The following is a 57,671-nucleotide window of genomic DNA, read 5'->3' as shown; positions in this document are numbered from 1 at the left end:
GGCGGCGCGCGCCAGGCGTACGACGTCGGCGATCGGCTGCAGCACGCCGGTCTCGTTGTTGGCCAGCATGACCGACACCAGGGCCGGTTCGCCTGCGGACGACCCCAGCGCCCGCTCCAGCGCCGCCAGATCGACGACGCCGTTGCCATCCACGCCGACGATCTCCGCCCCCGGCACGGCGCGCAGCACGCTGTCGTGCTCGACCGCCGAAACCAGGACGCGGCGACGGCCGGCGCCGGAAAGCGCCAGGTTGTTGGCTTCGGTGCCGCCCGACGTGAAGACAATCTCGGCCGGCAATGCGCCCACGAGGGCGGCCACCTGGCGGCGCGCCGTCTCGACGGCGGCGCGGGCCTTGCGCCCGGCGGCATGGACGGACGACGGATTGCCGCCGGCGCGCAGCACCTCGACCATCGACTCGAACGCGGCCGGCCGCAGGGGGCTGGTGGCGTTGTGGTCGAGGTACGCGAACGCGGCCATGGTCCGGGCAGTCCCTAGCTGGCGGCGGCCATCGACGATTCGGCCTCCGGAACGCCCGGCGCCTCGACGATGCGCGACGCCAGCTTGCGCTCCAGCACGTCGTGCAGGGTAACCGAGCTCAGGAACATGTGGATCTGGTTGCCCAGCTCCTCCCACAGGTCGTGGGTCAGGCACTTGCTACGGTCGGTGCGGCAGCCGGGCGCCCCCATCTCGGTGCAGCGGGTGGCGCTGATCGGCTCGTCGACCGCCAGGATGATCTCGGAGACCCGGGTCTCCATCGACAGGCGGGCCAGACGGTAGCCGCCGCCGGGACCGCGCACGCTCTTCACGAGACCGGCGCGTCGCAGCCGGGCAAAGAGCTGTTCGAGATAGGACAGGGAAATCTCCTGCCGGGTGGCAATATCCGACAGGGAAACCGGCTTCGCCTGGGCGTGGCGCGCCAGATCGACCATCGCCATAACGGCGTAACGACCCTTGGTGCTGAGCTTCACAGCATCCTCCATCATGGCCGGATCATCCGACCTTGCATTACGGAACGCCTAAAGGTCTTGAAAACCAAGGCGTTACTACGATATTCCGGCCCCTCAAGGCGGGGTTCGGGCAAAAACCAACTACGTAGCTCGGGATTTAGATAATCCGAGTAAGTCGGTCAAGTATCAAGAATCCCCCCCATCGATCGCCCCAAATCGGTTACGACCGGAGGTCAACAGGGTGAAAAACCGGAGTCTCCATGCCTGACGTGATGTTCACCGGCCCCGAGGGTCGTCTCGAAGGCCGCTATCACCAGAGCAAGGAAGAACGTGCGCCCATCGCGCTGATCCTCCATCCGCATCCGCAATATGGCGGAACGATGAACCACAAGGTCGTGTTCTCGCTCTTCCATGTCTTCGTGAATCGCGGCTTCTCGGTGTTGCGCTTCAACACGCGCGGCGTCGGTCGCAGCCAGGGCCGCTTCGACAACGGCATGGGCGAACTCTCCGATGCGGCCGCGGCACTCGACTGGCTGCAGGGCATGAACGCCGACGCCAAGTCGTGCTGGATCGCCGGCTACTCGTTCGGCGCGTGGATCGGCATGCAGTTGCTGATGCGCCGACCGGAGATCGACTGCTTCGTCTCGGTGGCGCCGCCGGCCAACTCCTACGACTTCGCCTTCCTCGCGCCCTGCCCTTCTTCGGGTCTGATCGTGGGCGCGGAGCGCGACGAAGTGGTGCCGCTCGCCGACATCCAGAAGCTGGTCGCGCGACTGTCGCTGCAGAAGGGCATCACCGTGGAGTCGCGCACCGTGAAGGGCGCAAACCACTTTTTCCACGACTCGCTCGACAAGCTCGCCGTCGATGTCGACAGGTACGTTGCCAAATCCCTGCTCAATCCGCCGGGCCGCGCGACGAGCAACAAGGAACCCTAGGGTTCGCTGAGGCGGCCGCCCGTCATGGGACGCGGCGCGCCGGTCGTCGTCGGATAGGTCAGTGGCAAACCACGCAGGGAGCGCACGGCCAGGAAGGCAAAGGCCTGCGCTTCGAGGGCGTCGCCGTCCCAGCCGAGATCGGCCGCCGTCACGACCTTGCCGTGCGTTTCCTCGGCAATCGCACTCAACAACGTCGGATTACGCGCACCGCCGCCGCAGACCACCCATTGAAGAACCGGCGCCGGGAAATGCCGGGCAGCGAGCGCGATGGCGCGTGCCGTGCCACGCGTCAGAGTCGCGGCGCCATCGGCGGCGCTCAGCCCTTCCGCCCAGGCATCGTTGAAATCGCCACGGTCGAGCGACTTGGGCGGCGTGCGCGCAAAGTAGCGATGCTCGCCGAAGCGTTCGAGCCTCGCGCGGTCGACCTTGCCCGAGGCCGCAAGTGCGCCGTCCTTGTCGTAGCGCTGGCCGGCGCGCCGCGCACACCAGTCGTCGATCGGCCCGTTGCCCGGGCCGGTATCGAAAGCCAGCAGCGCCCCGTCCGCCCCCACCCAAGTGACGTTGGCGACGCCGCCGATGTTCACCACCGCAAGCGGCCGCGGCAGATCGCGCACGAGGGCCGCATGATAGGCCGGTACCAGCGGTGCGCCCTGCCCGCCTGCGGCGACATCGGCGATGCGCAGCTCGTTGATCACGCGCACGCCCAACGCACGCGCCAGAGCGGCGCCGTCGCCGATCTGCCAGGTGAAGCGCCGCTCCGGCCGGTGCGTGATCGTCTGGCCATGGAAGCCCACGAGATCCACCGTCGAGAGCGGCACGCCCTGCTCGCTCGACCAGCGTCGCACGGCGTCGGCATGCGCCTCGGTCACGGCCCGTTCGGCGGCACGCGTCGCTTCCGACACCTGCTCGGCGCCAAAGGCTGCGCGGATCGTGCGACGCACCTCGTCTGCATAGGGAACGGTGAGGCTCGGCCCATAGGAGGCGATACGTTCGCCGTCGGTCTCGATCAGGGCCACGTCGACGCCGTCGACCGAGGTCCCGCTCATGAGGCCTAGAGTGCGCAACGGCCGTTCGGTTGCAAGCTGGGTGAGCATAGTCTGGGGTATGGCGAGCCGTTGAGGCACTTACCCTCACATGTTACACCCACGGCCCTTCACGAACAAACGAGCCAGGCGGCGGCGGACGGCGATATGTCGGGTTTCAAGTCGGATTTCATGCGGATCGTGCACGAGCGCGGAATGGTGCATCAGTGCAGCGACCTTCAGCGCCTCGACGAACTTCTCGCGAGCGGCGTCCGCACCGCCTATATCGGCTTCGACTGCACCGCCGATTCGCTGCATGTCGGACATTTGCTGCAGATCATGCTCCTGCGCTGGTGGCAGAAGAGCGGCCACCGTCCGATCGCCCTGATGGGCGGCGGCACGACCAAGGTCGGCGATCCCTCGGGCCGCGACGAGACGCGCCAGCTCCTGACGACGGCGCAGATCGACTCCAACATGGCGGCGATCAAGCGCAGCTTCTCGAACTACCTCACCTTCGGCGACGGTCCGACCGAAGCTGTCATGGCCAACAATGCCGACTGGCTCGACGGGCTGCTCTACATTCCGCTGCTGCGCGATGTCGGCCGGCACTTCTCGGTCAACCGCATGCTGACCATGGATTCGGTCAAGCTGCGGCTCGATCGCGACCAGCCGCTCACCTTCCTCGAATTCAACTACATGATCCTGCAGTCCTACGACTTCGTGGAGCTGCACAAGCGCTACAACTGCATCGCGCAGATGGGCGGCTCCGACCAGTGGGGCAATATCGTCATGGGCGCCGATCTCGGCCGCCGCATGCAGGGCGCCGAACTGTTTGCGCTCACCTCGCCGCTGCTCGCGACCGCGTCTGGCGCCAAGATGGGCAAGACGGCCGCAGGCGCAGTGTGGCTCAACCCCGACCGGCTGTCGCCCTACGATTTCTGGCAATACTGGCGCAACACCGAGGATGCCGACGTCGGCCGCTTCCTCAAGCTGTTCACCGACATGCCCCTGTCCGAGATCGCGCGGCTTGAGGCGCTGCAGGGCCAGGAGATCAACGAGGCGAAGAAGATCCTCGCGACCGAGGTGACGACGCTGGCGCACGGCAAGCAGGCCGCCGACAGCGCCGCCGAAACCGCACGCCGTACCTTCGAGGAAGGCGCCAAGGCCGAGACGCTGCCGACCATCGACATGGCGCGCGGGAAGCTCAAGGCCGGCATCGCCGCCTTCGAACTGCTGCACGACGCCGGCCTGACGGAAAGCCGCAACGAGGCGCGCAAGCTCATCAAGGGCGGCGGCGCCCGGCTGAACGACAAGCCGATCGTCAGCGACACGGCGACCGTGGGCGAAGCCGACCTCGATTCCTCGGGTACGCTGAAGCTCTCGGCCGGCCGCAAACGGCACGTCCTGGTGCGTGCGGTCTGAGTCGGAGAGTCTCGGCCTCTCCCGACAGCGACCGACTACTTCGGGGCCAGCGGCGCGTTGAAGATCTCGCGCAGGGCGCCGGGCGTTACGGCCGACATCATGTTGACGTCGCTCTTCAAGTCGTCGAACCGGCCATGGAGTTGGTACGAGATGGCAAACATGCCGCCATCCTTGCCGCCGGTCAGCAGCGGCCCCAGCAGCGGCACGTTGGACAGGAGATTGTTCAGCGCAAAGGCCGGCACGATCACGCCGTAGAGCTGGGCCGTTTCGTTGCCGACATCGACGATGCCCTGGGTCGTGAGGCCGATGGATTGACCGCTGGTGCGGCCGTTGCGCACCTGGATGCGGTCGCCCGCCTTGGAAACGTTGGCGCTGAGACTGTCGAACTGCTGCAGCGCGTTGCCGGCACTGTTCAGACCGTCGATGGCGGCATTGAGCGTGCCGATGTCGGGTCGCGGCGACACTTTCTGCAGGCGGTAGGGGCCCATCTTCAAAGTGCCGTCGAGGGGAGGATCGGCCCAGAGATCGTTGAATTTCCCTTCTATGTGCAGGTAGCCGTTGACCAGGCCGTCCATCCAGCCGGCCTGCGAGAGTAGCTGCCCGAAGTCCGCAACGTAGAGGAAGAGCGTGCGGCCGGATTGGCCCGGCGTCACGCGGAAGGTCGAGCCCTTGCCCGCCCCCATGCCGAGATCGGCAAAGGTTACGCGATCGCCCATCATCTCGAAGCGGCCATTGAGGTAGCCCAGCGACCCATGCTTCAGAATCACGTCCTGAATCTGAAGCGTCATCTTCGTGCTGTTGCGGGCGTCGGCAGCCGGCCCCTTGGGTTCCCGCTTGGCGATCTCGTTGCGGGCCCGCAGCATTTCCTGCACGCGTGCCAGCTCCAGCGACTGGCCCTTCACCGACATCTCGACGCCGGCAGGGACGCGCTTCCAGTCGAACGATACGTCCGACCTGCCGAGCTTCGCCTGCTGCACCGTAATCTGCTGAAGCAGATTGTCGGGACCGAAACGCGCCTGGCCCTTCGCCTGCAGACCGGCACCGCGGCCTTCGAAGTCCGCCGTCGCGAGCTTGCCGCCGGGCGCGAGCTTCAGAGTCAGGTTGGCCAGCCCCTCGGCGCCGGCCACCTTGGTTAACGCGAGCGGCTCGACGAAGACCTTCGCTCCCTTGAGATCGAAGCGGCCCACGACCTCGCTCGTGCCGTTGGTCGCGACTTGATAGGAGAGCGTGGTGCCGATCGGGCCGGTAATGAAGGGATCGACGGCGGGGAAGCCCGCCTTGCCCACGATGTCGGCGTTCACCGTCCCCTTGACGTCGTAGCGCCGGCGAAACGGCGCCTTGGCCGCGAACAGCTCGCGCCAGTTGAGGTCGATGGTATTGCCGTCGAGCTTGCCCTGCCCTGAGACGCTGAGTTCGGAGTCGCCATATTTCAGGCGTGCCGTGGCGTCGGTGAGATCGAGGTCGCCCAGCACGTCCTTGAGCGAGAACGACGTGAGCGTGGCGTCGGCCTTGATGTCGATATCGGCAACGGCAAGTGCATTGATGAGCGGGAAGCCCAGGGACAGGTCGATCTCGACATCGCCGCCCAGCCGGCGATAGTCGTAAAGAACGTCCTTGGACAGGCCGAGCTTGGGCCGTGCCAGGAAGCGGATGACGTCCTGAGCAGAACCCGTGATCGGCAAGCGCAAGGCGGCCGTCTGCACTGAGCCGTCGAGGCCGGTCAGCTCAATGGAACCATCGACGACCTTCAGGCCAACGGCCCCGCCCCGCACCACGTCGAAACGCAAGCTGCCGTTCTCGTAACGCGCCTTGCCCGAGACGTCCTGCAGCTCGGGCATGTGCGGCATATAGCGCACGGTCATGCCGCCGTACTCCAGCAGGCCGACCAGCCGGTCGACCTTCATTGCCGAAATATCGTCGACCGGCGAACTCAGCGCGAACTCTGCGGCAATATCGAGTGCGCCGTTGCTGAGATTCGCCATCGCCCATTCGCGTCCACCCGTCGCGAATTCGAGCGGCCAGTAGTCGCGCAGCTTGTCGATCGGGATCTGCCGGATTTCGGCCCGGCCCGAGAAGGTGCGGCTGTCCTCGGTGCGCGTGCCGCTGCCCGTGACGAGGATCCTGGCGGCGCCGAAATCCATTTCGACCTTGTCGATCTTGGCGACGTGTTCGGTGGCATCGACCGAGAAGCGAGCTTTCATGCCGCGCACCTCGTGCGCCGCTTGCAGGATACCCGGCAGGGTGACGCTGCCGGCACCGCCGGTAATGTCCACGCCGACCGTCCGGATTTCGCCCTGCCCGCTCGCTTCGATCTGCATGTGGCCCGACAACTTGACGTCGACACCGCGCAACAGAACGAGATCGGGCGACAGATCGGCGAACACCCAGGGCTTGAAGCCATCGATCCTGGCATCGACAAGAATGCGGCTGCGATCTCGCGTATAAACGCCCGAGAACGAGGTATCGACCGGATCGCCATGCCCTGTGAAACGCGCATTGGCCTTGATCGACACGCCGGCGGCATCGCGTCTCAGCTCGGCATTCGCGCCCGGCGCCACCCAGACAAGACCCGACTTCAGGTCTCGCAAAGTGACGGTGGCCTGCTGCACCTTCACCGAGTCGAGCTGGCCCATCAGCGATTTGTAGTTCGGTTCGGCCAGGAGCTGGTCGATCAGGATCGACACCGCCTCGCCCTGCGCGCCGCCGGTCTCGGACGTGAAGATGCGTTTGAAGACCCCGCCGTCGCGGGCGATGTCGGCCTCGATGACCGGCCGCTCGACCACGACCGCCGTCGGCAGGAAGATTCCCTGGAAGACCGAGCGAGGCTCGAAGGTCAGGGCCGCGTCGGGCGCCGAGGCGATGACCTGATTCTGGTCGTTGGTGAAGCGCAGCCCCTGGAAGGCCAGCCGCATCGGCTGGTTGAGGGCCGTCCATTCGAAGGCGAGACGGTCGAACTGGGGGCGGATGTCGTTGCCGGGCGCGTCGATCAGGCGCGTGATCTGGGGCTTCAGGAAGTCGAGATCGACCGGACCGGCCGACAGGCGGATTGCCGCCACGATGACCAGCGCGGCGAGTGTCAGGACGACACCGGCCACGACACGGACACAGACCCGATAGGTTCGCTTGACCAAAACCGACTCTTTCCGGTTCTTGACGATGGTGACTCGCTTGGGCGAGCGTGCCAACGGACAAGAACAATTTAACTGTCGACGTATTGAATGTCTTGGTTTTCGATGACCCGCCTGCCGCGACCGCACGATTCCGAACGGCAGAGCGTGGCGTGGACGCGCTGGAAAGAGCGCACCGCACCGCCCGACGACGCAACCGGCGTCGCCCTGCTCGACGCACTGTTCGGTAACAGTCCGTATCTGACGGAGACGGCGCTACAGAACCCCGATTTTATGACCGATCTGTGGCGCCATGGGCCGGATGCGGCGTTTGCCGGGCTGATGGCCCAACTTGCCGCAACTCACGACGAGGCACGATCGGGGGCCACGCCCGAGGCGATCGCGGCCACCCTGCGGCGGCTGAAGCGGCGCGTGGCGCTGACCGTGGCCGTGGCCGATATCGCCGGGGAGTGGCCGCTCGACCGCGTAACCGGCGCGCTCAGTTCCTTCGCCTCGGGCTGCCTGGACGCCCTCACCGATTCCATTCTCCTGCAGCTTGCCCGCGACGGGCAGCTGGGCATCGGCAACGATCCGCAGGCCGCCGCCTTCACGGTGCTCGGCATGGGGAAACTCGGCGCCGGCGAACTCAACTATTCGAGCGACATCGACCTGATCCTGCTCTACGACCGCGACGCGCCGGCGGTGGCCGAGAACGAGCAGCTCTCCCGCCATTTCGTGCGCGGCGCCCGGCTCCTGGTGCAGCTCATGTCGGAAGCGTCGGCCGACGGCTACATCTTCCGCACCGACCTCCGGCTGCGCCCCGATCCCGGATCGACGCCGCTCGCCATGTCGGTGCAGGCGGCGGAACTCTACTACGAGAGCGTCGGCCAGAACTGGGAACGCGCGGCCATGATCAAGGCGCATCCGGTGGCCGGAAATCGCGCGGTCGGCGCGGCCTTCCTCAAGGACATGACACCCTATATTTGGCGCAAGCACCTCGACTTCGCGGCGATCCACGACATCCATTCGATCAAGCGCCAGATCGACGCCCATCGCGGCGGCGGCACGATCAAGGTGCTGGGTCACAACGTGAAGCTGGGCCGCGGCGGCATCCGCGAGATCGAGTTCTTCGCCCAGACCCAGCAGCTCATCTTCGGCGGCCGCAATCCCTCGCTGCGCCTGCGCGGAACCTGCGAGACGCTGCGCGCCCTCGCCGCCGCCGGCCATGTGACGTCGCGCGCAACGGAGGAACTGATCGAGGCCTACGGCTTCCTGCGCCGCGTCGAGCATCGCCTGCAGATGATCGACGACCGCCAGACCCATTCGCTGCCGTCCGACGAGGCCGGCATCGCGGCCGTCGCGACCTTCCTGGGCTACGACGACCCGATGACGTTTCAGGCCGAACTTCTAAATACACTGCGTCTCGTGGAGAGCCACTACGCCCATCTGTTCGAGGAAGCACCGAGCCTGGCCGGTCCCGGCGGCAATCTGGTCTTCACCGGCACGGACGACGACCCCGGCACGCTCGAGACCCTGAAGGGACTGGGCTTCCGCGACGCCTCCGCCGCGGCGGCGATCGTGCGGCGCTGGCATCACGGCCGCTACCGTTCGACGGCGACCGCCCGCGCCCGCGAACTGCTCACCGAGCTGATGCCGGGCCTGCTGAAATCCCTGGGCGAGACCGCGTCGCCCGACCAGGCGTTGCTGAACTTCGACCTCTTCCTCGGCAACCTGCCGGCGGGCGTGCAGCTCTTCTCGCTGTTCAAGGCCAACCCGGCGTTGCTCGAACTGCTGGCGACCATCATGGGCAGCGCACCCGGCCTCGCCGCCCACCTTTCGCGACGCGCCCTCCTCCTCGATTCCGTGCTCTCGCCGGATTTCTACCGGCCCTTGCCGCCGGCGGCGGAAATGACTGCGGAGCTCGGCGCGATACTGGCGCGCGTCGATCACGAGCAGGACATTCTCGATCTCGCGCGGCGCTGGACCAACGACCGCCGCTTCCAGGTAGGCGTCCAGCAGCTCAAGCGCATCGTGAAACCCGCCGAAGCAGGCTTCGCCTACTCCGACATCGCCGCCGCCTCGATCTCGGCGCTCTGCGACCGGGTCGAGCAACGCTTCGCCGACACCCATGGCGGCTTCCAGGGCCAGCGGCTGGCCGTGCTGGGCCTGGGCAAGCTCGGCAGCCGCGAAATGTCGGCGACCTCCGACCTCGACCTGATTTTCGTCTACGACATTCCCGATGGCATGGAAGTGTCGGACGGTGCCCAGCCGCTGTCGCCCATCCAATACTACACACGGCTCAGCCAGAAGATCGTGACGGCGCTCACCGCCCATACCAACGAAGGCGCGCTCTACGAGGTAGACATGCGGCTGCGCCCGTCGGGTCGCGCCGGGCCGCTCGCCAATTCGCTGGAAGGCTTCGAGACCTATCACGCGCAGTCCGCCTGGACCTGGGAACACATGGCGCTGACGAGGATGCGCGTGATCCATGGCCCGACGGCGCTAGTCGGACGGCTCACCGAGATCGTGAGGGCAACCCTCTGCCGGACGCGCGATCCCGCGACGCTCGTGCGCGACGTGGCCGACATGCGCGACCGCATCGCCCAGCACGCGCCGCCCAAGAGCACCTGGGACTTCAAGCATCTGCGCGGCGGCCTGTTCGACATCGACTTCGTGGCGCAGTACCTGGCGCTGCATCACGCTCCGGAGCGTCCCGACATCCTCGATCCGCATCCCGCCGAGATGCTGCAGCGCATGGCGGCCGCCGGCCTCATCGCTGCTGAGGATGCCGAGCGTTTGTGCGCCACGCGCACCCTGCTGTCGGACGTGCAGAGCCTATTGCGGCTCACCCTGAACGGCGACGAAGCCGCGTTCGACGAAACGAAAGCGCCCGAGGGCCAGCGGCGCCTGATCGCGGCAACCGAAGGCGCGACCGACCTCGGCGACCTGCAGATACGGATCGGCCGCGAAGCCGACTCCGTGCGTGCTATATACGAGCGTATCGTCGAGGCACCAGCCCGCGCCGCCGGCTGGGTACCCCGCAAGGAAGGCAAAGGAAGCGAACGATGAGCGTCGAGGAAGGCAAGAAGGCCCCGGATTTCACCGCCCCCACCGATGGCGGCAAGAAGCTCAAGCTTTCCGAACTGCGCGGCAAGCCGGTGGTGCTCTACTTCTATCCCAAGGACGACACGCCGGGCTGCACCACGGAGGCCTGCGGCTTTCGCGACGCCGCGCCGGACTTCAAGAAGCTGAAGGCCCAGATCGTCGGCGTCTCGAAGGACAGCGTCGCCCGCCACGACAAGTTCAAGGCCAAGTACGACCTCAACTTCCCGCTGGTCTCAGACGAGGACGGCAAGATCTGCGAGAAGTACGGGACGTGGATCGAGAAGAGCCTCTATGGCCGCAAGTACATGGGCATCGACCGCGCGACCTTCCTGATCGACAAGGACGGCGTCGTCCGCAAGGTCTGGCACAAGGTCAAGGTGAAGGGCCACGTCGACGAAGTGCGCGAGGCGCTGGCCGCGCTTTAGTGTGCGCCCCGATCAGACCAGCCAGCCGTTCCCTGACGCACTGGTGAAGTCGAGCTGGACCACCAGGTCGTTGTAGTCGCGGTCGCCGCCGCCGTAGGTGTCTTCCCAGCCCCAGGTGTTGACGCCGTAGTTCCAAAGGTGGCCGACATGGCCGCCGCTGGCATTGGCTTCGTTGGCCTCCGAGAACGCCCAGAACGACTCTCCCGACGTGTCGTTCACGAGGTGCATGGCGATGATGTTGCCTGCATCGACATTCGTCAGCATCGCTTGACCGTAATTGCCATAGCCCGGCCCGGCGATCGACGTTCCGCCCGTGCTCGTCGTGTAGGCCCGTCCCAGGGCAGCCTCGGCATAGCCTGCCTCTCCCGGCCGAAGGCCGCCGATGGTGCCGTTATGGTCGTCGACGCGATAGAAAGTCAGAGAGAGCGAATCCTCGCCGTTCTGGCGGATACGCACCACGGCCTGTTGGTCGCTGGCGTTGCCGACAGTCTCCGCAACGGCCACGGCAGAGGCGACTCGAACGACGGTGTTGCCGTCGTTGGCAACGAAGTCGACGAAGCCGAAATCGTTGGTCAGCGTTCCGCGCGGCGTGGTGGTCGAGGTGCCGTTGATCTCCACGGACAAGCTGCCGTCGGCCGCAGCCGACGACTGCCCTACCCAGCCATGCGTCTGCTTGTCGAACAGGCGAACGAGCTGCGGATCGAAATCGGCCTGCAGCGACTGCTGCGCGAGCTGGCTCGTCCAGGCGAAGGCCGACGAAACGCCGCTGCCGAAGGTCAGGCTGTGCTCGCCGGCCGTCACGTCGATGGCGGCATTCCTGCTCGACATCGATTGGACGAGCAGCGACTCGCTGACGGGTGTCGTCCAGCCACCGGCCCCGGTCTGGTCGAGCACGTCGGGCGTCGAGCCGTAGGTGTACTGCTCGTGAGCGATCGTCGTGAGTGCGCGCGCCAGCAACGTCCCGTTCGGCGTCCCGAGCCCCGTCGTCAGATCGTAGCCCGGCGCCGCCGAATAGCCGAAGCCTGTCAAGGTGACAGGCCAGCCGCCGCTCGAATACTGGCCATCGTTGTCGTAGTAGTACGATGTGACGTTGTTGCCGAAGGTGATGTCGTTGAACGACGCGGGAGCTATCGCGGCCGCGGTGTAAAGCAGGTCGTTCATGTAGCCGAGGCTGGGCAGGCCCTGATCGCCGAAGATTGTGGTGATCTGCGCCGCCAGCGACGCCCAGAGCGGCGTGGCGGCGCTGGTCCCCAGATCTTCCCAGATGTCGCCGGGCTGCATGGTATCGCCGGGCGCGAGATAGAACATGTTGCCGCCGGCATTCGCGGCGACGTCCGGCGCCCCGCGGCCGGTGCCGCCTCCCGGATTGGCCGAGGTCGGCGTGAGGCCGAAGGCCGTCTGATACCAGGGCGTCGGCTGCGTCGTATCCACGCCGCCGTCGCTTCCGGCAGCGGCCTCCAGACCGCCCTCCGGCCCGATGACGTTGTTGTTGCCGATGACGTAGCTGTTCCACACCGATTCAAGCAAGGTCGTCTGCGTCGCGTCGGTTCCGGAAACGCCGCTCGGCAACTGCGTGAGGCCGCCTTCGATCAGCCGCCACAGCATCGACATGTGCCCAGCCATCGCCTGGCCATAGACCGACTGCGACGGAGACGGCTCGTGCGCGACCGTCGGATCGTGTGGCGCTGCGGCAACCGTGGTGATGGAGGTGCCGCCGACGAGAACAGCGTAAGGCGAACTCAGGTTGGCGTTCTGGTTGGCGAGGCCGTTGGAGAAACTGTAGCTCGACCCCCAGTCGTTGTTGGCAATGAAGGTCGAGACGTTGCGCAGAGCCGCGTCCACGAAAAGTTCCCGGACCGCGAATGCGAAGGGCGAGTCCGGTGCCGACTGCGAAATGATACTGAAGGACGAGGAGACCGCTGCCGGATTGTTGGTCTGATCCCAGAACGACGATTGATAGGCGGTATATGAGTTCGCGTAGGCGCCCCCCTCGGGTGCAAAGCCAGATCCGGCATAGAGACCGACCTTGCCGTAGGGATTGATGGCGGCGACGACGCCGAGGTCGAGAGACCGTTCGCCGGGATTTGAAACATCGGGATCGCCCCAGCTGTACCTCTCGCCGTTCTTCGCGACGACGTAGAACTCGCCGTCCTTGTCGATGCCGGCGCTCCGAAGGTACGAGTTCAGCCCTTCCTGAAGGGTGTAGTCGGATCCCGGTGGCAACGCGCCGCCAATGCCCGGTTCGACCAGCCCGACGGTGGCCGTCGGCACATCCTTCCCCGTCAGCGGGAAGTTGTAGAAATTCTCGGCGATTTCGTTGGGATACTGCGTCGACGGATTGTTCGACAGCGAGTTGCCGATGCTGAGCGCGCCCTTCGGCGGCGACACCGACGCCTCTCCGGCAAGGTTCGAGGTCCCCGGCTCCGTTCCCCAGACCGGCGGTGCATCGAACCACAGGCCCGCGACGTCCATGCCCTCCGGCAGCGAGAGGTGACCCTCCCAGTAGAACATGCCGCCTTGTTCGAGAGAGGCCGTCTGATAGCCCGTCGTGCCGAACAGGGTCTGGAAGTTCTCGGGCGTGAGCGAGACCCAGATCGTGCGCGAGTCTTGCGACGTGATGTAGCCGCCAGTACCGCTGGCATCGCCCACGATGGGGATGCCCATGTCGTTCAAGGCATTTGTGACGGCGGTGTAGTTCTCCGTCGCAGCGCCATAGGTCGACCACAGGGCGCTGTCGTTGTCGAGCTGCTCGAACTGTTGCTGGCGTGTGCCCCAGTCGCTGTTGAGAAGCGCCGTCGGGTCGTTGGCCCGCTCCAGGACCAGCGCAACATTGATCGTGGCGGTGGTCGGGATGGGTGTGCCGGTGAGGCCGTAGGCTTCGGCGACGCTGGTCGCCGTCGTCATCCCGTGGCTGGTCATGTCGAGGAACGTCGAATTGGCAATGACGACATTGGCCATGGGTGACTCACCTACTCCGAGGAACGCGTCGCTTTCCTTATCGTAGGGTCGATCTCTCCGTCATCGCCAACATCGTGCAGTCTCACTGAGGCTTGGACCGAAACGTCCGCTCAGGATTTTTCGGCCAGCTCGTGCAGGGCCTTCACCGTCTCGCGCAATCCCCGCTGCAGGACCTTGTCGCGACGGACTACGATGGCGAGCTTGCGATAGAGCCTGGGCGTCAGGCGGCGCACCACGAGGCGCGCGCGATCGCCTGGCTCTCGCAACGCCACGGCCGGCAAGATCGCACAGCCCAGCCCTACGCCGACCAGCCGCTTGATCGCCTCCACGCTGCCCAGCGACATGCTGGGCCGGAGTTCGACGCCACCCTGAAAGAACCATTGATCGGTCACCAGTCGCGTCTGGCCGCCCGGCTCGAACATGATCACCGGCAAACGCGCCATCACTTCGGGCGTGACGCGCGCCGGCAGCTTCACGCCCTCGCGCGAGGTCACTGCGACGAACTCGTCGTCCAGCACCGGCGTCACCTCGAGATTGCGGCCGCCGGCCGGCAGCGTGACCAGAGCAACGTCGAGCGCATTGTCCTGCACGGCCTTCACGATATCGGAGGTGTTGCCCGTGGCGATGGTGATTTCGAGCGACGGCAGGCGCTGGCGCAGGCGGCGCAGCATCTGCGGCAGGCGGAAGATCGCCGCCGTGGCGCCCGTCCCCAGACGCACACGGCCAACCTCGCCGCTCTTGTAGTGCGCGAGCTGCTCCAGCGCGGCCGTCACCGCGCCGTCGATGCGCGCGGCATGGTCGAGCAGTTCGAAGCCGGCCGCTGTCGGCGTGGCGCGGCGCCCCAGTCGTTCGACCAGCGTCACGCCGAGCCGCTTCTCGAGTTGGGCGATCTGCTGGCTGATCGCGGGCTGCGTCAGGTTGAGCTGTTCGGCCGCCGCCGAGAATGTGCCGAGTCGCGCCACTTCGGTGAAGGCCCGGACATGGTCGAGATTGAGACCGCGCATCCAAAAATTCTCTTATGGATCGCATAAAATGACAAGATTTCCCTTATGTCACCGGCAGCAGCAGATTGCGCCCATGTCGCGTAGCTGTTCACTTGGAGATGTCATCGTGGAGATCGCTCGTTTCATCGGCGGTTCACCCTGGTCGCGCACCCGGCAGCGGGCGGCGCTCAGAAATCTCGACGACCGCCTGCTGGCCGATATCGGCCTCACGCGGCAGCAGGTGCTTTCGGGAGGCCCGATGATGAAAACGGCGGTGGTCGTGCGCGATGCACGTGAAGCCGACATGACCTTTGTCCAGGAGATCTATGCCCACCATGTGCGGCATGGGCTGGCGAGCTTCGAGGAGACTGCGCCGACGGTCACCGAGATGATCGGCCGGCGCGAGAGCGTCCTGAAGCTCGACCTGCCCTACCTCGTGGCCGAGATGGATGGCCGCGTCGTGGGCTACAGCTACGCGTCGAGCTACCGTCCCCGTCCCGCCTATCGCCACACGATCGAGGACTCGGTCTATGTCCGCGACGGGCTGGCGGGCCACGGCATCGGCCGCGCCTTGCTCGCAATGCTGATCAAGCGCTGCGAAGCCGGCCCCTGGCGCCAGATGCTGGCCGTCATCGGCGACAGCGGCAATGCGGGCTCCATCAGCCTGCATGCCAGCCAGGGGTTTCGCCAGATCGGCACGCTCGATGGCGTCGGCTTCAAGTTCGGACGCTGGGTCGACTCGGTGCTGATGCAGCGACCGCTCTGCGGCGGCAGTACGAGCCTGCCTACTCCGTGAAGGCCGCGAGGTTGGCCAGGCTCGATTCGATGCCGACCCGGTGATCGCTGTCCTTGATGCCTGCGGGCGCATTCTCGCAAAGCACGGTCACCCTGGTTCCGGCGGCGACGGGCTCGAAGGTCGTGGTCAGGCGCATTGTGCCCCTGAAGTCGGGATCGTCGGACTCGAAGTCGATCTCCTCGACGATGCAACGGTCCGGGTCCAGCTTCGCGAAGCGCCCCTCGAAGCCGTCGGAATGTTCCGAGGTCTTGCCACGCACGGAACGGTCGTCGGCCGAGTAATCGAACGCCATCCGATAGCCGCCGCCTTCGCGGGCATCGAAGGCGAAGATGCGGGCCGTCATGCCTGCCGGCGGCCGCCACGTGGCGACCGACTTCGGATCGAGGAACGCCCGATAGAGCGCTCGCGGGCTTGCCTTGATGATCCGCGAGACGGCGAGCGTCATTTCTTCGGCGACCAGCCGTAGATCTTTTGCAGCGAGCCGCCCATCAGCACGGCACGGTCGCTGTCGGAGAGGCGATCTGTGACACGGAAGGCATCGACGCCTTCCTTGTAGGTGAGCAGCGCCACCGCGCGCGTCCAGTCGGTTCCCCACATGCAGCGGTCGAGGCTGAAGGCATCGAAGATGCGGCCGAGCGGATCCCAGATATCCTTGTAGGGGAACTTCTCGTGGCTGAGCGTGCAGGCGCCGGTGATCTTGACCACGACATTGGGATGCGCGGCGAGTGCCAGAAGCTTCGGTAGTTCCTGCCATGGCTGCGGCGGGGCCGGCGGCGCAAAGGGCTGTTCGAGGCCCAGGTGGTCGATGACCAGCGTCGTGTTCGGGTTGCGCTTGGCAAGCTCCGCGACCTGTTCCAGGCGGCCGCGTGCCATCAGGTTCACCGGCAGATCGTGCTTCGCCGCCGCGGCCAGCACGCGGTTGATGCCGGGATCGGCGGCGTCGGTCGAAATCTCCGGCGTGAACATGATGCGGATGGCCACCGTGCCGTCCATCGCCGCCCAGTCCGCAATCGTGTCGGCGACCTTGGGGTCGTTGGCGTTCACTGGCTTGATGACGCCGAAGCGACCTGGATGGGCCTTCTGCACCGCGACGGCGTAGCTCTCGTCCCAGCGATACATCGTGTAGACGGAGACCAGCAGAGCGCCGTCGACGCCGACCTCGTCCATCGCCTTGATCATGTCTTCGGCAGTGACTTCGGGCGGCCCCGCGAGCACTGCCGCCCAAGGCCGGCCCGGATGATTGCGTTCGTAGCAATGGACCTGGGCGTCGATCGTCGGCATGTGTGTCCTTCCCTCTAACCCACTCGCTGGGCTCTTACCTCTTGTGGAGCGCGACGCTAAGTTGCCCCGCCCCGATGTTCAAGGGCATGACGACATAGCAAGGTTGCACAGACATGAGCGTAGAGACCGTGCGTGCGTTCTTCGCCGCACACGCGCCCGACATCTCCATCGTCGAACTCGATGCCAGCACCGCCACGGTCGAGATGGCCGCGAGGGGCCATGGCGTTGCGCCGGCGCAGATCGCCAAGACGCTGTCGCTCAGGATCAAGGACCGCACGTTCCTGATCGTGACGGCAGGCGATGCGCGGCTGAACAATCGCAAGATCAAGGATGTGCTGGGCGGCAAGCCGCGCATGCTGGGACAGGACGAGGTCGTGGCCTTGACCGGCCATCCGGTGGGCGGCGTCTGCCCGTTCGGGCTCGCGACGCCCCTGCCCGTCTATTGCGACGTCTCGCTCAAGGAATTCGACGAGGTCGTGCCGGCTGCCGGCTCCACGAACTCCGCCCTGCGGATCAGCCCGGACCGCATGGCCGCCTTGGTCAACGCCGAATGGGTCGACGTCTGCGATCGGGGCTGAGACGCGTCAGCCTCGCGCCACCTTCTGTTCCTCCAGCCGGTCGGTGGCCGGCGGCGGCGTGCGCGACAGATCGGCGATCTCGCGATAGAGCTCCGGTGTCATGTCGACCTTCACCGAGGCCAGCGAGTCCTTGAGCTGGTCGAGATTGCGGGCGCCCACGATCGGCGCAGTGATCGCCGGATGCGCGCCCACCCAGGCGATGGCGGCGCTGACAGGATGCAGGCCCTTCTGCTTGCAGAAGGCCACGTATTTCTCCGCGACCTCGAAAGCCCAGGCCTCGCCGTAGCGCGCCTCGTACATCTTGTTGGTCTTGAGCCGGCCCGACGCCTGGCCGAGATACTTGCCCGAGAGCAGCCCCGCTGCGGCCGGGCTGTAGGGAATGACGCCGATGCCGTTGGCCGCCGCCATCGGCAGGATCTCGACCTCGGCCTGGCGCTTCACGAGGTTGTACATCGGCTGCACGACCTGCAGACGCGCCCAGTTGTGCCGCTCCTGGATGTCGACCGCGCGCTGCGTCTGCCACGCCGACCAGTTGCTGACGGCGGGATAGATCACCTTGCCGGAGCGCACGAGGTCTTCGAGGGCGCGCATCATCTCGTCGATCGGCGTCACCTGATCGAAGCGGTGCAGGAACAGCACGTCGATCCGGTCGGTCTGCAGGCGCCTCAGGCTCGCCTCGACCGCCTTGGCGACATGGCGGCGGTTGGCGCCGCGGGCGTTGACGTCGGGGCCGGTCGGATTGAAGCACTTGGTGGTGATGACGAGATCGTCGCGATGATCCTTGGCGAGGCGGCCCAGAATCTCCTCGGACCTGCCCTTGTTGTACTCGTTGGCCGAGTCGAAGAAGTTGATGCCGGCGTCGCGGACTGCCTTGTACATCGCGGCGGAAGTGGCTTCGTCGGCGTCGCCGCCGAAGGACATGGTGCCGAAGCAGAGTTGCGAGACGGAGATGCCGGTACGGCCGAGGAGCTTGGTCTTCATGGCGTGATGCTAGCACGAAGCCGCTGGTGCAGGCCCAGCCCTCCGACGATCAGCGCCAGCCCGCCGCCGATCAGGAAGCCCGTGGCGTAGCCGCCGGTGAGCGTGAGCGCCGCGCTGAACAGCAGCGGCAGGAGCAATGCGCCCGCATCGCCGAACGCCAGCACGGCGCCGGTGGTGGCGCCGATGCGGCCGGGCGGCGAGAGCCTTGCCACCTCGGCCAGCAGGACGCCGTGCCAGCTCACGGCGGTGACGCTCAACAACGTGGCGATCACCGCGGCGACCCAGGTGGGCCATGCAGGATCGATGCTGGCGGTCAGCGCCGCGGCCGCCGCCATGCCCACGCCCAGCACCGCCAGCAACGTCGCCGGCTTCACGAACCGCGACGCCAGCCAGCCCCATCCGATGCGGGCCGGCACGGCCACGGCCACGGCAATGGCGAAGACGAAGCCGGCGCGTTCCAGGTCGTAGCCGAGCCCGCGCACGAGATAGAGCACGAAGAAGCCGGTGAAGAGCGTCTGCAGACCGACGAAACTGAACATCGCCAGGCAGAGTGCGCGCAGCGCCGGATTGCGCACGACGCTCGCGACGTTGGCCCGGATATCGGCCGGCGACAGCGGCTGGTTGGGATTGCGGTCGGTATCGAAGCGCCCGCGCAACGGCTGCAGCGCGATAACGGTCAGGACGCAGATGCCGGCGACAACCAGAAGCGCCGTGCGCCAGCCGGCTTCTGTGGCCAGCGCCGGCGCCACGACGCCGGCCAGCATCAGGCCCACCGGAACGCCGGTCTGCTTGATCGAGAAGACGAGCGGCGCCAGATGTTTCGGCGAGAGCCGGCCCAGCAGATGCGAACTGGAGGGCGTCGACAGCGCCTGCCCCAGGCCGCCGACGAAGGCGCCGACGGCGAACAAGGCCAGCCAGCCGGACACCACCACCGCGAGGCCTGCCCCCAGGGCCAGCATGCCGACCTGGGTCATGCGCAGCGCGCCATAGCGCTGGATGAAGCCGCCGCATCCCATGGTGGTGATGAAGGCCGCAACGGAGCCGATGGCGAGATAGATGCCGACCAGCGCCGGATCTATGTGGAGATCCGCGACGATGGCGGCGGCGATAAGCGGCACGGTCGAGCGTCCCATCGTCGCGAAGGTCTGCTGGACCGTCATCGCACCGAGGGCGAGATAGAGGTCGAAGATCGCCGGGGTCCTGCTGCCGTCTTCCATTTCGCCCAGCATGGCATGGCGATGCGGCGGGAGTCGCGCGCTCTCCCGCGAGACGGTACGCTCTGCGACATGGACGGGGGAAAATTCGATTTCATCGTCACCGGCGCAGGCTCGGCCGGCTGCGCCGTCGCCGGCAGGCTGAGCGAGGACGGCCGCTACTCGGTGCTCCTGCTCGAAGCGGGTCCCAGCGACACCTATCCGTGGATCCATGTGCCGCTCGGCTATCACAAGACCTTCAACAATCCGAAGGTCAACTGGATGTTCGACAGCGAGCCGGAGCCCGAACTGAACAACCGCATCATGTACCAGCCGCGCGGCAAGGTGCTGGGCGGCACCAGCTCGATCAACGGCATGGTCTACATGCGCGGCAACGCCGCCGACTACGACGAGTGGAGACAACGTGGCTGCGAGGGTTGGGACTACGACTCCGTCCTCCCCTACTTCAAGCGCGCCGAAGACAATGAACGCGGCGCCGACGCATTCCACGGCACCGGCGGCCCGCTCAAGGTCCAGGATCATCGCTGGCAGCCGACGCTGGCCAAGGCGATGCACGACGCCGCGGTCGAGGCCGGCATCCCGGCCAACCCCGACTTCAACGGCGCGACGCAGGAAGGCGTCGGCTACTACCAGACCACCATCAACAAGGCGCGGCGCTGGTCGAGCGCACGGGCCTATCTGCGCGAGGCGAAGAAGCGCCGGAACCTCACGATTGCGACCTCGGCCCATGCCACCAGGGTGCTGATCGAAAACGGCCGCGCCGTCGGCGTCGAATACAGGACACCGGCCGGCCTGCAGACGGCGCGGGCCAATCGCGAGGTAATCGTCTCCGGCGGCGTCTATGGCTCGCCGCAGCTCCTCCTGCTGTCAGGCCTCGGCCCGGCCGAGCATCTCAAGCAGCACGGCATCGACGTCGTCAGGGACATGCCGGGCGTGGGCAGCCACCTGCACGATCACTTCAACACCTACATCGCCTACAAGTGCAGCCAGGCGGTCACCATGAACGACCTGGCGAACAGCCTGCCGCGTCGCCTCCTCGCCGGCGCGATGTATGCGCTCGGCCGCACCGGGCCGCTCGCCAGCATGGGCCTCTATGTCGGCGCCATGGTGCGCAGCGACAAGCGGCTGGAGCGGCCCGACCTGCAGATCAATATGTTCGCCTGGGCCATCAAGACCCGCGACCGCAACGGCGTGCAGGCCCAGCCCTTCTCCGCCTTTGGCCTCAGCCCCGTGCATCTGCGTCCCGATGGCCGCGGCACGGTGCGGCTGAAGTCGGCCGATCCAATGGCCGCGCCCGAGATCAGGTTCAACTTCCTGCGGACCGCCAACGACTGGAACGCCATGCTCCAGGGCATGCGCCTCTGCCGCGAGATCGGGAGGCAGCCGGCGCTGAAGCCGTTCGTCGTCGAAGAGATCATGCCGGGTCCCGGCGTCGCCGAGGAACCTGCACTGCGCGATTACCTGCGCAGCACCGGCGTCTCCAACCTGCATCCCGTCGGCACCTGCCGCATGGGCCACGGCCCCGACGACGTGGTCGATCCGCAGCTCAAGGTCCACGGCATCGCCGGCCTGCGGGTTGCCGATGCCTCCATCATGCCGAACATCGTCGCCGGCAACACCAACGCGCCATCGATCATGATCGGCGAGAAGTGCGCGGATATGGTGCGGATGGCGGCGGTCTGAGAGCCGCCCGCCCTTACCCGTTCCTCTTGACCACCTTCGGGTACATCACGGCGTCGCCATGGGAGAACATGTGCGCCAGTTCCTCGTCGGTGATGTATTCCGGCGTCCGGCCGTTGGCCGCGCAGAGCTGCTCGACGATGATGTTGCGCTTGATCTCGCTCACCAGCACGCAGGTGCGATGGTAGGCTTCCGACACGCTGCGCCCAAGCACCGTGAAGCCGTGACGCTTCATGATGATGCAGTTGGTGTCCTGGATGAACGTCTTGATCGGTCCGACATCCTCCTCGACGTTGATGCTGGCCGGCAGATAGTGCGCCGGCTTCTGCATAAGGTAGCCGTAGGTCAGACTGAACGAACGGATCTGGTCATAGCCGGCGGCCATGAAGGCGATCATCTCGTCATGATGCAGATGGATCACCGCGTTGACGTCGGGCCGCAGGCGCAGGATCTCGCGATTCATCTGATGCCCCACCGTCGTCGCCCGCTCGCCACGCAGGATGCGGCCGTACGGGATGTCGGTGATCACCAGATCATCTTCCTCCACCTCCTCCAGGCTGATGCCTTGAGGCTTGGCGTAGCAGACGCCATCGGCGTGATCGGGATGGGCGACGCGGATCACCATGCCACCCACGCTGCTGTTGACCAGCCCGCGTGCGGCCAGGCGATGGGCGTAGATAACGTAGCTCTTCGTTACCTTGGGATCGAACTGGACATTGGGATCGGGTGTCAGTTCGTTGACCTTGAAGGCCGGGCTCGTGCTGCCATCCATGGTGTTGTCCTTTCTTATTCCGGCTTGATACCGAGACGATCCGCGAGCGCGCGCAGATCGGCGGTCTGCTTCGCCATCAGACTCGCGAACTCCTGCGGGGTCGACATGACGGGCTCGACGTCCATGGCCCGCAACGCCGCGCGGCCCGGATCGACGAGGAAGCCATCGGCCAGCGCCTTCTGGATGCGCTGCGCGATCTCCTGCGGCAGACCGGCCGGGGCAACGACGCCATACCAGAAGACGTCATCGAAGCCCTTCACGCCCAGGCTCTCGAAGGTCGGCACGTCCGGCAGCACCGGCGACTTGCGCGTCACGGCAAACCCCGTCAGCCGCCCCTCGCGCACCAGTCCAGCCGAGCCCGAAGGATTGTCGAGCATCACGGCAACGGTGCCGTTCATCAGGTCGGGATAGGCAACGCCCGACCCCTTGTAGGGCACGTCGATCATCTTCAGGCCGGCGATCAACTCGAACTGCTTCGTCAGCAGGTAGCCGAGCGTCGAGGTGCCGAGCGAAGCGCAGGGAACCTTGCCCGGATTGGCCTTGGTGGCCGCAATGAAGCCCGCGAGGTCCTTCGAACCTGCGGCCGGCCCGCCGATCAGAATGTAGGGCGTGGTGCCCAGCAGCGTGACGGCGGTAAACGACTTTACCGGGTCGTATGGGAGATCCTTGCGGAACACCGGCGCCGCCGCGTGGCTGCTCGCCGTTGCGATGCCGAGCGTATAGCCATCCGGTTCGGCCTTGGCGACGACATCGCTGCCGATCGTTCCGCCGGCACCGGGCTTGTTCTCGACAACGACGGGAACGCCCAGCACTTCCGACAGGCGCTGCATGGCCTTCCGTCCGATGGCATCCGTACCGCCGCCCGGCGGCAGCGCGACGACACATCGGATCGGCTTGTTGGGCCAGGTCCCCTGAGCGCGGACAATGGCGGGAAAAGCCAGGCTGGCCGTGGCAGCCTTGAGAAGAATACGGCGCGATGTTCCAGTCATGTAGTCATTGTTGCGCCGAACGGACGACGCAACAAGACACCGGAGCCGCACGTCAAATCTTGATTCCGGCCTTCTTGATGATCTCGCCGAAGGATTGCGCTTCGCGGGCGATGGTTTCGCGGAACGCCAGGGCTTCGAGGTAGCTCGGATAGTTGCCGCTGGCGACGAGCTTCTCGTTGATGTCCGGCATCGCCGCCGCCTCGCCGATCGCGCGGCTCATCTTGTTGACGACGGCAGGGCTGGTTCCTCGCGGCGCCAGGATGCCATACCAGGCATCGCCGCCCATCTTGCCGTAGCCCTGCTCCTTCAGGGTCGGGATATCGAGCCGGCCCGGCCAGCGCTTCTCGCTGGCGATGGCGAAGCACTTCAAGCGGCCAGCCGCGATATGCGGCAAGGTCGTCGGATCGAACTGGACCTGGATCTGGCCCGACAGCAGGTCGTTGGTCGCCGGTGCGCTGCCCTTGTAGGGCACATGGACCATCTTCACGCCAGCCTCGATGTTGAAGATCTCGCCATAGAGCTGGGTGATCGTGGCGAGCCCCGCCGATCCGAAGTTGATCTTGCCGGGATTGGCCTTGGCGTAGGTGATGAACTCCTGAAGGTTGTTCGACGGCACCTGCGGGTTGATGCCCATGCCGATCCAGGACGTCGCGTGCCGTGCCACCGGAACGAAGTCGGCGGCGGGATCGTAGGGCAGCGGCTGCAGGTGCTGCGTGATGCAGACCATGGCCGTGGTCGACATGAGGAACGTGTAGCCGTCGGGCACCGTGTTCTTGACGTGCTCCGCGCCGATCGCGCCGCTGGCGCCGCCCTTGTTGTCGAACAGGATGCTCTGGCCCAGGATCGAGCCCGCCCGCTCCAGCACGATCCGCGTCGTGACATCGGACGGGCCGCCCGGCGGGTAAGGAATGACGATGCGGATTTGCCGGCTCGGCCAATCGCTCTGCGCCGAGGCGATGGCGGGCGCCGCGACCAGCCCCGCGGCCGTCATCGAGATGAAAGGACGGCGCCCAATCTTCTGCTTGCCCATGGCGTTTGCTCCCGGAGTCTCTTTTGCCCGGGAGCATACACCGGCAGGCGTCAGTCGCGCACCGTCATGTCCACGGTCCGCGCCTTGTGGGCGTAGATGTCGATCTTGGCCCACATGCGGGCGACCGCAACGGCATCGGCCTCCGCCTCGGTCGCAAAGGGTCCGTGCCAGGCCATCGTCTCGATTACCGGCTTGTTCCAGTTGGCACGCCGGCCCTCGATTGCATACTCAGCCTCGAACACGAACCACATAACGCCCTCCTTCAGGCGGCTTCCTTGTCGTTGCCCTCGCCCACCCGCGCCGCCAGCGATGCAGCCATGAACTCGTCGAGATCGCCGTCGAGCACCTTCTGCGGGTCGGAGCGCTCGACGTTGGTGCGCAGGTCTTTCACCATCTGATAGGGCTGCAGCACATAGGACCGGATCTGGTGGCCCCAGCCGATATCGGTCTTGTTGGCTTCCGCCTCCAGCCGCTCCGCCTCGCGCTTCTGCAGCTCGACCTCGTAGAGGCGCGCCTTCAGCATCTGCATGGCCTTGGCGCGGTTCTGGTGCTGCGAACGCTCCTGCTGGACGGCGACGGCAATGCCGGTCGGAATGTGCGTGATGCGCACCGCCGAGTCGGTCTTGTTGACGTGCTGCCCGCCTGCGCCCGACGCGCGGTAGGTGTCTACGCGCAGATCCTTGTCGAGGACTTCGATCTCGATATTGTCGTCGACCTCGGGATAGACCCAGACGCTGGCAAAGGACGTCTGCCGGCGGGCGTTGCCGTCGAACGGCGAGATGCGCACCAGCCGATGGACGCCCGATTCGGTCTTCAGCCAGCCATAGGCGTTCGGCCCCTCGACCTTGAAGGCGCACGACTTGATGCCCGCTTCTTCGCCGGCGCTCTCCTCGAGCCAGCTCACCTTGTAGCCGCGACGCTCGGCCCAGCGCGTATACATGCGCGCCAGCATCTCGGCCCAGTCCTGGGCCTCGGTGCCGCCGGCGCCGGCATTGAGTTCGACATAGGCGTTATTGGGATCGGCCTCGCCGGACAGCAGCGTCTCGAGACGTGCCGTCGCCGCTTCCGAGCGCGCTTCGCCCAGCGCCTTCTCGGCGTCGGCGATCATCGCCTCGTCCTTCTCGGCCTCCGCCATTTCGATCAGGCCGACATTGTCGTCGATCGAGGCGCGCAGGCGCTTGATGGTCCCGATGGCCCCCTCCAGCCGCGTGCGCTCGCGCATGACGGCCTGGGCCTCCTTGGGATCGTTCCAGAGCGCCGGGTCTTCGGCGCGCGCGTTCAGCTCATCCAGACGTACGACGGCACGGTCGTAGTCAAAGACGCCTCCTGAGGAGTGCGAGCGACTCCTCGATTTCGGTCACCATGGCCTGAGCTTCGGCGCGCATCGTCACTCCTCAAACGGACCGCGGGCCTCAAAGCGCGGGGGTTACCCCGCGCGGAGCCCGCGTCCCACGATCAAGATCAATAGGTTTCGCCGGTGCCCGAGAGACCCGGACGCCGGGAGCCACCCGCCTGCTGCGGGCCCGCGGTGGGGTCTATAGCGGAATAAGGGGCCGACCCGTCAAGCGGCGAGACTTGATAACCTTCCGCCCCCGGCTCGGTGCCTGGCTTGAAGACCTCGTCGATCGTGCCGCCCTCGTAAGTGAACTTCACCATGCGCAGGCCCGGCGGCACGCGGAACGGCGTCGGCGGCTTGCCCTTGAAGATTTCCTTGGCGATCGCCTCGTAGATCGGGGCCGCATTGCCGCCGCCGGTTTCCTGCGAGCCCAGCGTGCGCGGTTCGTCGAAGCCGATATAGACGCCGATGGTGATGTCCGGCGTGGAGCCCAGGAACCAGTTGTCGTGCGCGTCGTTGGTCGTGCCGGTCTTGCCGGCAATCGGCCGCCCCAGCGCCGCCAGCCGCCCGGCCGTGCCGCGCGTGGTGACGCCCTGCATCATGCTGACGACCTGATAGACCGACGCCGGATCGTGGAACGGCTTGCGGCCATCGATCAGCTCCGGCGCGACCGGCTTGCCGCTGGCAGCGGCCTCGCCGCAGCCGCCGCACGTGCGCGGCTCGTGGCGATAGATCGTGCGGCCATTGCGGTCCTGCACACGATCGACCAGCGACGGCGTGATCTCCAGCGCGCCGTTGGCCAGCATCGCATAGGCCATGGTCATGCGCAGAAGCGTGGTCTCGCCCGCGCCCAGCGCCATCGGCAGATAGGCGCCCATATTGTCGGTGACGCCGAATTCCTTGGCGACCTCGACGACCTTCTTCATGCCGACCTGCTGAGCCATGCGCACGGTCATCAGGTTGCGCGACAGTTCCAGACCGCGGCGCACGGTCGTGGGCCCCAGCATGTCGCCGCCGTAGTTCTTCGGCGTCCACAGCGGCTGGCCGTAGCCCGGGTCGTAGACGAAGGGCGCATCGAGCACGATGCTGGCTGGCGAGAATCCCGAGTCCATCGCCGCGAGATAGACGAACGGCTTGAAGGCCGAACCGGGCTGGCGCGCGGCCTGGACGGCGCGGTTGAACTGGCTCCGGCCATAGGCCCAGCCGCCGGACATGGCGAGCACGCGGCCGGTCTGCGTGTCCATCACGACCACGCCGCCCTCGACGTTGGGAACCTGGCGCAAAGCGTAGGTCCGCGGCGGATAGGGCTTGGCGTTCTGCCCCGCCGGCTTCTCGACCTTCTCGACGACGATCACGTCGCCCACCGCCACGACGTCGCGCGGACCGCGCGGCGCGCCGCCGACAGTCTGATCCTTGAGAGTGGGACGCGCCCAGGTCATCTCGGCAAACGGCACCGTGCCTTCGCCGTCGCCGGGCAGGCCCACGATCTGGACCGCCTGCGCCTCGACCTTGCTGACGACCGCAAGATGCCAGCTTGCCGGGCCGAGCAACGGCCGGCGCTGGGCGATGCGGGCAAACTCCTCCTCCCAGACGGTCATGTCGGGGATCTTGGCGTAGGCCCCGCGCCAGCCATGGCGACGGTCGTAGGTGATCAGGCCATCGCGCAGGGCGGTGTCGGCCACGGCCTGTATCGAGGGATCGAGCGTCGTGCTGACGGTCAGCCCGCTTTCGTAGAGGCTCTTTTCGCCATAGGCGGCCATCAGGTTGCGGCGCACTTCCTCGGCGAAGAAGTCGGCCGTCGCGGTCTCGGTGGCGCTGCGCCGGCGGTACTGCAGCTTCTCGGCGCGCGCCGCCTGCGCCTCGGCCGCCGTGATGTAGCCGTCCTCCAGCATGCGGTTCAGCACATAGTCGCGCCGCGCGTAGGCTTCCTTCTCGTTGCGCACGATGTTGTAGCGGTTCGGCGCCTTGGGCAGCGCCGCGAGATAGGCGATCTCCGACAGCGAAAGCTCGCCTAGCGAGCGGTCGAAATAGTTCAGCGCAGCCTGCGCCACGCCATAGTTGCCGGACCCCAGATAGATTTCGTTGAGGTAGAGTTCGAGGATGCGCTCCTTCGAGTAGGTCTCCTCGATGCGGAAGGCGAGGATCGCCTCGCGAATCTTGCGCGCCAGGGTGGCCTGGTTGGTCAGGAGGAAGTTCTTGGCCACCTGCTGGGTCAGGCCCGAGGCCCCTTCCGGTCGCTTGCCCGGGTTGGCGACGTTGGCCACGACGGCGCGCACCACGCCGATCACGTCGATGCCGGGATGGCTGAAGAAGCGCTGGTCCTCGGCGGCGACGAAGGCTTCGAGCACGCGCTTGGGCATGGCCGCGACCGGGACATAGATGCGCTTCTCGCGGGCATACTCGGCGAGCAGGCGACCGTCGGCGGCATAAAGACGGGAGGTCGTGGCCGGCTGATAGTCGGCGAGTTGCTTGTGGTCCGGCAATCCATGACTGAAATGCCAGAACAGGCCCGCCACGGTGCCGGTACCTACGATCAGGGCGGCCGTTGCGAAGGCCAGCGCCACTTTCATGAAATTAAGCACACTCATCTTCTACAAGGATTTCCTGCCCCGTGCAGCAGGGCGAGAAGTACAGGGTGCCGCGGACTTAAGCCTTTCTTGTGGCGACACTGGCCCCAAAATAGGCATCGACCGATGCGCGCAGGGCCCGTGCCAAAGAAAGCTGGTGCTGGCGCACCGTCAGCAGCTTCTCGTCCTGTGGATTGGAGAGGTAGCCCAGCTCGACCAGCGCCGCGGGAATTTCGGCCGAGGTCAGGACGGCGAAACCCGCCTGCCGATGGGTGCGCGGCAGCAGCCGCACGCCGTTCCTGGCGAAGGTCGCCACGATCGTCTCGGCGAGCCGGCGCGACTCGTTCACCGTGCCGCGCTGGCTCATGGCCACCAGGGTCTGGGCGACATTGTCGGGCTTGTCGGCCAGCCGCATGCCCGACACGACGGCATCGGCGCGGTTCTCGCGCGCAGCCAGCGCGGCGGCTTCGCGGTCGCTGGCATCCTCGGACAGCGTGTAGACCGAGGCGCCGCGCACATCGGAGTTGTCGTGCGAATCGGCGTGAAGGGACAGGAACAGGTCGGCCTTGGCCGCCTGTGCGCGGGCCACGCGCTCGCGCAGGGCAATATAAGTGTCGCTGTTGCGGGTCAGCAGGACGCGATACCGCCCCCCTGCCAGGAGTTCGCGCTGCACCGCGCGGGCGATCGTCAGGACGATCTTCTTCTCCTGGGTTCCCCGTGCCCCCAGAGCGCCGGGGTCCTTGCCGCCATGGCCAGGGTCGAGGACCACCAGCTTCGGCTTTGCCCTGGTCGTCGGCAGCGTCGGCGGCGTCGGCTTTCCGATCGATTTGCGATTCTGCTGGCGCTTGGTGGACTTCTTGCTCGGCCCCGCCCACGCCTCGCCCATGCCGGCGCCAAAGGCGGTCAGCCCTGCCAGGACGGCAAGCAGCTCGCGACGGCGGAAAAGGGACATGGCTGGCGTCAGAAAATTAGAAGGAGCGGTAATTATTCTTTCGATTATCTTAAACTTGATACACAAGAAGCGCGAATATTTCAAGTATTCTCAATCGCTTAAAGGCGAAAACTCATGCGACGCAATGTTTTGATTGTCGCTCAGTTTCTAACCCCGTATGTTGCGGCTGCGAGCAGTCGCCGTCGTTCGTAGCGCCCCTCATCCCTCGGGAGGTCTGGAGTGCTCCGACGGCAGTCTCCGGGCCGGACCGGGCTGGCGCCCTTAACCAAGAAGCGGGCGCGGTGGGTCAAACCGGGATTGTCAGGCAGGCGGTGGCTATCAGGAACCTCGAGGTCGGCAGGATCCAGTTGTGATCCGGCGGCGCGTAACTTCCCCGTCTTGGCCTGAGTTGGCCGTTCGACGGGTCGATGACGCACCGTCCCCCTCGCTTTAGTGAGGCGGCTAGGCCGCCGGTCGCTCGCGCCGGTTGGGATCGAACGCCTCGGAGCGAGCCCATGGCAAGGCGCATGCTCATCGATGCGAGTCACCCGGAGGAAACCCGGGTCGTCGTCGTCGATGGAACACGACTCGAAGAATTCGATTTCGAAACCGCAACCCGCAAGCCCCTCAAGGGCAACATCTACCTGGCGAAGGTCATCCGCATCGAACCGTCGCTGCAGGCGGCGTTCGTGGAATATGGCGGCAACCGCCACGGCTTCCTCGCCTTCTCCGAAATCCACCCGGACTACTACCAAATTCCCGTCGCCGACCGCGAACGGCTGATCGCCGAACAGCAGCGTCTGCACGCCGAGGCCGAGGACGAGGAGCCCCGCCGGCGCAGCCGGGTCGATCGCACCGATATCGAAGAGGTGCGCGAGGACAATCGCGAGGCGGCCGACGACGACGACGAACAGCCCGCGCCCACCGAGGCGTCGGCCGACGCCGTGGCCGACGCGCCGGCACCTGACGCCGTCGCGGCAGACCCTGCCGGCGAGCAGCCTGCGGCCGACGCGCCTGCGGTCGAAACCGCAGCCGCCGAGCCGGCTCCCGCTGAATCTGCTCCCGTCGAACCCATTGCTGTCGAGACGGCTGCCGTCGAGGTCGCTCCCGTCGTCGAGACGGCGCCGGCCAGCGAGCCCGAGCCGCAGGCCCAGCCCGCCCAGGCAGCGGAAATCCCCGTCGAACGCATCGACGGCCCGGTTCATCACGAAACCGCTGAGACGGTCGCCGAAGCCGAGACCGTCGTGGTCTCCGAGACCGGCGAGCCCTCCTCCGAACCCGTCCCGGCCGAGGCATCGAGCGAGACGTCGACCGAGATGTCGACCGATCCGTCGGAGGCACCGCAGCCCGACGTCACGGTCGAGACTCTGGGCGGCGACGAGGTCGTCGAGGAGCGCGAGACGCGCGAGCGTCGCCGCCGCAACCCGATCCGCCAGTACAAGATCCAGGAAGTCATCAAGCGCCGGCAGATCCTGCTGGTGCAGGTCGTCAAGGAAGAGCGCGGCAACAAGGGCGCGGCGCTGACCACCTACCTGTCCCTGGCCGGCCGCTACTGCGTGCTGATGCCCAACGCCGGCCGTGGCGGCGGCATCTCGCGCAAGATCTCCAACCCCGCCGACCGCAAGCGCATGAAGGAGATCCTGGCCGAGCTCGACGTGCCGCAGGGCATGGGCGTGATCCTGCGCACTGCCGGCCTCGAACGCAGTACCATCGATATCAAGCGCGACTACGAATATCTGTCGCGCCTCTGGGATTCGATCCGCGAACTCACCATGCGCTCGACGGCGCCGGCGCTGATCTACGAAGAAGGCGACCTCATCAAGCGGTCGCTGCGCGACGTCTACGACACCGACATCGCCCAGGTTCTGGTCGAGGGCGAAGCCGGCTTCCAGGCGGCATCCGAATTCATGCGGCAGCTCGTGCCGCACCAGGCCAACAAGGTCGAGCTTTACCGGGAGCCGATTCCCCTCTTCCACCGCTACCAGGTGGAGAGCCAGTTCGACGCGATGCATTCGCCGACGGTGCAGCTGCGCTCCGGCGGCTACATCGTGATCAATCCGACCGAGGCGCTGGTCGCCATCGACGTCAACTCGGGCCGCTCGACGAAGGAGCGCAACATCGAGGAGACGGCGGTCCGGACCAACATCGAGGCGGCCGAGGAAATCGCCCGCCAGGTCCGCCTGCGCGACCTTGCCGGCCTGATCGTGATCGACTTCATCGACATGGAGGAGACGCGCCACCAGCGCCAGGTCGAGCACAAGGTGAAGGATGCGATGCGCAACGACCGCGCCCGCATCCAGATCGGCCGCATCTCCGCCTTCGGCCTGCTCGAGATGTCGCGCCAGCGGCTGCGGCCCAGCCTGCTCGAGCACTCGACCGAGACCTGCCCGCATTGCGCCGGTACCGGCCGCATCCGTTCGATCGAGTCCGCCGCGCTGCATGCCTTGCGCGCCATCGAGGAAGAAGGCGTGCGTCGGCGGGCGAGCGAAATCCTGGTCAGCCTGCCGCCGAACGTGGCGCTCTACCTGCTCAACCAGAAGCGGCACACACTCAGCGACATCGAGAACCGCTACAACTTCCATGTCACGATCGAGGCCGACGACGAGCTGCATGCGGCGGACTGCGAGATCGAGCGCGTGCGTTCGCGCCGCGAAGATCGCAGCGAGCGGCCGGCCCAGGAGCTGGCGCGCGCCAGCTACGAGGAAACGTCGGGTGAAGCTGCTCCGGCAGAGCACGAAGACGAGACCGAGAGCCGTGGCGACAGCGAGGATCGTGGCGAGGAGCGCAGCGCCGACGATGAGAATGGCCGCGGTCGTGGCCGCCGTCGCCGTCGTCGTCGTCGTGGCCGCCGCGATGGCGAGAGCGAGGGCGAGGAGTCTGATCGTCCGCGCGTGGCCGGCGAAGAAGGCGCCAGCGATGAGCCGCGCGACGATGCTTCCCGCGAGAGCGACGCCGACGAGAGCGATGCGCCGGAAAGCGGTGCCGAGCAGGCCGAAGGCGAACGGGCCGACGGCGAACAGGCCGAAGGCGCAACCAACGGCGACGCAACCGACGACGAACGTGGCGGCGATCGCCGCCGCCGTCGTGGCCGCCGCGGTGGCCGTCGCCGTCGCCGCGAGAACGGTGAAGCCGAGCCGGGTGACTTCCCGCAGCACGAGCAGAGCGCCAATGGCGAAGATGCACCGGCGGCAGACGCCTCGACGGGGCAGGAGGAATCTGCTTCGGAGTTCCCGCCTGCAACCGCGACGCACGAGCCGGCGCTTGTCGATGCCGCACCGCCGATGGAATTCGCGCCCTTCGATCCCGGCCCGCCGGTGAATGTCGAGGCGGCCGAGCCTCCGCCTCCCCCGCCGCCACCTCCCGCAGAGCCCGTCGCGGTTACGCCGGCGATGGTTGCGGCCCCGCCGGCCGAGCCCGAACCCGCCCCCGCGCCGCCCCCGGTCCCCGTGATCGACGCGCCGCCGGAAAAACCCAAGCGCGGATGGTGGCGCCGCTAACGCGGCACTACCCGCAGTAAGAAACGCGCAACTGGAGTTGCGCGTCCGGAGCGACGACAATCTTCGGCATGATTGATCGTCGTCGCCTCCTTCTGGCCAGTACGGCCGCGCTGTCCATCGGCGGCGCGGCGAAGGCCGACAGTTTTCCCAACGGCCCCTTCCGCATCATCGTCCCATTCGGTCCCGGCTCGGCGACCGACCAGAGCGCGCGCAATGTCGCCGAGGGATTGAATCGGGCCTTTGGCGTTGCCGCCGTCGTCGAGAACAAGCCCGGCGCCAACGGCGCGATCGCGGCCGAAGTCGCGGCCAAGGCCAAACCCGACGGGCAGACCATCTTCGTCTGCTCCAATACGGCGGCGGCCTCCAATGTCGCGATGATGAAGTCCCTCTCCTACGATCCGCTGAAGGACTTCGATCCGGTTACGATCATCGGGCGGGCGCCGGTGTTCATGATCGTCAACGCCAAGGTCGAGGCGAAGTCAGCGCCGGAATTCGCGGCCCTGTGCAAGCGCCAGCCCGGCAAGATCAACTTCGGATCGGGCAGCGCCTCGACCCGCATCTCCGGCGAGCTGTTCAAGGCCAAGGCCGGCGTCGACATGGTGCATGTGCCCTACAAGAGCACGCCCGCCGCGCTGCAGGACTTGATGGCCGGCCACGTGCAGATGTGCTTCGCCGATCCGGTGACCAGCCTGCCGCAGGTCAAGGCCGGCACGGTGCGCTGCCTGGGTGTCGGCAGCCGCGGCCGCTACAAGCTGACGCCCGACATCCCGACCTTGATCGAACAGGGCATCCCCGACTTCGAACTGATGACCTGGACCGGCATCCTGCTGCCCCGCGGCGTGCCTCAGCCGGTCCAGACAAAGCTGCGCGAGGCGATGCTGAAGGCCATCACCGACCCGACCTATGTCGAGCGCCAGGCGCAGGGTGGCTCGGAGATCGCCCCTTCAAGCCCCGAGGAAATGCGCCGGATCATGGTGGCCGAGATCCAGCTCTACAGGGACATGATGAAGATCGCCGGCATCGAGCCGGAATGATGCCAAAGGCAGCGCCCTCCCTTTGCCGGCGGCGCATTCGTTCCAGAACGGATCATTCCGCCGCTGGCGACAGGTCTGCCACCTGATAGGCAAGGGATATGACGATCGCACGCCCGCAAGCCTCGGCCTGGCCAGAAGCCGCCCGCCTGGCGGCGTTGCGCCAATACGACATTCTCGACACTCCTGCAGAGCCGACTTTCGACGCCCTGACAAATCTGGCCGCCCGAATCTGCGGGACCCCGATGGCGGCCTTCGGGCTGATCGACCGAAACCGAGTATGGTTCAAGTCGCAGGTCGGGCTCGGCGTCTCCGAAATCCCCCGCGATCTGGCGTTCTGTGAACGGACCATCCAGATCGGCGATCTTTGTGTCGTGCAAGATGCCGCGCTCGATCCGGTGTTTCGCGAAAGCCCGCTGGTCGTCGGTCCCCCCAAGGCACGCTTCTATGCCGGAGTCCCCGTACGCTGCGGCGACGGCTTGCCGATCGGAACGCTTTCCGTTCTCGACAGCACTCCACGCGTACTCGAGCCCGTTCAGGAAAAAGCGCTGATCGATCTGGCGCGGCAAATCAGCGAGCTGTTCGAGCTCGGCCTTGTCCGGCGGAACTTAGGAACAACACTCGATCACGCTGCCGGCGGCATCCTGGCCGTCGACCGCGACCTCCGCGTCACTTTCATCAGCCGCGAGGCGACCCGTTTGCTTGGCGCCATTGGCGAAGACCTCACCGGCACGGCCCTGTCTGCCGGCTTGCAAACGGCTCTACGAAAGACGGAGCGTCATCGCTTCGAGATATTCCACGAACCCTGCGACCGTTGGCTGGACGTCACCGCCGATCCGCTGGACGACGGACTCACGGTCCATATCGGCGACATCACTGTCCGCAAACGCGAGGAGCTGCAACAACGCGCGAGCAATCGCGTCCTGCGGCTGATTGCGCTTGGCGGCGCATTGACGACGATCCTGCGGGCCTGCGCCCGATCGATCAGCGACATATCGCCGGGACAGCGTGCCTCGATCCTCCTGATCGCCCCCGATACCGGACGCCTGAGTGTCGGTGCTGCCCCTTACCTGCCTCCGTCGTTCCTGTCGGCCCTCGACGGGCTGGCCATCGGCCCCGATTCGGCCTGCTGCGGAACGGCCATTCATCGGCGCCAGCTCGTCGTCGCTGACGACATCGGCAGCAATCCGCTTTGGGCCGACCTGCACGCTGTCGCGGCCAGCCACGGGCTGCGTGCCTGCTGGTCGATGCCGATCCTGCACTCAGACGGCTCGCCCGTCGCCGCTTTCGCGGTCTATCGCGATGCGGCCAGGGGCCCGACCGAAGCCGATCTCGCCGTGCTTACCCATTTCGCCAAGCTCGCGGCTCTGGGCATCGAACATGTGCGGCGCGACGAAGCCCTTCGCGAAAGCGAGCGGCGCGCCCTCCAGCTTGCGGAGAATGTCGACGAGATATTCTGGATTGCGACCGTTCCTGACAATCGCGTGCTTTACGTCAATCCCGCCTACGAGAAGATCTCGGGCCGACGCAGCGAAGCGCTCTATCACAGTTTGAACGAGCTGCTCGATGCCATCCATCCCGAGGATCGCGCCCGCATCCAACTCCCCGCGACACACTTCCCGAACGGATCGCACCTCAACCATTTTCGCCTGATACGGCCCGACGGTACGGTGCGATGGATCGAAGACCGGGCCTTCCCGGTATACGACGGCCAAGGCAGGCTGATACGACGGGTCGGCGTGGCCAAGGACGTCACCGACGCCAAGCTTGCCGAACTCAAGCTGCGCGAAAGCGAGGAGCGACTGAGCATCGTCGCCCAGACCACGGCCGATGTCGTCTGGGACTGGAACCTGACCAGCGATATGATCCGCTGGAACGACGGTCTGAAACTGCGCTTCAGGCACGAATTCGGCCCTGACGCGCCGTCGGCGAGCTGGAAGGACCATATCCATCCTGACGATCGCGAGCGCGTCGTCGCCGGGATTTATGCCGTGATCAATGGCCGGCTCAACGACTGGCAGGACGAGTATCGCTTTCTCTGCGGCGATGGCTCCTCGATTGTCGTCATCGATCGCGGGCGCGTCATCCGCGACGAAGCCGGCAAGCCGCTGCGCATGGTCGGCTCGATGATCGACGTGACGCAGCAGCGCCATCTCGAAGAGCAGCTTCGCCAATCGCAGCGCCTCGATGCGGTCGGTAAGCTGACCGGCGGCGTCGCGCACGACTTCAACAACATCCTCATGGTGATTGCCGCCAACGTTGAGGCCTTGCAGGAGGAGACCCTCGACAAGCAGATGGCCGAGCGGTTGGAGCGCATCGGCGGCGCCGCGCGGCGTGCCGCCGACCTGACCCGGCAGCTCCTCGCCTTCTCGCGCAAGCAGACCTTGCGGCCGCAGATCACCGACCTCAACGCACTGATCACCGTCACAGGAAGTCTCCTGCATCGCACCTTGGGCGGCGAGATCGACATCGACATGCGGCTGGCGGACGAACTGGGCTACACCAGCGTCGATCGCAGCCAGTTCGAGACCGCCCTGGTCAACCTCTGCATCAATGCCCGCGACGCCATGCCGGTGGGTGGCCGGCTGGTGATCGAGACCGGCAACGTGAGCTTTGCCCGAGGCAACGAAGGTGAAATCGCGCCCGGCGACTACGTGATGCTCGCCGTGACCGATAGCGGCACCGGCATGCCGGCCGACGTCGCCTCGCGCGCCTTCGAACCCTTCTTCACCACCAAAGATGTCGGCAAGGGCAGCGGGCTTGGCCTCTCGATGGTCCACGGCTTCGTCCATCAGTCGAAGGGCCATATCGACATCCAGTCCCAGGTCGGCTGGGGAACGACAGTTCGCATCTATCTGCCGAGGGTCGAAGGCACCACCGAGCAGCTTGCCATGTCGGCAGAGGCGGCGCCGCGCGGCAAGGAACGCATCCTCCTGGTCGAGGACAATGACGAGGTGCGCTTCCACGTCTCCGCCATGCTCGCCAGCCTGGGCTACGAGGCCACGAGCGCCGCCAGCGGCCGCGAAGCCCTGGAGTTGCTGGATCGTGCCGGCGACTTCGACCTCCTGTTCACCGACGTCGTCATGCCGGGCGGCCTGAACGGCCGCGAAGTCGCCGAAGAAGCACGCCGCGCCCGGCCCGGCCTTCGGGTCCTGTTCACCTCGGGCTATGCCGAAGGCGCATTGCAGAACGATGGCCGCCTGGAAGCCGGCGTGCTCCTGCTGCCGAAGCCCTATCGCAAGCGCGACCTCGCCCAGAAGGTGCGCGAGGCCCTGTCGGCACCGCCCGGCGCCGTCCCCGGCCCTGCGCCGCCCCGGCCGGGCCCGGCCGGCCGGCTCAACGTCGTTGCGCTGAAATAGCCGGCTATTTCTGGCTGCGTTCGTTATGTCGCATTAGGCATACCGAATACGCTGCTCCGGAAAGAAATTGTTCTACCAGGCCAACGACTAGGCAACGCACGACCGCCGTTGCCGCGGATCTAACTTCCTCCACATTTGGCTTTGCCAGGTGGTACTTTCCTGACGTTATATCTATATATATACAGCGAAGCGCAGGAATTACACCAATCCGGAGGATCCCATGGCACACGAGACGCAGTTCTACATCGACGGCAAATGGGTGGACCCGGTGAAGCCGGCCTTGCTCGACGTCATCGACCCCTCGACGGAAGAGACCTATACGCAGATCGCCGTCGGCAGCGCCGCCGACGTCGACCGCGCGGTGGCCGCGGCCCGCACTGCCTTCGCTTCCTACTCCCGCACGACACGCAAGGAACGGCTCGACCTGCTGCGCGCCATCCTGGCCGAATACAACAAGCGCCGCAGCGATGTGGGCGATGCCATCTCGCGCGAGATGGGCGCACCGCTGCAGTTCGCCCGCGACATCCAGGCCGGTCGCGGCACCGCCCATCTCGAGCGCATGATCTCCGTGCTCGAAACCTACCCGTTCGAGACGGTCGAGGGCACGACGCTGATTGCGCGCGAACCGATCGGCGTCTGCGGTCTCATCACGCCGTGGAACTGGCCGACCAACCAGATCGCCTGCAAGGTGCTCCCCGCCCTCGCCGCCGGCTGCACCATGGTGCTGAAGCCTTCAGAGGAGGCGCCGATCGACGCCATCATCTGGAGCGAGATCATGCACGCCGCCGGCACCCCCAAGGGCGTCTACAACATGGTCCAGGGCACGGGCGCTGTCGTCGGCGAGGCGATGTCGAGCCATCCCGACATCGACATGATGTCGTTCACCGGCTCGACGCGCGCCGGCATCCGCGTGGCGCAGGCGGCGGCGCTGACGGTCAAGCGCGTCGCCCAGGAGCTGGGCGGCAAATCGGCCAACATCCTGCTGCCCGACGTCGACTTCCAGACCGCCGTCACCAAGGGCATCAACAGCATGATGGTGAACTCGGGCCAGTCCTGCACTGCGCCCAGCCGCATGTTCGTGCCGCAGGAACGGCATGATGAGGTCAAGGCGATCGCCAAGGTGGCCGCCGAGCGCTTCGTGGTCGGCGATCCGCGCAATCCCGAGACTCGGCTGGGTCCGGTCGTGAACGCCGCGCAGTACGAGAAAATCCAGCGCCTCATCCAGGCCGGCATCGACGAGGGTGCGGAACTCGTGACCGGCGGCCCTGGTCGTCCGGAGAACCTGAACCGCGGCTTCTACGTGCGGCCGACGGTCTTCGCGAACGTCACCAACGACATGACCGTCGCCCGCGAAGAGATCTTCGGGCCGGTCATCGCCATCCTGCCCTACAAGAACGAGGAAGAGGTCATCCGCCTCGCCAACGATACGATCTACGGGCTGGCAGCCTACGTGCAGGGCGCCAACCTCGACCATGCCCGCAAGGTCGCGTCGCAGATGCGCGCCGGCAACGTGCACGTGAACTATCCGATGGGTGACACCGCCGCACCTTTCGGCGGCTACAAGCAGTCGGGCAACGGACGCGAGTACGGCAAGTGGGGTCTCGAAGAGTTCCTCGAGACCAAGGCCGTGATCGGCTATCAGGCCGCCTGAGCCTGCCAGGCCGCCAGCACGCGCAGCGAATCGATGATGTGATAGAACGAGCTCGCCGGTGCGGGCTCGTCGATCCACTCGCCCTCGCCGGTCAGCTTGTCCCGCCACAGACCGGCAACAGGCATCTCCAGGAAGCGCTGCAACGACCGCGCTCCTGCCGCAGCATCGGCGAGATAGGCCAGCCGCGTCGCCTCATCGGTCTCGGAGCGCGCCAGGATGATCGCGGCCTTCAGCCATTCGGCCTGCGCCCAGAGCCGCGCCTTGGGATCGTTTACGGCCATCTCGTCCGTCAATTCGAAGACCGCCACGCCGCGCTTGGCATCGATGCCGTGATCCGCCCCGATACGATAGAGGCACCGCGCGACCTTGCGGACATCCTCGCGGCCGCGCGCGAGCGCCCAGCGCTCCAGCAGGCCGGCCCACTCGAACTGATGGCCCGGCCAGACCAGACGCCCCATATCGCCCGCCGCCGGCGCCCAGGAGGAGTCGAAGTATTCGAGCAGGATGCCGCGATCCTTGGTGATAAAACGTGCAAGGCAGAGCTCGGCCAACTCGTCCGCCAAACGAGACCAGCGCGGGTCAGACGAAATCTCCTCCCAGGCCAATGCCGTCTCGAAGAGGTGCATGTGGGGGTCGGACTGGTAGACGGCATCGTCCACGAAGCCGGTGAAACCGCCGGCACGGCCTCGCCGCTCGCTGAGCAACTTCCCCAAGAGTTGCTCGGCAACCGGCACCAGCTCCGGCATCCGCTTCTCGGGCCCATGGGCCGTCGCCATGGCCAGAAGCGCGAAGGCTTGCTCGTAGAGGTAAGGCGCTGCTTCGGCCTGCTTGCCGTCGACGGTCAGGGAATTGCAGAACAGGCCGTCCGGCCGGCGATAGCGACCCAGGAAGTAATCCAGACCGTGCGTCATGGCTTCTTCGGCCGGCCCGTTCCAGCCCATGTCCCGCGCCACCGCATAGGTGAAGATCTGCCGCGCCTGCACCCTCGCCCGGCGATCGGCGATGACCGGCCGGCCGGCATGGTCAATGGCCTCGTGGAAGCCGCCTCCCGTCTTGTCCGCACCGACGTTCCACCAGATCGGCAGAGCGTCGTTCATCAACCACTGCAGCAGACGCTCCCTGAGGAGGCCGAGATCGCCTTCGACATTCTTCATTTTTCATCCATCGCTGCGTCTACCATTACCGCTCGCACGGACTTTGTACCGCGACAGCTCGCACATGCAACGCCAACCGGCTGGTCTTGCTCCATGCCCCGTCGCATAATCGGCATATGGGACGTGCGCCAGCCAAGCCAGCCGCCAAGACTGCGGAAAAGACTTCATTGCATCTGCGGATCGACTTCAGTGGAGAGCGATCCATCGGACCGGGCAAGGTCCGCCTTCTGGAGTTGATCAACGAGACCGGCTCGATCTCTGCCGCCGGCCGTGCCCTGGCAATGTCCTACCGTCAGGCATGGCTGCTGATCGACGAACTCAACAAGATGTTTCGTGCGCCGGTCGTCACGGCCCAGACCGGCGGCGGCGGCGGCGGTGGCGCGGTGGTTACAGAAATCGGCAACGACATCGTGCGGCTCTACCGCGAAATGGAACGCCGCGCCTACGGCGCCTCGATCTCCGAGATGCGCTCTCTTGCCCGTCTGCTAACCCCGTCGGCCGACAAGCCGCACTAGCATCCGGCTCTCCCCCTGCCCGAGCGCCGCTTGCGCCGTCCTTCGCTATATCTTACTGAATATAGCGTTGTTCACGAACACGGGTATCTCGCCATGGAAATCGTCGGCAAGGCTCTGACCACCTGCCAGGTCGATCCCACGGGCGACTCGTTTCGCATTGTCATGGAAGACACGGACGGCCGCCCTGCCTCGGTCGTGTTACCGACCGATTGCCTGCGCTCGCTGCTGATGACCTTGCCCAACGTCATCGAGCAGGCTCTGAAGGTCCGCTATCGCGACGATACGCTGAAGGTCGTCTACCCGATGGGTGGCTTTTCCCTGCAGGCCGCGGCCGGCAGCGACAGCCGGATCCTCACCATGACGACACCGGATGGCTTCAGGGTGTCCTTTGCCTTGTCGCCCGAAGATGCCGGAGGGCTGGCCACGTCCCTGGTCGACACCGACGTCGATCAGCCGCGGGCCGCGCTCAACTAGGCGTCGGATGGCCGGCAGCGAAGCGACGGCTCCTACTTCAGTACAGTAAAGCCCTGCTTCTCGAAGAAGGGCCCGGCGGCCGGCGACTTCAGATAGTCGACGAAGGCCCGCGCATCGGGATTGGTCGAGCCGGCGAGCAGCGCCATCGGATAGATGATCGGCGGATGCGTGCCGTCGGGAAAGGCGCCGACGATGCGCACATTCGGATCGGATGCGGCATCGGTCTTGTAGACGATGCCCAGCGGCGCCTCGCCGCGCGAGACAAGCGTGAGCGCCATGCGCACATTCTCGGCCTGGGCGACGCGATCGGCCACCGACGACCATACGCCCAGCGACTCCAGCGCCGCCTTGCCGTACTTGCCGGCCGGAACCGAGTCGACATTGCCCATGGCCAGGCGGCCGTCGTTGCCCAACGCGGCGCGCAGACCGAAGCCCTTGTCGATCTTGAGATCGATCTTGGAATCCTTGCCCGCAATCAGCACGATCTGATTGCCAAGGAAGTCTGACCGGCTCGGAGCCTTGATCAACTTGCGCTCGGCGACATAGGTCATCCAGGGAACGTCGGCCGAGATGAAAATGTCGGCGGGAATTCCAGCCTCGACCTGCTTGGCGAGAGCCGAGCTTGCGGCATAGGAAATCTTGGTCGACTTGCCGGTCTCCTTGGTCCAGGCCGCCGAGGCGTCATCGAGGGCATTCTTCAAGCTGGCGGCCGCGAGGATGACGACGTCCTTGCCCTGGGCCTCAGCGGGCCGTGCCCCACCGGCAGCTGACATCAGCGCGGCCGCGGCCAGGGCCGCCGCAAAAACTCGACGAGTTGCCAACATGAAGATCTCCCCGCATTCCGATCCTTCGATATATCAGAGTGAATATATCGATATCCAATAGAATTGCGGACACAGTAATTATGGAGTTAATGAAAAACTATCCGTTATACCCAAACGGATATATAGCGCCCGCCCGTACGCCCGGCATTACTTCTCAGGGAGATTTGTAACGATGCCTATGCGCTTACGGCGCGCGATCCCGCGGCCGGCTCCAAGAACGCCACATTGAATCAGCGTTTGACGGTACTGTTGCGGGAAGATGGACGGGCCGGTTTCCTCGGGCGCCGGCCGGCGCCTGGCTTGCGGGCCGTGCCGTCCCGCTCCTGGCCAGGAGTATCGTCCGGCGGGTAGCCGTAAACGCCATGATCACGCTGCTCGTCGCGCCGGCGTTTGTCCGCCTGGTCAGAGGCGCTGTAGCGGCCATAGGCGCGCTTGATGTCCTGCTTCGCCTTGTCGTCGCGAGCCATGGATTCTCCATTGGGCACGATCCCAATGGAGAAAATGGATGAGGGCCGACTTGGTTGCCGGTCAGGCGGCGTATCTGCTCTCGGTGAGAGCGGGCCACATGGCGTCGCGGCCGGCCTTGGCGAAGGCCTGGCCGATCTTCTCGCCCCAGAAGGCCTCGCTGCCGAAGTCGCGACGCCACACCCAGAGGCGGCGCGTGTAGTGATGCAGGATGTGTTCGTGGGTGAAGCCCATGGCGCCCATCGACTGGTGCGAGAGCGCCGCGATGCGGTGCGCAAAGTCCGAGCACTGGGTCTTGGCCGCCGCGATCGAAAAGCTGCCGCCGTCTGCCAGGCCGCCTTCGTCGGCATCGCGTGAGGCCGATTCGGCCGATGCGATGGTGGCCGCCACGCAGCTCGCCAGCTCCGCCAGCATGTGCTGGATCGCCTGGAAGTTCGAAATCGGCCGGCCGAACTGGACGCGCTGCTTGCAGTACTCGACCGCGGTCACCAGCACCTTGTCGGCCGCGCCCGCCATCTGCATCGTGCGCGTCAGCGCGGCGAGTTCCAGCGCGCGGTCGGCACTCACCGCCGACGCCGCCGAGAATTCGACCGGCGTATTGTCGAAGACCACCGTGCCGTAGGGCTCGCCGGCATGGCTCGGCGTCTCCTCGACGGACGCCTCGTCGCGCGCCACGACCACCAGGGTCGGCTTGCCGCCGGCGCTGACGACTGACACGAAACGGTCGGCGACGCTGGCGAACGGCACGCGCATCACCCTGCCCGAGAGCCGATTGCCCTGAAGCGACAGATCGCTGCCGCCGAGCGCCAGCGTCGAAGGTCCGCTTGCGGGCTTGCCGCCCGACGCAGCGACCAGGAGATTTGCAAGCGTCGTCTCGGCGAGCGGCACAGGCACGGCATGCTCGCCGGCCACGCGCAGGAGCGCCAGCAGATCGGCCAGCGTGCCGCCCACGCCTTCCTGGGCTTCGGGCACAGCGATCAGCGGCAGGCCCATCTCCTCGATCTCCTTCCAGAGATCGGCGGGCCATACCCCCTTCTCGACACCGTTCACGACTTCCTTGCCGCTGCGCTCGGAAAAGAAGCGGCCGGCGGTTTCCAGCAACATGTCGCGGGTTTCGCGGTCCATGGTCGTTCTCCTCAACGCAGTCCGAGGCCGCGGGCAACGATGCCGCGCAGGACCTGAGTGGTGCCGCCCTGGATGGTGTAGCTCGGGGCCATCATCGTGGCGTACTGAGCGATATCGAGGAAATCGGCGAGATCGTCCTCGGTCGTGGCATCGGACTCCGCCAGTGTGCGTGCGATCTCCGGCAGGTCCTGCTCGTAGATCGTGCCGAGGTCCTTCACCAGGGACGCCTCGATCGCCGGCGACTTGCCGCCCTGCATCATGCCGGCCACCGCGGTCGACATCTGGCGCAGAGTCCAGAGGCGCGCGATCAGACGGCCGACGATGGCGCTGGCGCGCTTGGCCGGCTGGCGGCCGAGCACGCGGATCAGCTCGCGCAGCACGTAGACGTTCTGCATGAAGCGTTCGGGGCCGGAGCGCTCGAAGGCGAGTTCGCTCGTCACCTGCAGCCAGCCATCGCCCTCGTTGCCGATCAGGCAATCCTCGGGGATGAACGCATCGGAGAATGTGACCTCGTTCCAGTCGTGCCTTCCGGCGAGGTTGATGATCGGGCGGATGGTGACGCCCGGCGTCTTGAGATCGACCAGGAGCTGGCTCAGCCCCTTGTGGCGGTCGCCGTGCTGGCCCGAGGTCCGCACCAGCGTGATGCAGTAGTGGTTGCGATGCGCGCCGGAGGTCCACACCTTGGTGCCGTTGACGCGAAAGCCGCCGGGAACCGGCTCGGCGCGCGTACGCACGGAAGCCAGGTCCGAGCCCGAGTCGGGCTCGCTCATGCCGATGCTGAAGTAGCACTCGCCGCGCGTAATGCGCGGCAGGATTGCCTGGCGCTGCTGCTCGCTGCCGAACTTCAGCAGAAGCGGACCGGACTGGCGGTCGGCAACCCAGTGCGAGCCGGCCGGCGCGCTGTTGCCCAGCAGTTCCTCGGTCACGACATAGCGGTCGAGGAAGGTGCGCTCGCCGCCGCCGTACTTCTTCGGCCAGGTGATGCCGAGCCAGCCCTTGGCGCCCAACGCCCGGCTGAATTCGGGTGACGGCGTATTCCAGCTCGCGAAGCGATCCTCGGTCTGGATGCCGGGCAACGTCTCCTTGAGGAAGGCGCGGACCTCGCCGCGCAGGGCCTCGGCTTCGGCAGGCAGGTGGAACGGCGGGAATTCGAGCTTGGGGATGGACATCATCATCTCGGCGGTTGGATGCCCCTTCTCTGTCGGCTAATCCTGTGGCGCGCAACCCGGGAGTTTCGAGGATCGAATGCCTCGCCGTCCACCTCGCCTGCCGCCGCTCCTGGCGGAATTCGACGATGACGAACGCGATGCGGTGCTGGCCGCCAATCGTGCCTTCTATCGCGCGTTCAACGACCGCGATGCCGACGCGATGGATCAGATCTGGGCACCGACCGGATCGGTCGTCTGCCTACATCCCGGACAGGCCGCGCTCCACGACCGCGCCGAGATCATGGCGAGCTGGCGCGCCATCATGAAGCACCCCGAGGCGCCGCGCGTGCGCTGCACCGAGGAATGGGTGGTCGGCCGACCTGGATTGGCACTGGTGATCTGCCGGGAAATCCTGCCCAACGGCCAGCTCATGGCGAGCAATCTCTATGTGCGACTGAGCGATGGCTGGCACATGGCGAGCCATCATTCGGGGCCGGTCCCCGCTGTCGCGACCGAGCGCGCAGCGCCTGCGGGTTCACCGACGGCGACCCGCGACCGCCGCAAGCTGCACTAGCTGAGAATTAGTGAGCGATCGGACTGCCCGCGCGCAGATGTGAGCGCAACTGCGCATAGGGAATGTCGACCGTGTAGGCGCCCGCGGCGTAGGGCCCGACCTCGTAGGCATTGAAGTAGAGCTGCAGCTTGCCGGCCTGCCAGCAATAGTGGCCGCCCTCGCGCAGCAGCTTGGTGAGGCTTGCCGGCTTCAAGGCGTCGTCGAAGCCGGGATTCTCGACGAACTGTTTTTTGAGATCGGCAGCCGTGAGAGCGACCAGCGCCTTCAGCCATTGATCGCCCGGTGCAAACACCGCCTCGGGCGCCACTGCCTTGCCCGTGCGCAGATCGACCAACTTGCAGGTGATGGCGCCGTAGCCGTGGGCGCCGCCGGTATAGCTCCAGAAGTCCAGCGCCACCGTGATGGCGTCCGGGCCGGGGCGGTAGAGGGCGTAGCTGCCCATCGCCGACCATTCCTGCGGCCGATCCACGCCGGCATCGGCCGTCGGCGTCGTCTCGCGTGCCGCCTTGGCAGCATTGTCGGCATAGACCTTGTTGACCGCGGCGAAGTCGGCCGTCTTTCCGGCGAAGCGCGGATAGAGAATGTCGATGGAATAGTTGACCTTGCCGACCTTGCCCCTCTTCTCGATCGTCTGCGCCTCGACGAAGGGATAGGTGCCCGTGCCGGATGCCTTGAGGTCGGCGATCCTCTCCTCGTATCGCTTCTTGAGGCAGTAGGTCGCCATGTCGGGCTCGCTGGCGCCGCAACTGCGATTGCGGCTTACGATCCAGCTCACCTGGTTCTTCTCCAGGTTTTCCTTGGCCGGCCCGCTCAACCGCCCCAGCAACGCCGTATAGAGGCCCGCCAGCTCGCGATCCGCTTTGGCGAGATCGGCGTCCTTGCAGACCGCCCGCTCCACGACGTTGGAGGCCTTCGCACAATCGAAGCTCGGCCCGCTCTGCGCCTGAGCCGCCGCAGCCATCGTCAGAGCAACGACAAGAGAAGCCGCCGGGAACAATCTCATCGCAAATCTCCTCAAGCGCGACGCCAGGCCTTGAGCCGACGCACCGCCTCTTCCATCTCGGCGGTCGATCCGGCGAAGGAGATGCGCAGGGTCCCCGCCCCGCGGGCACGGTCGAAGTCGACGCCGGGCGTCGTCGCGACGCCGGCCTCGCGCAACATGAGCCGGCAGAACTCGCGACTGTCGTTGGTGAGGTGGGAGACGTCGGCATAGATATAGAACGCGCCCTGGGCCGGCGTCAGGCGATCCAGGCCCGCGGCCGGGAGACCAGCCATCAGGAGGTCGCGATTCGTGCGGTAGCGATGGACATGGCCGTCGAGTTCGTCGCGGCACTCGAAGGCAGCGAGCGCGGCGTACTGGCTGAGCGTCGGCACCGAGATGAAGAAGTTCTGCGTCAACCGTTCGATGGGCCGCACCAGATCCGGCGGAACGACCAGCCAGCCGACACGCCAGCCGGTCATCGAAAAGTACTTGGAGAAGCTGTTGACCACGATCGCGCTGTCGGTGACCTCGACCGCCGAGGCGGTTTCGCCCTCGTAGACGATGCCGTGATAGATCTCGTCGGAGATCAGGCGCACGCCCTTGGCATTGCACCAGTCCGCCAGCACCTTGAGCTCGGCCCGGTTCACCATCGTGCCGGTCGGATTGGACGGGCTCGCCACGATCAGCCCGTCGATGCGCCCGGCCTTTTCCAGCGCTTCGACCGTCGGCTGATAGCGATCCGCGGCAGATGTCGGCAGATCGACGGTTTCGAGGTTCAGCGCCGTCAGGATGTTGCGATAGGCCGGATAGCCCGGTGCCGCGAGCGCAACGCGATCGCCGACATCGAAGCTCGCCAGGAAGGCCAGAGGGAAACCGCCGGACGATCCGGTGGTCACGATCACGCGGTCCGGCGAAACCTCGGCGCCATAGGCCTCGCGATAGAACCGCGCGATGCGTTCGCGCAGCGCCGGCACGCCGAGCGCGGCGGCATAGCCGATGCGGTCGTTGTCCAGCGCGGCATGAGCCGCAGCCAGTGCGCCCTTGGGCGCGGGCGTGCTGGGTTGCCCCACTTCGAGGTGGATGACGGTATCGCCGGCGGCCTCCTTCTCGGCGGCCGCGGCCATCACGTCCATGACAATGAAGGGATCGACGCCGCCTGCGCGACGCGAGAGCTTGCCCGACATAAAGGTCGCCGCTTACTGCGCGATCGCAGCGAGGCCCGCGCCGGCGGGATCTGCGGCCGCACGGCAGGTACTTCCGTTCGCCCGCAAACCAGAGGGACAAGCGATGGCGTTCACGAAGCCGCCCTGACCGCGCGTTTGCGACAGCACGGTTCCCAATGGCCTGTCATCTTCGATCGCGCCGCGCGCCACCCAGCCCAGCGCCTGGGCCGCCGTCGCCGCACCGCCACCGGCACCTGCGAACGTGAATTCGCCGTTGCTGGGATTGGCGATGATGAGCGGGCTGACCGCGGCCGCATTGGCCGTCGGCGCACCGAGCAGGATGCCGGTGTTCGGCACCATGACGCGAGCGCCGAAAAGCTGCCCCATCGACAGAGCGCATGCAGCCGCCCCGCCCTGGCCATCGGCTGCGGCCAGACCGGCAAAGCCGTTGGAGTCGACCGGCACGGCGCCGCCCGGCGCGCTGCCCTTCCAGCCGGCGAGGGCGGAAGCGCCCGCCATCGGCGCCGGCGACACGTAGACCCGACGGCGATAGTGCGATTCACTCATCGGCGCGCTCGCCTGCGGCACGGCGCTGCGCAGCACATCGACCGGCATGCTGCCGCCGGCCTGGGAAATCTGTTCCGAGATGGTCCGCGCGAGCTGACCCTGGAAGAACTCGGCGCCGCCGCGCTGGCGGATGGCGCCCAGCGTCCCCGCCAGTTCCGTCTGGATGAGATTGGATCCTTCGCGAGCGTTGCCCAGAATCCGCTGCGCCTCGTTATCCCCGAGCATGCCCGCGCCTGCCTGCAAGTCGCGCGACAGGGCCCGCGAGACCGGCACGCCGAAACGCGCCAGCCGCTCGGCCGGTGCGACCACCGCCTCCCAGCGCGACGAGCCGTGGCGAACATGCATCAAGGTGACGGCGCGCACGCCGTTCGGCACCGAGAACGACGCGCCCTTGATCGGCCCGGGCGCTGCAATCGGCGCGAAGACGAACGATTCGGCCTGCTTGCTCTTGTCGTCATGAACGATACAGGCGCCCGACGCGCCGAGGCTGGCCGCCGACGGCAGGGTCACGGCCAATGCAAAATACATGGCGACCGCCGCGTCGGTGGCATTACCGCCGTTGGCGAGGATGTCGCGGCCGATTTCGGCGGCGCGGCTTTCGTCGGCGGTCGCTGCGGCGAAAGACGAGGTCGCGACAACCCGTGAAAGGCCCTGCCGCCCCGGCGGCAGACCGGCCGGATTGGCGGCATTGTTGGCCCGGTCGATCTCCCGGCTCGTCTCATTTGTGCCACAACCCGACAGCAAGAAGGCAGCAGCCGCAATTAGCGCGGCGCTGTACAATTGACGCGACCGCTGACCGTTTCTAGCCTTTTGCAGAGCCGTGCCACCCGTGTTCAGACGCATCACTACCCTCATCTGTCTCGCCTTCCTGGCGCTGGCGCCGTTTCGTGCCGCGACAGCGCAGCAAGGTCAACGCCTCAATCTCATCCGCGACGCCGAGATCGAATCCACGATCCGCACCTTCACGGTCCCGATCTGGAAAGCAGCCGGTCTCGACCCCAACGGCGTCGAGATCATGCTCGTCCAGGACAATTCGCTCAACGCCTTCGTGGCCGGCGGCCAGCGCATCTTCATCAATACCGGCCTGATCATGCGCACGGAGCGGCCCAATCAGCTGATCGGCGTCATGGCGCACGAAAGCGGTCACATTGCAGGCGGCCATCTGGCGCGCATGCACGAAGAACTGCGCAGCCTGTCGACGCTGCAGATCCTGGAGACCATCCTGGCGGGCGGCGCCATGGCGGGCGGCGCCGTGAGCGGCGGCGGCGGCGGTCTTGGTGGCCCAGCCGGCTCGGGCGGCATGGGCGGCAAGCCGATGGCGCCGGGCTCGTTGATGTCCTTCCTCAAGTACACGCAGACGCAGGAAAGCGCCGCCGACCAGGCCGCGATCAGCTACCTGCAGCGCACCGGCCAGTCGCCGTCGGGAACGATCGAGTTTCTGCGCATCCTGCAGCGCGAGGAAAAGCTCGCCATCAACCGGCGCGATCCCTATCTCACGACCCATCCGCTGACGCCGGAGCGGATCGCGGCCTTCGAGGAAGCCGCGAAGAATTCCCCCTACATGAAGACGCCCGATTCGCCGCAAGCCCTGATGCTGCATCAGCGCATGGTGGCCAAGCTCTACGGCTTCATTGCACCCGACCTCGCCCTGTCGCGCTATGTCGAAGGCGACCGCGCCGTACCGGCCCGCTACGCCCGCGCCATTGCCCTCTATCGCAAGGGCGCGCTGGGCTCCGCGCTGCTCACCATCGACGGGCTGCTGAAAGAGTATCCCAACGACGGATACTTCCACGAAGTCAAAGGCCAGATGCTCTACGAGAACGGGCGCGCCAACGAGTCGATCGCATCCTATCGGCGCGCGGTCCAGCTGCTGCCTGCCGCAGCCATCGTGAAGATCGACTTCGCGCGCGCCCTGCTCGATACCAACAACGTCGAGAACGAGCGCGAGGCCATCCGAAACCTCGAACAGGCCAAGTACCAGGAGGCGGGAAGTTTCGAGTTGTGGCGGCTCATGGCTTCCGGATATTCCAAGCTCAACAACCCCGGCATGACGTCGCTTGCCCGTGCAGAAATGGCTTCCCTGCGCGGCCAGCGCGCCGAAGCACAGAATCATGCCGACGCAGCGGTGCGGCAGCTGCCCGCCGGAACACCGGCATGGCAGCGTGCGCAGGATCTCAAAGCCTATATAAACAGCCGGCCGCGCAAGTAGCCCCCGGCTCTGGAGACATAGCAATGCGTTCGTTCCTGTTTGCAATCTGCCTCGGCCTGATCGTCGTCGGGGCGCTGGTCGCCACGCGTACCGGCGTGCCCGGCAATTCACTTTCACCGGCCGCGGCCGCTCCGAACGGAGCCGGCGTGCCGGCCGACCTGGGGCAGAAAATCCGGGCCTATCTGCTCGCCAATCCCGAAGTGCTGGTCGAGGCCATGCAGGAGCTGGAGCGCAAGCAGGATACGCAGCGCGACGCCGTTGCCCAGAAGGCGATCGGCCAGCACGACGCCGCGCTGTTCGCCGACGCCGACAGCCCGATCGGCGGCAATCCCGCGGGCGATGTCGTGATGGTCGAGTTCAACGACTATCAGTGCCCCTACTGCAAGCGCGCGCACCTGGCGGTGAAGTCCGTCACCGGCGCCGACGGCAAGGTCAAGATCATCTACAAGGATCTGCCGATCCTGGGTGAACCCTCCCGCATCGCAGCCCTCGCCGCCCTCGCCTCCGTCAAGCAGGGCAAGCATACGGAGCTGCACAACGCTCTGATGGAATACAACGGCAAGCTCGATCGCGACCGCATTCTCGAGATCGCGACGTCGGTCGGCCTCGACATCGCCCAGCTTCAGAAGGACATGGAAGAGCCGAAGCTGAAGGAGATCATCGACCGCAACATCGCGCTGGCCAACGCGCTCGGCGTGCGCGGCACGCCGGCCTTCGTCGTCGGCAAGCAATTCGTGCCCGGCGCGATCGACGCCGCCACGCTGAAGCAGCTCATCGCGGAAGCCCGCAAGAGCAAGAGCTAGCACGTGATGATTGGCGAGTGAATCGAGAGGGGATTCCCATAAGGGAGGGCTCGGGATTGATTCTACAGGAGCAGGGACCAGGTTAGCTTGCGGCCCGCGGTAGCCGGGAAGGACCTGTGAATGATGCCTTGCCTCCGCCTGCTCGCCCTTCTCCTCACCGGAGTCGTTCTCGTGCCGAGCACGGCGCATCTGCTCGAGATGCCGGGCAAGGCTTCTCTCGACGAGAGCACCTACTTCGCCGTGCAGGCGATCTATGCCGGATGGTCGGCCTTCGCAGTGCCGATCTTCGCGGCGATCCTGGCCAATGGCAGCCTGGCCTGGCTGGAGAGACGAACGGCGCCCCGCAGCGCGCAATGGGCGGCCGCGTCGGCAGTCCTGATTGCCCTCAGCCTCGGCGTGTTCTTCATCTGGGTCCTGCCGGCGAACCAGGCAACATCGAACTGGACAGTCAAGCCGGCGGACTGGGCGATGTTCCGGACCCACTGGGAGTACGGTCACGCCATCGGCGCCGGCCTCGTCTTCCTCGCCTTCGTATCCACGGCCCTGGCGACGGTCAGGCTCAAATAGTGTCCGCCGCCGACGGTTGACCGACGCTCTCGGGCCAAGTTCCTAGCGCGACAAGGTTGCCGTGAGGCCCAGCGCATTGACCAAGTCGGCGCCGGGCCTCCCGAGATACTCCAGCTTGTCCAGCCCGAGCGCCGGCTGAGGCGTCGCGTCGAGCGTGAGCGTACCGCCCTGCTCGACGAAGCGCGCAATGGTGTCGAGCAGCTTGGTCATGTCCTGGGTGATCAGTACGCCATGCGGCTGGTGACGCCGGATCTCGCCAGCAAGCTCCGCACGTTCCGCCGCGACATCCTTGCCGCCGAGCTTCGACTTGGCCTGCAGGCTGCGCTGCAGCAGGCCCTTGTCGGCGATCGTCAGCCTGGCCGAGGCAAGCGCTGCCTTGGTGCCGAGCAGGACGTAGAGTTCGCCGAAGTCGACGGCCTCCCAGAATTCCTCGTCGATATCGACGATGCGCGCGGTGAAGGAAAAGTCGCCGAGGTTCGGCCCGCCCAGCTTGCAGTCGTCTACCCTCAGCTCGTGACGGGCACGATCGTCGACGGCGCTGCAATCGAAGCCGAGCTTGACGGCATCGAGGTTCATCGCCTGCAGGACCATGCGGATGGCGACGGCCTCGACGCTGCGCCATGAGGGCGCCAGGACGAACCCGTCGACGCGCAGCCGGGAGCGGCTGATATCGCGGCTCTCGGCCTTCGTCTCGATGGTGATCTTGCCCAGCGACAGGCCGTACTGGGCCATCAGATTGCCGCCGAAACCCGACAGTTCGGCGAAAGCGACCGGAACGCGTCCGATCGGCATGCCCGGCTCCCAGTCGATCGAGCCGGCAAGGTCGAGTTGCCGCCGCAGGTCGACTCCCGAGGTCCGCAATTCTTCGAGCGTGAGTTCCTGGGGCTTCGGCCCGGCACTGACGACTTTCAAGCTTTCGAGGTCGAGCTTGCGGAACAGGCCTTGTTCGTAGTCCTCGATCACGAACTTACGGGCAGACAACGTCGTGTCGTCGAAACTCGTATGCATAAGCTCGGTCTGCTCGATCCGCTCTACAGAGAGAGCGCGCAGAAGCCGGGCGATCAGGACCCTGCCGCGAAAAGGGCCATCGTAGACCGGATCGTAACGCTGCAGGTCGACCCCGGTGGCGACCATCTCCTTGACCGTCCAGGCCCCGCCTTCGTCGGGATCGGCGAGGCGCACGTCGCCGAGATGCAGGCGTGCCGCCTGCAGCGGCTCGCCCCAGTTCAGGCCGTCGAACGGCAGGCGTCCCTGCCTGATCTCCTCGAAAGGCCATGCAAGTCCCTCGACCTTCCAGCTCCCGATCTTCATGTCGCCATTGGAGCTGGTCATCGTGTCGATGGCGACGCTGCGCTCGAGCAGATGGACAGTGACGCTCTCGACGTCGATGCCGCTCTGCGCCAGGCCCGCCTTGATTCGCCGGGCGGCGTGGTCCTCGACAAATGGCACGGTGGCCGCGCCGGCCCCCACGAGAACAACGAGGAGCGCGGCAACAACGACAACGGCTTTCTTCACGGTTCGGCGTCCGGCTGCTTCGAGGGCTGGGCGGCGTCGAAGGCCGGGTGCTTCATGCAGGTGTCGTAGATCCGCTGGATGGTCGGGTAGCGCGCCATGTCGACCTTGAAACGGGCGGCGTTGAAGACCTGCGGCACCAGGCACATGTCGGCCATGGTCGGCGAATTGCCATGGCTGAACGTGCCGGTCCCCGGATCCTTGCGGAGCGTGGCCTCATAGGCATCGAAGCCGGTTTCGATCCAGTGGCGCGACCAGGCGAAGGCGCTCTCCTCGGTCTGGCCGAACTTCGCCCGCAGATAGCCCATGACCCGCAGGTTCTGGATGGGATGGATGTCGGCGCTCACGATCAGGGAGAGCGCCCGCACCCTCGCCCGACCGACCGGATCCTTGGGCAGCAAGGCGGGCTCGGGATGCGTCTCCTCGAGATATTCCATGATCGCCAGCGACTGGGTCAGCACCGTTCCGTCGTCCAGAACGAGGGCGGGCACCAGCTTCTGTGGATTGATCGCGGCATAGTCGGGCGCCGACTGCTCGCCTTTCCGCAGATGCCGCGACGCCTGCTCGACCTTGATTCCCTTCAGGTTGAGCGCAATGCGTACGCGGAACGCCGCGGACGACCGGAAATAGCCGATAAGCTTCATGACCGCCTCCCGCGGTCACTCTAGCACGGCTCAGGCGGGCGGCGTGTAGCGCACGACCTTCTGGTCGATGGCACCGAAGATCGACTTGCCGGCACGATCGAACATTTCGATGCGGATCCGATCGCCGAACGACATGAAGGGCGTCACCGGCTTGCCGCCGTCGATGGTCTCACGGACCCTGCGCTCGGCGATGCAGGAGCAGCCCGCTGCCGCATCGCGGTTCGCGACCGTGCCGGAACCGACGACCGTCCCCGCCTCCAGATGACGGGTCCGCGCCGCGTGGGCGATGAGCTGGCCGAAATCGAAGGTGAGGTCCGTGGCCGCGTTCGGATGGCCGAATTCCTTGCCGTTCAGGGTCGAGATCAGCGGCAGGTTGAGCTTGCCGCCATCCCAGGCATCGCCCAGCTCGTCCGGCGTTACGGCGACGGGTGCGAAGGCGGTCGCGGGCTTGCCATGGAAGAAGCCGAAGCCCTTGGCCAGTTCGGTCACGATCAGGTTGCGCAGCGAGACGTCGTTCAAGATCGTCACAAGCTTGATGTGCTTGCGCGCCGCCTGCGCCGACACGCCCATCGGCACATCGTCGACGATCACGCCGATCTCGCCCTCGAAGTCGATGCCCCAGGCTTCGTCCGCCATCTCGATCGCGTCGTTAGGGCCCGTGAAGGAGTCGGAACCGCCCTGGTACATCAGCGGATCGGTCCAGAAGGACGGCGGCATCTCGACGCCGCGGGCCTTGCGCACCAGTTCGACGTGGACGACGTAGGCCGACCCGTCGGCCCATTGATAGGCACGCGGCAGCGGCGCCGCGAATGCCGTCGTGTCGACCGCGAACGCCCCCGGCGCCTTGTCGTTCTCGAGCTGGGCAGCCAGGGCCTGCAGCTTGGGTTCGGCCGCAGCCCAATCGTCGAGCGCTCGTTGCAGGGTCGGCGCCACGCCCGTGGCGCGCACGGCCCGCGTCAGGGCACGATTGACCACGATCAGCGTGCCGTCGCGGCCGCCTTCCTTCAGCGATCCCAGCTTCATTGTTTGGATTTCCCCTACTCTGCTGCCTGCTTGACCTCGGGCGGCCGCCACGACTTCACGTATTCCTCGAACTCGACGCCGGCCGGCATGGGCGCGACATCGACGGCGTCGCGCGTATCGACCATGACGGCGACCTCGTCGGTCTCCATCTTGCCGCCCTTGGTCGCGGCATTGAAGGCCTTGGGATGCGGGCCGTGCGTGAAGCCGGTCGGATGCACCGTCATCATGCCGGGATGGATGTTGTCGCGGCTGAAGAAGCTGCCCTTGTGATAGAAGATCACTTCCTCGAAATCGTCGTTGTTGTGGAAGAACGGCAGGCGCAGCGCCTCCGGATCGCTCTCGAACGGTCGCGGCACGAAGGTGCAGACGACGAACCGGCCGGCCACGAAGGTCGTGTGCGCCGACGGCGGCAGATGAACGCGATGGCTCATCAGCGGCCGCAGGTCGCGCCAGTTGATCCGCACCACGCTCAGATCGCCGTGCCAGCCCACCGCATCGAGCGGATTGAACGGATAGGTCACCGTCGAGAGCTGGTTGCGCCGCTTCACCGAGACCTTCCAGGTGCGTTCGTCCTGCTGCGCCTTGAACGCATCGTCGATGCGCGGCGTGTCGAGCATCGCCGTATCGAAGATGGCGTGATGTCCGACCAGCCCCTTCTCCGGCAGAGTGAAATGATCGTTGGTCGCCTCGATCATCAGCGACACGGTGGGCTTGGCGGGCTCCAGCCGCCACATCGTCCCGCGGGGGATCACGAGGTAGTCGCCCTCGTTGTAGTCGAGATGGCCGTAGTCGCAGAACAACGCACCGTGGCCTTCGTGGACGAACAGGAGCTGGTCGCCGTCGCTGTTGCGCGCCAGCTCAGGCATCGCCTTGTCCAGCCGCCACATGCGCATCTGCATGTGCGCATTGTCCATCACCAGCTCGGCGTTCCAGGGGTTGGCCCTGGCCGTCGCGAGCTTGTTGAGGTCGAGGGCACGCGGCCGGATCGGGCCATCGAAATCGATCCAGTCCGTGGGCTTGTGCTTGTGATGGAACTGCGCCGAGGGGCCGAAGAAGCCCTCCTTGCTGATCTCGCGTTCGTAGGTGCCCTCGGGCAGCCTCACATGGGCTTGGCGCGAGGCGGTACCTTCGATCTGGCGTAGCGGAATCCAGTTCTTGGCCATGGTTTCCTCCTCAAGCTTTCAGCACGCCGCGGCGAATCTGGTCGAGCTCGATCGACTCGAACAGGGCGCGGAAATTGCCTTCGCCGAAGCCTTCGTTGCCGCGGCGCTGGATGATTTCGAAGAAGATCGGGCCGATCACCGTCTGGGTGAAGATCTGCAGCAGCAGCCCGCCGCCTTCGGTCGGGGCGCCGTCGATCAGGATGCGGTTGCGGGCGAGCCGGTCGAGGTCCTCGCCGTGGCCCGGAAGGCGCTTGTCGACCTGCTCGTAGTAGGTGTCCGGTACCGTCTGGAACGGCACGCCCTTGGTCTTCAGCGTCTCGACGGCGTCGTAGATGTCGTGCGTGCCCAGCGCAATGTGCTGGATGCCCTCGCCGTGATAGGCGGAGAGATATTCCTGGATCTGCGACTTGTCGTCGGTGCTTTCGTTGATCGGGATGCGGATCTTGCCGCAGGGGCTGGTCATCGCCTTGGACTTGAGGCCGGTCAGCTTGCCCTCGATGTCGAAGTAGCGGACCTCGCGGAAATTGAACAGCCGTTCGTAGAAGTCGGCCCACTCATCCATGCGGCCGCGATGCACGTTGTGGGTCAGGTGGTCGATGTAGGTGAGCCCCACGCCCTTGGGGTTGCGATCGACGCCCGGCAGATACTCGAAGTCGACATCGTAGATCGAGCCGCGCTCGCCATAGCGGTCGACGAGATAGAGCAGCGAGTCGCCGATGCCCTTGATTGCCGGGATGTTGAGCTCCATCGGCCCGACCTTGCCCTCGACGCCCCAGGCGCCGAGCGACAGCGCCCGCTTGTAGGCGAAGGCCGCGTTCTTCACGCGCAGCGCGATGGCGCAGACGCTCGGCCCGTGCACCCGCGCGAAGCCCTGGGCGAAGCTCTCCTTCTCGGCGTTGACGATGAAGTTCACATCGCCTTGCCGGTAGAGCGAAACATCCTTGGAGCGGTGCCGTGCGACCCTGGTGAAACCCATGCTCTCGAACAGCGCCCCCAGCGCCGCCGGATCGGGCGCGGTGTACTCGACGAACTCGAAGCCGTCGGTCCCCATGGGATTGATTTCATCGATCTCCAGGACATTGCGATCGTTGGCGCTGGCCATGATGACCTCCCGAGGTTGACCGTTAAACAGAATTAGTTTCAAATGTAACTATTATGTCGAACGCTTTGCAAGCCCTCGAACTGGAGAAATTTCTCCCCTACCGCCTGTCCATCTTGGCCCAGCTTGTGAGTGAATCGCTGCACGACCTTTACGCGGCACCGTTCGGCCTCAGCGTCACGCAGTGGCGGGTCATGGCCGCGCTGGGGCGCTTTGCCCCCCTCACCGCTTCTGAGGTGGGGCAGCAGATCGTCATGGACAAGGTGGCCGTGAGCCGGGCCGTGGCGGGGCTGATGAAACGCGACCTGGTCGAGCGGGCGACCGATCTCAGCGACCGGCGCCGGGCCTCCTTGCGGCTGAGCGCCAAGGGCCGCGCCATGCACGCCCGGATCGTCCCGCTGGCTCTGGGCTACGAGGCCGAGCTCTGCCAGGCCCTGTCCCCGGAGGAGCGCGAAACCCTCAACGGCTTGTGTGACCGGCTATTCGCACACGCCAAGCTGTTGAGAAAGGGGGTCTGAGGCCGCCTTGTCGGCCGGACTCCCCATGCTATAACGCCGCCTCTTCTATCTGGGAGGCAGGATTGGCCGCAAAGGCCGCCCGGCGCCCGCCGGCGACCAAGCCGGTGCTGGTGCTCAACGGGCCAAACCTCAACATGCTGGGTAAGCGGCAGCCGGAAATCTACGGCCGCGAAACGCTGGCCGATGTCGAAAAGGCGTGCCGCGCGGAAGCGCAGCGGCTCGGGCTCGACGTCGAGTTCGCCCAGAGCAATCACGAAGGCGTGCTGGTCGATCTCATTCAGGCCGCGCGCGAGAAGAATGCCGGTATCATCATCAATGCCGGCGCCTATACCCATACCTCGGTCGCCCTGCTCGACGCGCTCAACGCCGCCGAGCTGCCGGCCGTCGAGGTTCACCTGTCCAACATCTACAAGCGTGAGAGCTTCCGCCATCATTCCTACATCAGCCCGGCCGCGGTCGGCGTGATCGCGGGACTGGGTACGCAGGGATATCTTCTCGCCCTTCAGGCGCTGGCGCGCCTGCTGGGACGCTGACAAACATCGGGA

49 protein-coding genes (1 of these 49 running past the window's edge) are annotated in these 57,671 nt (G+C 66.1%); 19 read left to right on the top strand and 30 right to left on the bottom strand.

Annotation, left to right across the window (positions count from 1 at the left end; genetic code table 11):
* Positions 1-477, bottom strand: the 5' end (the start) of a protein-coding gene (locus tag BN60_RS08435) for a cysteine desulfurase family protein (RefSeq protein WP_020695585.1). Its footprint begins 648 nt before the window's first position; only the first 477 of its 1,125 coding nucleotides appear in the window; the start codon lies at positions 475-477; its stop codon lies off the left edge, out of view.
* A gap of 14 nt (positions 478-491) precedes the next feature.
* Complete coding sequence (locus BN60_RS08430; protein WP_020695584.1) at positions 492-983, bottom strand: Rrf2 family transcriptional regulator; 492 nt, start codon at positions 981-983, stop codon at positions 492-494.
* 224 nt (positions 984-1,207) lie between these two features.
* On the opposite strand from BN60_RS08430, the gene BN60_RS08425 reads away from it, so the two are divergent.
* A complete protein-coding gene (locus BN60_RS08425; RefSeq protein WP_020695583.1) occupies positions 1,208-1,882 on the top strand; it encodes an alpha/beta hydrolase in 675 nt (224 codons plus the stop codon).
* Here the strand turns inward: BN60_RS08425 and BN60_RS08420 are convergent.
* On the bottom strand, positions 1,879-2,976 hold the full coding sequence (locus BN60_RS08420) for an anhydro-N-acetylmuramic acid kinase (RefSeq protein WP_043283749.1): 1,098 nt from the start codon (positions 2,974-2,976) through the stop codon (positions 1,879-1,881). The two genes, BN60_RS08425 and BN60_RS08420, sit on opposite strands and share 4 nt — an antisense overlap.
* Positions 2,977-3,072: 96 nt before the next feature.
* Between BN60_RS08420 and tyrS the strand changes: the two genes are divergently transcribed.
* Positions 3,073-4,326, top strand: a complete 1,254-nt coding sequence (gene tyrS, locus BN60_RS08415; RefSeq protein WP_020695581.1) for a tyrosine--tRNA ligase — start codon at positions 3,073-3,075, stop codon at positions 4,324-4,326.
* Between the two features lie 35 nt (positions 4,327-4,361).
* On the opposite strand, the gene BN60_RS08410 is transcribed toward tyrS, so the two are convergent.
* Positions 4,362-7,457 (bottom strand): YhdP family protein, encoded by a 3,096-nt coding sequence (locus BN60_RS08410; protein ID WP_020695580.1) that lies wholly within the window; start codon positions 7,455-7,457, stop codon positions 4,362-4,364.
* Between the two features lie 87 nt (positions 7,458-7,544).
* Between BN60_RS08410 and BN60_RS08405 the strand changes: the two genes are divergently transcribed.
* Together BN60_RS08405 and bcp are read left to right on the top strand one after the other, a co-directional pair.
* Complete coding sequence (locus BN60_RS08405) at positions 7,545-10,502, top strand: bifunctional [glutamine synthetase] adenylyltransferase/[glutamine synthetase]-adenylyl-L-tyrosine phosphorylase (protein WP_051150107.1); 2,958 nt, start codon at positions 7,545-7,547, stop codon at positions 10,500-10,502.
* Positions 10,499-10,963: a thioredoxin-dependent thiol peroxidase gene (gene bcp / locus BN60_RS08400; protein ID WP_020695578.1), complete on the top strand. Its 465-nt coding sequence runs from the start codon at positions 10,499-10,501 to the stop codon at positions 10,961-10,963. Before BN60_RS08405 ends, bcp begins: the two co-directional genes overlap by 4 nt.
* Positions 10,964-10,975: 12 nt before the next feature.
* Here the strand turns inward: bcp and BN60_RS08395 are convergent, their stop codons facing one another.
* Both BN60_RS08395 and BN60_RS08390 read right to left on the bottom strand, forming a co-directional pair.
* Complete coding sequence (locus tag BN60_RS08395) at positions 10,976-13,921, bottom strand: DUF4114 domain-containing protein (RefSeq protein WP_020695577.1); 2,946 nt, start codon at positions 13,919-13,921, stop codon at positions 10,976-10,978.
* Between the two features lie 110 nt (positions 13,922-14,031).
* Positions 14,032-14,925, bottom strand: a complete 894-nt coding sequence (locus tag BN60_RS08390; RefSeq protein ID WP_020695576.1) for a LysR family transcriptional regulator — start codon at positions 14,923-14,925, stop codon at positions 14,032-14,034.
* 106 nt (positions 14,926-15,031) lie between these two features.
* Between BN60_RS08390 and BN60_RS08385 the strand changes: the two genes are divergently transcribed.
* Positions 15,032-15,700 (top strand): GNAT family N-acetyltransferase, encoded by a 669-nt coding sequence (locus tag BN60_RS08385; protein ID WP_020695575.1) that lies wholly within the window; start codon positions 15,032-15,034, stop codon positions 15,698-15,700.
* Here BN60_RS08385 and BN60_RS08380 read toward each other — a convergent pair.
* Together BN60_RS08380 and BN60_RS08375 are read right to left on the bottom strand one after the other, a co-directional pair.
* Positions 15,690-16,145, bottom strand: coding sequence for an SRPBCC domain-containing protein (locus BN60_RS08380; protein ID WP_020695574.1), 456 nt, complete (start codon positions 16,143-16,145; stop codon positions 15,690-15,692). The genes BN60_RS08385 and BN60_RS08380 overlap by 11 nt on opposite strands.
* On the bottom strand, positions 16,142-16,981 hold the full coding sequence (locus BN60_RS08375) for an amidohydrolase family protein (RefSeq protein WP_020695573.1): 840 nt from the start codon (positions 16,979-16,981) through the stop codon (positions 16,142-16,144). The genes BN60_RS08380 and BN60_RS08375 overlap by 4 nt, the downstream gene beginning before the upstream one ends.
* Before the next feature lie 113 nt (positions 16,982-17,094).
* Between BN60_RS08375 and BN60_RS08370 the strand changes: the two genes are divergently transcribed.
* The gene (locus BN60_RS08370; RefSeq protein WP_020695572.1) at positions 17,095-17,559 is read left to right on the top strand and encodes a YbaK/EbsC family protein; all 465 of its coding nucleotides are present in this window, start codon (positions 17,095-17,097) and stop codon (positions 17,557-17,559) included.
* Between the two features lie 6 nt (positions 17,560-17,565).
* On the opposite strand, the gene BN60_RS08365 is transcribed toward BN60_RS08370, so the two are convergent.
* A complete protein-coding gene (locus BN60_RS08365) occupies positions 17,566-18,540 on the bottom strand; it encodes an aldo/keto reductase (RefSeq protein ID WP_020695571.1) in 975 nt (324 codons plus the stop codon).
* On the bottom strand, positions 18,537-19,769 hold the full coding sequence (locus BN60_RS08360) for an MFS transporter (protein WP_020695570.1): 1,233 nt from the start codon (positions 19,767-19,769) through the stop codon (positions 18,537-18,539). The genes BN60_RS08365 and BN60_RS08360 overlap by 4 nt, the downstream gene beginning before the upstream one ends.
* Positions 19,770-19,826: 57 nt before the next feature.
* On the opposite strand from BN60_RS08360, the gene BN60_RS08355 reads away from it, so the two are divergent.
* Positions 19,827-21,437 (top strand): GMC family oxidoreductase, encoded by a 1,611-nt coding sequence (locus BN60_RS08355; protein WP_020695569.1) that lies wholly within the window; start codon positions 19,827-19,829, stop codon positions 21,435-21,437.
* 13 nt (positions 21,438-21,450) lie between these two features.
* Here the strand turns inward: BN60_RS08355 and BN60_RS08350 are convergent, their stop codons facing one another.
* The 7 genes from BN60_RS08350 to BN60_RS08320 form a co-directional block, all read right to left on the bottom strand.
* Complete coding sequence (locus BN60_RS08350; RefSeq protein ID WP_020695568.1) at positions 21,451-22,206, bottom strand: class II aldolase/adducin family protein; 756 nt, start codon at positions 22,204-22,206, stop codon at positions 21,451-21,453.
* Between the two features lie 14 nt (positions 22,207-22,220).
* Positions 22,221-23,195: a Bug family tripartite tricarboxylate transporter substrate binding protein gene (locus BN60_RS08345; RefSeq protein ID WP_020695567.1), complete on the bottom strand. Its 975-nt coding sequence runs from the start codon at positions 23,193-23,195 to the stop codon at positions 22,221-22,223.
* A gap of 52 nt (positions 23,196-23,247) precedes the next feature.
* Complete coding sequence (locus BN60_RS08340; protein ID WP_020695566.1) at positions 23,248-24,225, bottom strand: Bug family tripartite tricarboxylate transporter substrate binding protein; 978 nt, start codon at positions 24,223-24,225, stop codon at positions 23,248-23,250.
* A gap of 50 nt (positions 24,226-24,275) precedes the next feature.
* Complete coding sequence (locus BN60_RS08335) at positions 24,276-24,476, bottom strand: hypothetical protein (RefSeq protein WP_020695565.1); 201 nt, start codon at positions 24,474-24,476, stop codon at positions 24,276-24,278.
* Between the two features lie 11 nt (positions 24,477-24,487).
* Positions 24,488-25,610, bottom strand: a protein-coding gene (gene prfB / locus BN60_RS08330; protein WP_148283356.1) for a peptide chain release factor 2 whose coding sequence is annotated in 2 segments (ribosomal slippage) — positions 24,488-25,540 and positions 25,542-25,610 — 1,122 coding nt in all. Because the reading frame shifts where the segments join, the coding sequence is not laid out codon by codon here.
* A gap of 76 nt (positions 25,611-25,686) precedes the next feature.
* Entirely contained in the window at positions 25,687-28,149 is a 2,463-nt protein-coding gene (locus tag BN60_RS08325) for a penicillin-binding protein 1A (protein WP_083856012.1), read from the bottom strand.
* Between the two features lie 58 nt (positions 28,150-28,207).
* On the bottom strand, positions 28,208-29,080 hold the full coding sequence (locus BN60_RS08320) for an N-acetylmuramoyl-L-alanine amidase family protein (protein WP_051150106.1): 873 nt from the start codon (positions 29,078-29,080) through the stop codon (positions 28,208-28,210).
* Positions 29,081-29,574: 494 nt separating this feature from the next.
* Between BN60_RS08320 and BN60_RS08315 the strand changes: the two genes are divergently transcribed.
* From BN60_RS08315 to BN60_RS08300, 4 genes are all read left to right on the top strand, one after another.
* Positions 29,575-32,556, top strand: a complete 2,982-nt coding sequence (locus BN60_RS08315; RefSeq protein WP_043283747.1) for a ribonuclease E/G — start codon at positions 29,575-29,577, stop codon at positions 32,554-32,556.
* 68 nt (positions 32,557-32,624) lie between these two features.
* Positions 32,625-33,590, top strand: coding sequence for a Bug family tripartite tricarboxylate transporter substrate binding protein (locus BN60_RS08310; RefSeq protein ID WP_020695561.1), 966 nt, complete (start codon positions 32,625-32,627; stop codon positions 33,588-33,590).
* A gap of 98 nt (positions 33,591-33,688) precedes the next feature.
* Positions 33,689-36,946: a PAS domain-containing protein gene (locus tag BN60_RS28735; protein WP_020695560.1), complete on the top strand. Its 3,258-nt coding sequence runs from the start codon at positions 33,689-33,691 to the stop codon at positions 36,944-36,946.
* A 220-nt stretch (positions 36,947-37,166) separates the two neighbouring features.
* Entirely contained in the window at positions 37,167-38,597 is a 1,431-nt protein-coding gene (locus BN60_RS08300) for an aldehyde dehydrogenase family protein (protein ID WP_020695559.1), read from the top strand.
* Here the strand turns inward: BN60_RS08300 and BN60_RS08295 are convergent.
* The gene (locus BN60_RS08295) at positions 38,585-39,751 is read right to left on the bottom strand and encodes an AGE family epimerase/isomerase (protein WP_020695558.1); all 1,167 of its coding nucleotides are present in this window, start codon (positions 39,749-39,751) and stop codon (positions 38,585-38,587) included. The two genes, BN60_RS08300 and BN60_RS08295, sit on opposite strands and share 13 nt — an antisense overlap.
* 167 nt (positions 39,752-39,918) lie before the next feature.
* On the opposite strand from BN60_RS08295, the gene BN60_RS08290 reads away from it, so the two are divergent.
* Both BN60_RS08290 and BN60_RS08285 read left to right on the top strand, forming a co-directional pair.
* Positions 39,919-40,266: a winged helix-turn-helix domain-containing protein gene (locus BN60_RS08290; RefSeq protein ID WP_020695557.1), complete on the top strand. Its 348-nt coding sequence runs from the start codon at positions 39,919-39,921 to the stop codon at positions 40,264-40,266.
* Between the two features lie 93 nt (positions 40,267-40,359).
* Positions 40,360-40,740: a hypothetical protein gene (locus BN60_RS08285; protein WP_020695556.1), complete on the top strand. Its 381-nt coding sequence runs from the start codon at positions 40,360-40,362 to the stop codon at positions 40,738-40,740.
* 32 nt (positions 40,741-40,772) lie between these two features.
* Here BN60_RS08285 and modA read toward each other — a convergent pair whose 3' ends face one another.
* The 4 genes from modA to BN60_RS08265 form a co-directional block, all read right to left on the bottom strand.
* Positions 40,773-41,564: a molybdate ABC transporter substrate-binding protein gene (modA, locus tag BN60_RS08280; RefSeq protein WP_020695555.1), complete on the bottom strand. Its 792-nt coding sequence runs from the start codon at positions 41,562-41,564 to the stop codon at positions 40,773-40,775.
* A 230-nt stretch (positions 41,565-41,794) separates the two neighbouring features.
* Complete coding sequence (locus tag BN60_RS08275; protein ID WP_020695554.1) at positions 41,795-42,031, bottom strand: hypothetical protein; 237 nt, start codon at positions 42,029-42,031, stop codon at positions 41,795-41,797.
* Between the two features lie 61 nt (positions 42,032-42,092).
* Positions 42,093-43,154 (bottom strand): acyl-CoA dehydrogenase family protein, encoded by a 1,062-nt coding sequence (locus BN60_RS08270; protein WP_020695553.1) that lies wholly within the window; start codon positions 43,152-43,154, stop codon positions 42,093-42,095.
* A gap of 11 nt (positions 43,155-43,165) precedes the next feature.
* Complete coding sequence (locus BN60_RS08265; RefSeq protein WP_020695552.1) at positions 43,166-44,329, bottom strand: acyl-CoA dehydrogenase family protein; 1,164 nt, start codon at positions 44,327-44,329, stop codon at positions 43,166-43,168.
* Between the two features lie 70 nt (positions 44,330-44,399).
* On the opposite strand from BN60_RS08265, the gene BN60_RS08260 reads away from it, so the two are divergent.
* Positions 44,400-44,876 (top strand): nuclear transport factor 2 family protein, encoded by a 477-nt coding sequence (locus tag BN60_RS08260; RefSeq protein WP_020695551.1) that lies wholly within the window; start codon positions 44,400-44,402, stop codon positions 44,874-44,876.
* 7 nt (positions 44,877-44,883) lie between these two features.
* Here BN60_RS08260 and BN60_RS28730 read toward each other — a convergent pair whose 3' ends face one another.
* The 3 genes from BN60_RS28730 to BN60_RS08245 are packed head-to-tail and all read right to left on the bottom strand — an operon-like array spanning position 44,884 to position 48,431.
* Entirely contained in the window at positions 44,884-45,879 is a 996-nt protein-coding gene (locus tag BN60_RS28730; RefSeq protein ID WP_020695550.1) for a lysozyme inhibitor LprI family protein, read from the bottom strand.
* Between the two features lie 11 nt (positions 45,880-45,890).
* Positions 45,891-47,042 carry a pyridoxal phosphate-dependent aminotransferase gene (locus BN60_RS08250; RefSeq protein ID WP_020695549.1) on the bottom strand — a complete coding sequence of 384 codons (1,152 nt, stop codon included), beginning with the start codon at positions 47,040-47,042 and terminating at the stop codon, positions 45,891-45,893.
* A 12-nt stretch (positions 47,043-47,054) separates the two neighbouring features.
* On the bottom strand, positions 47,055-48,431 hold the full coding sequence (locus BN60_RS08245; RefSeq protein ID WP_215905892.1) for a gamma-glutamyltransferase: 1,377 nt from the start codon (positions 48,429-48,431) through the stop codon (positions 47,055-47,057).
* Between BN60_RS08245 and BN60_RS08240 the strand changes: the two genes are divergently transcribed.
* The 3 genes from BN60_RS08240 to BN60_RS08230 all read left to right on the top strand — a co-directional run bounded on the left by BN60_RS08240 (position 48,418) and on the right by BN60_RS08230 (position 51,167).
* Positions 48,418-49,797, top strand: coding sequence for a M48 family metalloprotease (locus BN60_RS08240; RefSeq protein WP_020695547.1), 1,380 nt, complete (start codon positions 48,418-48,420; stop codon positions 49,795-49,797). The genes BN60_RS08245 and BN60_RS08240 overlap by 14 nt on opposite strands.
* A gap of 23 nt (positions 49,798-49,820) precedes the next feature.
* Positions 49,821-50,600, top strand: a complete 780-nt coding sequence (locus BN60_RS08235) for a DsbA family protein (protein WP_020695546.1) — start codon at positions 49,821-49,823, stop codon at positions 50,598-50,600.
* A gap of 120 nt (positions 50,601-50,720) precedes the next feature.
* Complete coding sequence (locus tag BN60_RS08230) at positions 50,721-51,167, top strand: hypothetical protein (protein WP_020695545.1); 447 nt, start codon at positions 50,721-50,723, stop codon at positions 51,165-51,167.
* Positions 51,168-51,209: 42 nt separating this feature from the next.
* Here BN60_RS08230 and BN60_RS08225 read toward each other — a convergent pair whose 3' ends face one another.
* Genes BN60_RS08225 through hppD form a run of 5 tightly spaced genes read right to left on the bottom strand, consistent with a single transcriptional unit; the run spans position 51,210 to position 56,611 of the window.
* Positions 51,210-52,682: a hypothetical protein gene (locus BN60_RS08225; RefSeq protein WP_020695544.1), complete on the bottom strand. Its 1,473-nt coding sequence runs from the start codon at positions 52,680-52,682 to the stop codon at positions 51,210-51,212.
* Positions 52,679-53,323, bottom strand: a complete 645-nt coding sequence (maiA, locus tag BN60_RS08220; protein WP_020695543.1) for a maleylacetoacetate isomerase — start codon at positions 53,321-53,323, stop codon at positions 52,679-52,681. Before maiA ends, BN60_RS08225 begins: the two co-directional genes overlap by 4 nt.
* A 30-nt stretch (positions 53,324-53,353) precedes the next feature.
* Positions 53,354-54,346, bottom strand: coding sequence for a fumarylacetoacetate hydrolase family protein (locus tag BN60_RS08215; RefSeq protein ID WP_020695542.1), 993 nt, complete (start codon positions 54,344-54,346; stop codon positions 53,354-53,356).
* Positions 54,347-54,360: 14 nt separating this feature from the next.
* Positions 54,361-55,509, bottom strand: a complete 1,149-nt coding sequence (locus BN60_RS08210; RefSeq protein WP_020695541.1) for a homogentisate 1,2-dioxygenase — start codon at positions 55,507-55,509, stop codon at positions 54,361-54,363.
* Positions 55,510-55,519: 10 nt separating this feature from the next.
* Positions 55,520-56,611: a 4-hydroxyphenylpyruvate dioxygenase gene (gene hppD / locus BN60_RS08205; RefSeq protein ID WP_020695540.1), complete on the bottom strand. Its 1,092-nt coding sequence runs from the start codon at positions 56,609-56,611 to the stop codon at positions 55,520-55,522.
* A 53-nt stretch (positions 56,612-56,664) separates the two neighbouring features.
* On the opposite strand from hppD, the gene BN60_RS08200 reads away from it, so the two are divergent.
* Together BN60_RS08200 and aroQ are read left to right on the top strand one after the other, a co-directional pair.
* Entirely contained in the window at positions 56,665-57,126 is a 462-nt protein-coding gene (locus tag BN60_RS08200; protein WP_020695539.1) for a MarR family winged helix-turn-helix transcriptional regulator, read from the top strand.
* 62 nt (positions 57,127-57,188) lie between these two features.
* Positions 57,189-57,659, top strand: coding sequence for a type II 3-dehydroquinate dehydratase (aroQ, locus tag BN60_RS08195; protein ID WP_020695538.1), 471 nt, complete (start codon positions 57,189-57,191; stop codon positions 57,657-57,659).
* The last annotated feature ends 12 nt before the right edge of the window (positions 57,660-57,671 follow it).

Source organism: Reyranella massiliensis 521 (assembly GCF_000312425.1).
Taxonomy (GTDB): domain Bacteria; phylum Pseudomonadota; class Alphaproteobacteria; order Reyranellales; family Reyranellaceae; genus Reyranella; species Reyranella massiliensis.
The sequence above is the reverse complement of the archived record's forward strand: the minus strand, read 5'-3'. Positions and strand labels throughout refer to the sequence as shown.

Coding starts and splice junctions, on each gene's coding strand:
- bcp (WP_020695578.1), top strand. CDS start 10,499: ATGAGCGTCGAGGAAGGCAAGAAGGCCCCGGATTTCACCGCCCCCACC.
- BN60_RS08365 (WP_020695571.1), bottom strand. CDS start 18,540: ATGAAGACCAAGCTCCTCGGCCGTACCGGCATCTCCGTCTCGCAACTC.
- BN60_RS28730 (WP_020695550.1), bottom strand. CDS start 45,879: ATGAGATTGTTCCCGGCGGCTTCTCTTGTCGTTGCTCTGACGATGGCT.
- BN60_RS08340 (WP_020695566.1), bottom strand. CDS start 24,225: ATGGGCAAGCAGAAGATTGGGCGCCGTCCTTTCATCTCGATGACGGCC.
- BN60_RS08360 (WP_020695570.1), bottom strand. CDS start 19,769: ATGCTGGGCGAAATGGAAGACGGCAGCAGGACCCCGGCGATCTTCGAC.
- BN60_RS08355 (WP_020695569.1), top strand. CDS start 19,827: ATGGACGGGGGAAAATTCGATTTCATCGTCACCGGCGCAGGCTCGGCC.
- BN60_RS08295 (WP_020695558.1), bottom strand. CDS start 39,751: ATGAAGAATGTCGAAGGCGATCTCGGCCTCCTCAGGGAGCGTCTGCTG.
- maiA (WP_020695543.1), bottom strand. CDS start 53,323: ATGAAGCTTATCGGCTATTTCCGGTCGTCCGCGGCGTTCCGCGTACGC.
- BN60_RS08315 (WP_043283747.1), top strand. CDS start 29,575: ATGGCAAGGCGCATGCTCATCGATGCGAGTCACCCGGAGGAAACCCGG.
- BN60_RS08300 (WP_020695559.1), top strand. CDS start 37,167: ATGGCACACGAGACGCAGTTCTACATCGACGGCAAATGGGTGGACCCG.
- BN60_RS08285 (WP_020695556.1), top strand. CDS start 40,360: ATGGAAATCGTCGGCAAGGCTCTGACCACCTGCCAGGTCGATCCCACG.
- BN60_RS08345 (WP_020695567.1), bottom strand. CDS start 23,195: ATGACTGGAACATCGCGCCGTATTCTTCTCAAGGCTGCCACGGCCAGC.
- BN60_RS08405 (WP_051150107.1), top strand. CDS start 7,545: ATGTCTTGGTTTTCGATGACCCGCCTGCCGCGACCGCACGATTCCGAA.
- BN60_RS08215 (WP_020695542.1), bottom strand. CDS start 54,346: ATGAAGCTGGGATCGCTGAAGGAAGGCGGCCGCGACGGCACGCTGATC.
- modA (WP_020695555.1), bottom strand. CDS start 41,564: ATGTTGGCAACTCGTCGAGTTTTTGCGGCGGCCCTGGCCGCGGCCGCG.
- BN60_RS08210 (WP_020695541.1), bottom strand. CDS start 55,509: ATGGCCAAGAACTGGATTCCGCTACGCCAGATCGAAGGTACCGCCTCG.
- BN60_RS08420 (WP_043283749.1), bottom strand. CDS start 2,976: ATGCTCACCCAGCTTGCAACCGAACGGCCGTTGCGCACTCTAGGCCTC.
- BN60_RS08370 (WP_020695572.1), top strand. CDS start 17,095: ATGAGCGTAGAGACCGTGCGTGCGTTCTTCGCCGCACACGCGCCCGAC.
- BN60_RS28735 (WP_020695560.1), top strand. CDS start 33,689: ATGACGATCGCACGCCCGCAAGCCTCGGCCTGGCCAGAAGCCGCCCGC.
- BN60_RS08375 (WP_020695573.1), bottom strand. CDS start 16,981: ATGCCGACGATCGACGCCCAGGTCCATTGCTACGAACGCAATCATCCG.
- BN60_RS08235 (WP_020695546.1), top strand. CDS start 49,821: ATGCGTTCGTTCCTGTTTGCAATCTGCCTCGGCCTGATCGTCGTCGGG.
- BN60_RS08395 (WP_020695577.1), bottom strand. CDS start 13,921: ATGGCCAATGTCGTCATTGCCAATTCGACGTTCCTCGACATGACCAGC.
- BN60_RS08245 (WP_215905892.1), bottom strand. CDS start 48,431: ATGCGTCTGAACACGGGTGGCACGGCTCTGCAAAAGGCTAGAAACGGT.
- BN60_RS08230 (WP_020695545.1), top strand. CDS start 50,721: ATGATGCCTTGCCTCCGCCTGCTCGCCCTTCTCCTCACCGGAGTCGTT.
- BN60_RS08425 (WP_020695583.1), top strand. CDS start 1,208: ATGCCTGACGTGATGTTCACCGGCCCCGAGGGTCGTCTCGAAGGCCGC.
- BN60_RS08265 (WP_020695552.1), bottom strand. CDS start 44,329: ATGATGATGTCCATCCCCAAGCTCGAATTCCCGCCGTTCCACCTGCCT.
- BN60_RS08250 (WP_020695549.1), bottom strand. CDS start 47,042: ATGTCGGGCAAGCTCTCGCGTCGCGCAGGCGGCGTCGATCCCTTCATT.
- BN60_RS08270 (WP_020695553.1), bottom strand. CDS start 43,154: ATGGACCGCGAAACCCGCGACATGTTGCTGGAAACCGCCGGCCGCTTC.
- BN60_RS08430 (WP_020695584.1), bottom strand. CDS start 983: ATGATGGAGGATGCTGTGAAGCTCAGCACCAAGGGTCGTTACGCCGTT.
- BN60_RS08260 (WP_020695551.1), top strand. CDS start 44,400: ATGCCTCGCCGTCCACCTCGCCTGCCGCCGCTCCTGGCGGAATTCGAC.
- BN60_RS08320 (WP_051150106.1), bottom strand. CDS start 29,080: ATGTCCCTTTTCCGCCGTCGCGAGCTGCTTGCCGTCCTGGCAGGGCTG.
- hppD (WP_020695540.1), bottom strand. CDS start 56,611: ATGGCCAGCGCCAACGATCGCAATGTCCTGGAGATCGATGAAATCAAT.
- BN60_RS08380 (WP_020695574.1), bottom strand. CDS start 16,145: ATGACGCTCGCCGTCTCGCGGATCATCAAGGCAAGCCCGCGAGCGCTC.
- BN60_RS08310 (WP_020695561.1), top strand. CDS start 32,625: ATGATTGATCGTCGTCGCCTCCTTCTGGCCAGTACGGCCGCGCTGTCC.
- tyrS (WP_020695581.1), top strand. CDS start 3,073: ATGTCGGGTTTCAAGTCGGATTTCATGCGGATCGTGCACGAGCGCGGA.
- BN60_RS08350 (WP_020695568.1), bottom strand. CDS start 22,206: ATGGATGGCAGCACGAGCCCGGCCTTCAAGGTCAACGAACTGACACCC.
- BN60_RS08275 (WP_020695554.1), bottom strand. CDS start 42,031: ATGGCTCGCGACGACAAGGCGAAGCAGGACATCAAGCGCGCCTATGGC.
- BN60_RS08335 (WP_020695565.1), bottom strand. CDS start 24,476: ATGTGGTTCGTGTTCGAGGCTGAGTATGCAATCGAGGGCCGGCGTGCC.
- BN60_RS08200 (WP_020695539.1), top strand. CDS start 56,665: ATGTCGAACGCTTTGCAAGCCCTCGAACTGGAGAAATTTCTCCCCTAC.
- BN60_RS08325 (WP_083856012.1), bottom strand. CDS start 28,149: ATGAGTGTGCTTAATTTCATGAAAGTGGCGCTGGCCTTCGCAACGGCC.
- BN60_RS08390 (WP_020695576.1), bottom strand. CDS start 14,925: ATGCGCGGTCTCAATCTCGACCATGTCCGGGCCTTCACCGAAGTGGCG.